Raw genomic sequence first — 54,577 nt, 5'->3', positions numbered from 1 at the left:
TGCGTCGCCGCGCCGCGCGAGGCGGTCAGCGCCAGGCCTTCGGCCAGCTCGATATTGGCCGCGTAGTCGCTGGTCGGGCAGTAGACGATGGCGTCCTCGCCGGCCTCGGCGATGACCTGGAACTCGTGCGAGCGGTCGCCGCCGATGGCGCCGGTGTCGGCCGCGACGGCGCGGTACTGCAGGCCAAGGCGGTCGAAGATCTTGCAGTAGGCCGCGTACATATTGTCGTAGCTGCGACCGGCGGCAGCGACGTCACGGTCGAAGGAATAGGCGTCCTTCATCGTGAACTCGCGCCCGCGCATGACGCCGAATCGCGGCCGGCGCTCGTCGCGGAACTTGGTCTGGATGTGATAGAAATTTTTCGGCAGCTGGCGGTAGCTGCGCAGCTCCTGGCGGGCGATGTCGGTGATGACCTCTTCGCTCGTCGGCTGCACGATGAAGTCGCGGCCATGGCGATCCTTCACGCGCAGCAGCTCGGGGCCCATCTTGTCGAAGCGGCCGGTCTCCTGCCACAGCTCGGCGGGCTGGATGACGGGCATCAGGCACTCGATGGCGCCGGCCGCGTCCATCTCCTCGCGGATGATCTTCTCGACCTTGCGGATGACCCGCAAACCCATGGGCATGTAGTTGTAAATGCCGGCGCCCAGGCGCTTGATCATGCCGGCGCGCATCATCAGCTTGTGGCTGACGACCTCGGCATCGGCGGGGGCTTCCTTGAGCGTGGAGACAAAGAACTGGGAGGCTTTCATGGGCGGACCGGAATGCGAAGGCCGGGTGAAAACCCGGCCAAGTCACGACAAAACAGGGAGAAATCTCCGGGTTAGCGAGGGCGCCACCGCAATCGCGGCCCGATGCAATAATCGAACCAACTAGAGATTTGAGGTTGATTATGCTCGACCGTGAAGGCTTCCGCCCCAACGTCGGCATCATCCTGCTCAACCAGCGCAACGAGGTGTTCTGGGGCAAACGCATCCGGACGCACTCATGGCAGTTCCCGCAGGGGGGCATCAAGCACGGTGAAACGCCTGAGCAGGCGATGTTCCGAGAGCTCCACGAGGAAGTGGGGCTGATTCCCGAGCATGTGCGCATCATCGCGCGGACTCGCGACTGGCTGCGCTACGAGGTGCCCGAGCACTTCATCCGCCGCGACGCGCGCGGCCACTACAAGGGCCAGAAGCAGATCTGGTTCCTGCTGCAGCTGACGGGCCGCGACTGCGACATGAACCTGCGCGCCACCGACCACCCGGAGTTCGACGCCTGGCGCTGGAATGAATACTGGGTGCCGCTGGAGGCCGTCATCGAGTTCAAGCGCGGCGTGTACGAGATGGCGCTGACGGAGCTTGCGCGCTTCCTGCCGCGCATCAACCACCACAACCGCTATCTGCGCGCCGGCATGCGGCCGGCCCACCGCGGCGAGCGCAACAGCGGGCCGATGCCGCTGGAGACGACGACGGCGCCGCCGGAGGGCGAGCCGCAGAGCTGACGCAGCCTCCGCCCTCAGCGGAGGACCAGATTGTCCCGGTGGATGAGTTCCGGCTCGGCGGCATAGCCCAGCAAGGCCTCGAACTCCGACGAGGGCTTGCGCGCAATCAGCCGCGACTCCGCGCCGGAGTAGTTGGCCAGGCCGCGCGCCAATTCGGTGCCGTCCGGTGCCAGCACGGCGATGACATCGCCCCGATGGAAGTCGCCCTGCACCTCGGTGACGCCGATGGGCAGCAGGCTCTTGCCTTCGCCGCGCAGCTTGATCACCGCACCCGCATCCACCTTGACCGCGCCGCGCATCTGCAGGTGATCCACCATCCACTGCTTGCGCGCCTGCAGCTTGGGCGTCGCCGCGTGCAGGGCCGTGCCGATGGCCTCGCCGCGCGCGAGGCGCAGCAGCACGCCGGGCTCGCGCCCCCAGGCGATGACGGTGCCGGCACCGCTGCCGGCCGCGCGCTTGGCGGCGAGGATCTTGGTCAGCATGCCGCCCCGGCCGATGCTGGAGCCCGCGCCGCCCGCCATGCGTTCGAGCTCGGGATCACCCGCCTGGGCGTTGTCGATGAAGCGCGCGTCGGGGTTCTTGCGCGGGTCGGCCGAGTAGAGGCCGCGCTGGTCGGTCAGGATGACGAGGGCGTCCGCCTCGACGAGGTTGGCCACGAGCGCGCCCAGCGTGTCGTTGTCGCCGAACTTGATCTCGTCGTTGACGACCGTGTCGTTCTCGTTGATGACCGGCAGCACGCGGTGGGCCATCAGCGTCAGCAGCGTGGAACGGGCGTTCAGGTAGCGCTCGCGGTCGGCCAGGTCGGCGTGGGTCAGCAGCACCTGGGCGCTGTGCATGCCATGGGCGCTGAGCTGGCTCTCGTACATCTGGGCCAGGCCCATCTGCCCGACGGCGGCGGCGGCCTGGAGCTCGTGCAGCTCCTTGGGGCGCGTCGCCCAGCCCAGGCGCTTCATGCCCTCGGCGATGGCGCCGCTGGACACCATGACCAGCTCGCGCCCCTCGCCCGCCAATGCCGCCAGTTGGCGGCTCCAGTTCGCAATCGCTTCGGCGTCGACGCCGCGCCCCTCGTTGGTGACGAGGCTGGAACCGACCTTGACAACGATGCGGCGCGCGCTGGACAGCAGACTCATTCGGCGGGATTGGGCGTATCGAAACGGATGTCGCGCTCTTCGATCACGCGCTGCTCGGCGGCGACGTGGTCGTAGATGGCATGGATCAGCGGCTGGCAGCCCTCGCGGGTCAGCGCCGAGATCTCGAAAACCGGGCCCTTCCAGCGGTAACGCTTGACGAAGTCCTTCACGCGCGCGGCGCGCTCGTCCTCGGGCACCATGTCCAGCTTGTTCAGCACCAGCCAGCGCGGCTTGGCGTGCAGCTCGGCGTCGTACTTCTTCAGCTCGGCGACGATGGCCTTGGCTTCCTTGACCGGGTCGACCTCGGGGTCGAAGGGCGCGAGGTCGACGACATGCAGCAGCAGCCGCGTGCGCTGCAGATGGCGCAGGAACTGGTGCCCCAGGCCGGCGCCTTCGGCTGCACCTTCGATCAGGCCGGGGATGTCGGCGACGACGAAGCTCTTTTCCGGCCCGACGCGCACGACGCCCAGGTTGGGATGCAGCGTCGTGAAGGGGTAGTCGGCGATCTTGGGCCTGGCGTTGGAGATCGCCGTGATCAGCGTCGACTTGCCCGCATTGGGCTGGCCCAGCAGGCCCACGTCGGCCAGCACGCGCAGTTCCAGCCGCACCTTCTTGATCTCGCCCGGCCAGCCCGGCGTCTTCTGCCGCGGCGCGCGGTTGGTCGAGGTCTTGAAATGCAGATTGCCGAAGCCGCCGTCGCCGCCCTTGCACAGCAGGATGCGCTCGCCCGGCTCCAGCAGTTCGCCGATGACGGATTCGGTTTCGAGGTCGGTGATGATGGTGCCGACCGGCATGCGCAGCACGATGTCTTCGGCCGCCGCACCGAAGCAGTCGGAGCCCCGGCCGGCCTCGCCGTTGCGCGCCTCGTGGCGGCGCGCATAGCGGTAGTCGATCAGCGTGTTGAGATTGCGGTCCGCCTCGGCCCAGACGCTGCCGCCCTTGCCGCCATCGCCGCCGTCCGGCCCGCCGAAGGGAATGAATTTTTCGCGGCGAAAGCTCGCGCAGCCGGCGCCACCGTTACCGGCGGCGACATCGATGGTGGCTTCGTCAACGAATTTCATGGCGGTCGGCCATCGTAATGGCTGGGTTGCGGCCCGGCGCGCCGTCATGTGGCGCGCCAGACTTCAGAAATGACAAAGCCCCGGCAGGCCGGGGCTTGGATGTTCGGGCGTCAGGTGCGCCCGAAACGGCTGGCGCCTCAGGCGGCCAGCGGCGTGACGACGACCGTCGCGCGGTTGCTTGCACCCTTGGTGGTGAAGCTGACATGGCCGTCGACCAGCGCGAACAGCGTGTGGTCCTTGCCGATGCCGACGTTCACACCGGGGTGGAACTTGGTGCCGCGCTGGCGGACGATGATCGAGCCGGCGGAGATCAGTTCACCGCCGTAAGCCTTGACGCCCAGCATCTTGGGCTTGGAGTCGCGGCCATTCCGTGTGGAACCGCCGCCCTTTTTCTGTGCCATGTTTAGCTCCTAGAAATTAGCGAAAGACGACTGGGATCAGCCGTTGACCGCGCTGATTTCCAGCTCGGTGTAGTTCTGGCGATGGCCTTGGCTCTTCTTGTAGTGCTTGCGACGGCGCATCTTGAAGATGCGAACCTTGTCGTGCTTGCCGTGGCTGACGACCGTGGCCTTGACCGTGGCGCCGGCGACCAGCGGAGCGCCGATCTTCAGTTCGCCACCGTTGCCGACGGCCAGCACCTGGTCGATGGTGACCTCAGCGCCGACTTCCGCGTCGAGCAGTTCAACCTTGATCTTTTCGCCGGCAGCAACCTTGTACTGCTTGCCGCCGGTTTTGATGACCGCGTACATATTCATCCTTCCGCACCCTGGGGGTGCATTCACCCGGCTCCACGGCTCGCGCCGCGTTTACCAGGCCTTTTTGTCGGTTTTAGTCAGTCCTGCCTCTCCACGACCCCGCCAAGGCGCACGAATCGCAAAGAGCCCACGAGTATACCCTGAGCCTACGCCGGCAGGCAATGCCCCATCTTCCGCCCTGCACACGCAGGCCCGAGCACAAACCACACTGCCGCACAAGGCCGGGACGCGAGTGCCCGCTTCCTATAATCCCGCGATTCCCAACCTGAGAGTCCAGAGTGCGCGTCGAGTCAACCTCGCCCCCTTCCCAAGTTGCCGAGGTTCTCGCCCTGTTGGCCGCAGAAATGGCCCAGGTCGATGCCGTCATCGGCCGGCGCCTGAGCTCCGACGTGGCGCTGATCGACCAGATCGCCCACTACATCGTGCATGCCGGCGGCAAGCGCATGCGCCCCAAGCTCGTGCTGCTGTTCGCCAACGCGCTGGGCTTCGACCGCCCCGAACGCTTCGAACTGGCCGCCGTCGTCGAATTCATCCACACGGCAACGCTGCTGCACGACGACGTCGTCGACGAGTCGTCGCTGCGTCGCGGCAAACCGACCGCCAATGCATTGTTCGGCAACGCGGCCAGCGTGCTGGTGGGCGACTTCCTCTACTCGCGCGCCTTCCAGATGATGGTGTCGGTGGACCGCATGCGCGTGCTGGAAGTGCTGGCCGAGGCCACCAATGTCATCGCCGAGGGCGAGGTCCTGCAACTGATGAACATGCACGACCCCGACATCACCGTCGAGAGTTATCTGCGCGTCATCCGCTTCAAGACCGCCAAGCTCTTCGAGGCCAGCGCCCGCCTGGGCGCCGTGCTGGCGAACGCGACGCCGGAAGTCGAGGAAGCCTGCGCCGCCTACGGCCGCGCGCTGGGCACGGCCTTCCAGCTCATCGACGACGTGCTGGATTACGAGGGCGACGCGCACGAACTCGGCAAGAACATCGGCGACGATCTGCGCGAAGGCAAGACGACGCTGCCGCTGCTGATCGCGATGGAGCGCGCCGCGCCCGAACAGCGCGCCATGCTGCGCCATGCGATTGAGCACGGCGAGCTGGAGAAGCTGGCCGAGATCGTCGCCATCGTGCGGGCCACGGGCGCACTCGAGTCCACACGCGAAGTCGCCCGCACCGAGGCCAGACATGCCAGCGACTGCCTCAAGCTGCTACCTCCCAACAAGTGGACAGAATCTCTGCTAGAATTCGCAATTCAGTCGGTTGAGCGTCACTCCTGAATGACGGCCAACCGGAAGAGCTGAAGACATCGGGGTGTAGCTTAGCCTGGTAGAGCGCTACGTTCGGGACGTAGAGGCCGGAGGTTCGAATCCTCTCACCCCGACCAGGATTCCCTTTGTAAATCAACGACTTATCCAACCACGGACTTCGTCGCTGAGGACACCAAGGGGACTATGGTGGTAAATCGGTGGTACGCCATGTACCGCCAACGCGAAGAAAGTTCGCGTCATGCCACCTGTACTTGCCTATACCGAGTTCCAGAAACTTTCTGTTTGAACTCGCTCATGGCAAGCATTGAAAACAAGTCCCGCACCCAGGTCAGCGTCAAGAAGCGCGACGACCTCACGAAGTGCTTCCCCTACGACAAGTCTGAGGCCGCAACGGCCTACGTGGCTGAGCTCAAAGAAGCTGGTCACAAGCCCCTGCTCTCTGTTCTCGACGAGAGCTATCTCGTGCGTTGGAAGGACGAGTATGGCAAGCGCGTCAGCAAGTCGGCAGGTAGCGCGGCAGAAGCCGACGCAATCAAGAAGAGGGTCGAGGCGGACCAGTACCACGGTCTCTTCGTGGACTACACCGAGGGTCACAAGCTCAAGCTTTCCGACCTGGTGATTCGCTACCTCTGGGAGGAGGCTCCTCGCCTGAAGAGCTTCTTGATTGGGGCCTACCAAATCAACTCTTGGCTGGTCGATGCCGGGCTCCCGCGGCAGGACATCGCCGAGGTCCACGCAGCGCACAAGAATCCTGAAGACCGCAACTTGCGCATCCCGAAGCCCAACGGGCACCGCATGTCAGAGCCCAACGAAGCGGCCAAGTTCATCCTCAAGCCGTTCTCCGAGATCGGGCCGACCGACCTTCAGCGCTACGTCGACGAGCGCTCCGAGGACGTGGACCCCGCAACCATCAATCGCGAGTTGGACGTCATCTCGCGCGTGTGTCGCGTCGCGATTGACAAGTGGCGCATCCATGGCTGAAGGAACTTCCCAGGACCAGCGAGTACGTCTTTCCTATCACCGTGGCGTATCTGCGCAAGGCATGGAAGCGCATCTGCAAAGCCGCCGGGATAGCGACCGAAGGGGATGACCGCCTTCGCATTCATGACCTCCGCCACGAGGCCATCTCCCGTGTCGCTGAAGCCGGCAGCCTGCTCCCTGGGGGCATCTCGCTTATCGACTTGCAGGCTTTCAGCGGCCACCAGGACACTCGCATGCTGTTGCGGTACACGCACTTGACGCCCGGCGGGTTGGCCAAACGCCTCGACGCGGCCTTCAAAGACCAGGAGCAGGTGACGTTTCATCATGGTCGCCGCCGTCTTACGAAGGACGCCAAGGTCACCATGGCCGAGCTCGTGGCGGCGCCGCTCATCAAGCCCGGCGTGACCGCGGCCCCTAGCCGCTCACCCGGGTGATGTCCCAGCGCGTGGTGTAAGTCCACAGCCCGGACATCCAGCTGGTGCAGTTGCTCCGTGAGCTCTTCAGGGTGTCATTTCAGGTCACTGTGCTAACCCAGCCGGGCGGTGAGTTGACAGAAGTGCAGTGCAAGTCCGTAGCTCGACCTGAAGCTCGGCAGCGCCTCCTCTCCATCAAAGATGGGCTTAGCAAGCCGCAGCACGGATTTCTGCAAATGGGAGAACACGACGACGGCGTCCTTATCGACCCCGAGGGCGTCAAAGCCGCCCTCAGGCTCGTCCGGTTGGATGGCGATGCTCAACTCATCGCTGTCGGCCACTGAAGATGCCTCCCTGGTCGTCAAGATCGAAAAGGCCTTGAACTTCACCGTCGAGGTGCGCAGGCTGGCGGCGAGCCTTTGGCCCAATCATCGTCATGCTGTCACGCCCTACTGCTTCCGCCACCAGTGGGCCGCCGATGCCAAGCGGGCGGGCACAGCCGACGCCGTCAGTCGAGGTCTGGGGCACTTGTCCAATAAGACCCAGCGGCGGTACGGCACAGCCTCGCAGGCGGGCCATGGGCGTGTCCTGCGGCCGGTGGAAGTTGAAGCCGAGCGCGCCATCAGGAGGGCGGCGCTACGGATTCCAGCGATCCGGCCAGACGAGGCCGAGCTCACAGGTTGAGGCAACAGATCTCGGCTCACTCATAACCTCTACAGGGGGTGGAGTCTCTCGACGAGTCGCGGGGGCGACCCATCGCGGGGAGCCAGCAGCCTAGTGGCTCAGCCGTGCGGACTCGAGCGCGAAATTTGCTCATCGATATGCGCAAGTCGTGCACTGCCCAGGACGTGCGCGGCGCGCCGTTTCGAGGCTGCATATCGACATGAAGAGAACGAGCTTCGTTGCGGGGATGGGGGTCCACAGAATGAGTCTCACCTTCACATCTACCGCACCGTCATGTGCCTCCTTCATCGCCTTTGCGACCGGGCCTGTCAGGGGTGTCGCTCATGAGCTACCGTCTTTCTCTGCTCGAAAAAAGCCTGATCCCGCAGGGCTCCACCGCCGCCGAGGCCCTGCGTCGCACCACGCAGCTGGCGCAGCGTGCGGAGGCCCTGGGCTATCACCGGTTCTGGGTCAACGAACATCACGGCAACGACGAGCTCGCCGGCTCCACCCCCGAGGTGCTGATCGCGCATCTGCTGGCTCGCACCACCAGCATCCGCATCGGGTCCGGCGGCGTCATGCTGCAGCACTACAGCCCGTTCAAGGTGGCAGAGACCTTCAAGGTGCTGGCATCGCTTGCCCCTGGGCGCGTGGACCTGGGTGTGGGCAAGGCCCCCGGAGGACTGCCGGCGACGACGCGGGCGCTGCAGTCGCGCCACGACGCCTCGCGGCCGGTCGCGTTCGACGAGCTGCTGACCGATCTGGGCGCATTTCTGGATGACACGCTGCCGGCCGGGCATCCCCTTGCGGGGGCGCTGGCCCGCCCCGTTCCGCCGGTGCCGCCTGCCCGCATCCTGCTCGGCGGCAGCCCCGGCAGCGCCGAGACCGCGGCGCGGCTGGGCTGGGGCTTCTGCTATGCCGGTCACTTCAATGGCGACCCCGACAACGTGGTGCGTTCGCTGCAGGCTTACCGCGAAGCCAGTGGCCGGGCCCCTCTGCTGGCCCTGTTCGCCTTCGTGGCCGACACCCAGGAGGAGGCGCAGCGCCTGGCCGGCCCCAAGCAGATGGTGAAGCTGCATCTGTCCACCGGCCAGAGCGTGAACCTGCCGACACAGGAGGCCGCCGCGGAATTCGCCCGGGCGGCAGGCGTTGCGCAGTACCGCACCGAGGTGCTGACGCCGCACGTGATCGCCGGCACTGCGGACCAGGTCCGTGCCGAGCTTGACGAGCTGCACCAGCGCCACGGCGTCGACGAATTCCTCGTCGAGATGCCCGTTGCCGACTACGCCGCCCGTCTCACGTCCATCGAACTGCTGGCGGGCGCCCTCGTGCCGGCCGCGTGAACTGACTTTTCAGGAGAAGCTTCCATGACCCAGTCTCCCCTTCGCCACATTCCCTTCGGCATCATGCTTCACGGCGCCGGCGGCCACATGAACTCGTGGCGCCACCCCTCCGGCCCCGCCGATGCCAGCATCAACCTGGGTTTCCTCGTCGAGACCACCCGCAAGGCCGAGGCGGCGGGCATCGCTTTTGCCTTCGTGGCTGACGGGCTCTACATCAACGAGAAGTCCATTCCCCACTTTCTGAACCGCTTCGAGCCGCTCACGCTGCTGTCGGCGCTGGCGACGAGCACCCGGAAGATCGGCCTGGCGGGCACGGTCAGCACCAGCTACAGCGACCCCTTCACGGTGGCACGGCAATTCGCCTCGCTGGACCTGCTCAGCGGCGGGCGAGCGGGCTGGAACGTCGTGACGACGCCGCTGGAAGGCTCGGCCAAGAACTACAACCGCGAGCATCCGGACCATGCGCTGCGTTACGAGATCGCCGACGAGTACCTCCAGGTGACCCAGGGGCTGTGGGACAGCTGGGACGACGATGCCATCGTCCGCAACCGCGAGACCGGCCAGTTCTTCGATGCCAACAAGCTGCACACGCTGAACCACCAGGGGCGCTTCTTCAAGGTGGCCGGGCCGCTGAACATCGGTCGTTCACCGCAGGGGCAGCCGGTGATCTTCCAGGCCGGCTCCTCCGATGCGGGCATCTCGCTGGCGGGCAAGTTCGCGGATGCCGTGTTCACCCATTCGCCCAACCTGGAAGAGACGCGCAAGTTCCGCAGCCAGGTGCGCACCAGCGCGGTCGCGCACGGCCGCGCATCGGATGACGTGAAGATCTTCCCGGGCATCGGGCCGGTGGTCGCGGCGACCGACGAGGAGGCCCAGGCCAAGTACCAGCAGATCCGGGAGTTGCTGAGCATCGACGAGGCCCTTGCCTATCTGGGCCGGTTCTTCGAACACCACGATTTCAGCCAGTACCCGCTGGATGAGCCTTTCCCAGACCTGGGCGACATCGGCAAGAACAGCTTTCAGTCCACCACGGATCGCATCAAGGCGACAGCCCGGGAACGCGGCCTCACGCTGCGCCAGGTGGCACTGGAATCCGCCACGCCGGCTTCCCAGTTCGTGGGCAGCGGCGAGCGCATCGCCGACGAGATCATCCGCTGGGTCGATGAGGGCGCCGTGGACGGCTTCATCCTGGGCTTCCCCGTGCAGGCCCAGGGTCTGCAGGACTTCATCGACTTCGTGATCCCGGTGCTCGAGGCGCGCGGGCGCTACAGCCGCGAACTCGCGGGCAGCACGCTGCGGGACCACCTGGGGCTGCCGCGAAAAGCCAGCCGCTACCTGGGCAGCGCATCCGCCGTCGCCGAGGCTGCCTGATGGGGGCGGACGACGGGCTCGCATTAAATCGCGCGCCGGCGCTGTCGCACACGCTGGCGGCGCAAGCGACCGAGCGGATCGGGGCGGCCATCGCCGCCGGCATCGACGATTTCGTGGACCTGCGGCGGGACATCCACCGCCATCCCGAGCTGGCCTTCAAGGAGCACCGCACGGCTGCGCTGGTCGCGGAGCGCCTGGCGGACTGGGGCTACGAGGTGACGACGGGCATCGCGACGACGGGCGTGGTCGGCACTCTGAGGCGCGGTGCAGGCGGCCGTCGGCTGGGCCTGCGCGCCGACATGGATGCCTTGCCCATCGCCGAGGCGACCGGTCTTCCCTATGCCAGCGTGAACGAGGGCGTGATGCACGCCTGCGGCCACGATGGGCACACCGCGGCGCTGCTGGCAGCGGCGCGATATCTTGCCGCACACGGCGAGTTCGACGGCACCCTGCAGCTCATCTTCCAGCCGGCGGAGGAGATGGGCGGTGGCGCACGGAAGATGATTGCCGACGGGCTGTTCGAGCGCTTCCCGGTGGACGCAGTCTTCGGGCTGCACAACTGGCCCTGCGTGGATGCCGGTCACCTGGGTTGCGTCGTGGGACCGGCCATGGCTTCCGTGGACCAGGCAGTCATCACCGTGCGCGGCAAGGGCGGTCATGGCGCGCAGCCCCAGGAGACCGTGGACCCGGTGGTGGCCAGCGCGCACCTGATCACCGCCTTGCAAAGCGTGGTGGCCCGCAACGTCAACCCGCTGGACATGGGCGTGGTCACGGTGGGCGCCATCCATGGCGGCCTGGCGGCGAACGTGATTCCGGACAGCGTGGAGCTCAAGCTCACGGCGCGGGCATTCCGTCCCGAGGTGCGCGAACTGCTGCGTCAGCGCGTGCCCGCCCTTGCCCGGGCGCAGGCAGAGAGCTTCGGCGCCACCGCCGACGTGGCCTACCAGTGGGGTTACCCGGCGGTTGTCAATCACGCCGCCGAGACCGAATTTGCCCGCGAGGTGGCGCTGGAGACGCTGGGCGCCGACCGGGTCGATCCGCAGTTCCGGCCGCGCACGGCCAGCGAGGACTTCGCCTACATGCTGCAGGAGCGACCCGGCAGCTATCTCTTCATGGGCAACGGTGACAGCGCCTCGCTGCACAGCCCGAAGTACGACTTCAACGACGCGATCCTGCTGCCGGCGGCGACCTATTGGTCCCGGCTGGTGGAGCGTTACCTGGCCTGAGCTCAGGCCCCGCAGAGGACCCCATGAGCCACGAGGAATTCATCCACACCCTGCCGGGCGATCCGCGCGCCCGTCCGCTGGTGGAGCAGCTGAGCCACGAGTACGAGAGCCGCTACGGCGAGCTTTTCCGGCAGGCGGGCGAGTCGGCCGGCCAGGAGATGGCCCGGTACCCGGATGTGTTGTTCACGCCCGCCGAGGGGGGACTGTTTGTGCTGCTGCTGCGGGACGGCGTGGCCGTTGCCGGAGGCGCGTTCAAGCGCCATCCCGATGCGCGGACCGCCGAGGTCAAGCGTGTCTGGACGGATCGGCTGCTGCGCCGGCAGGGCCTGGCCCGGCGCCTGCTGGTCGAGCTGGAGGTCCAGGCGCTGCGCCAGGGCTACCGGCGCCTGTTCCTCACCACCGGCTTTCGCCAGCCCGAGGCCGTGGAGCTCTACCTGCGCCAGGGCTACACGGCGCTGTTCGCCCCCGATGCCGATCTGGAGGCGCTGCGCAGCCTTCCCTTCGAGAAGGTGCTGAGCCCCGCCTTGACCTCCACCCCGTCCCCAGCCTTTGCCGAATCGAGCCTGCGATGAACACCTCTGCCATTGCCCTTCCTGTGCCGGGACCACGCCCGGCGCCGACGACCGAGCTTGCCACCGATCCTGGCGCCGAGCGTCCGACCGACTACGCCCGCCTGCGCATCGTGCCTGCGCGCTATCCCTGGCGCTCAGCGGGCACGCTGTTCGCGCTGGCGGTGATTGCGGGCGTCGCGCATTCGGTGCTCACGAACCCGCGCTGGGGGTGGGACGTGTTTGCGCAGTGGTTCTTCGACGAAGCGGTGCTCGTCGGCCTGGCGAGGACGCTGTTGTTGACCGGTGTGGCGGGATTCCTGGGCTTCTCGCTGGGAACGCTGCTGGCGCTGGCGCGCGTGTCGCGCTCGCCCTTGCTGTCGGGGTTGTCGTTCAGCTATGTCTGGCTGTTCCGCTCCATCCCGCCGCTGGTGCTGCTGCTGCTCATCAACAACCTGGGCTATCTCTACGAAACCATCACGATCGGCGTTCCGTTGACCGGCTGGACCTGGTTTTCATACCCGACCACCCAGCTGCTAAGCCCTTTCGCCGCCGCCGTAATCGGGTTGACGCTGAACCAGTCGGCCTATGCGGCGGAAATCATCCGCGGCGGCATCCTGTCCGTGGATGCGGGCCAGCTGGAGGCGGCTGCGGCGCTGGGCCTGTCGCGCCCCAGGCAGGCTCGCCGCATTGTGCTGCCTCAGGCCATGCGCGCCATCCTGCCCAGCGGCTTCAACGCAGTCATCGGCCTGGCCAAGGGCACGTCCGTGGTCTACATCCTGGCCTTGCCGGAACTGTTCTACACGATTCAGATCGTCTACCGCCGCAACCTGGAGGTAATCCCGCTGCTGATGGTCGCCACGGTCTGGTACCTGGTGGTCCTGACTGTGCTGTCCCTGCTGCAGAGGCGCATCGAGCGTCACTACTCACGCGGTGTGCTGCGCGAGCAGCCGCGGTCCTTCTTCCAGCGCCTGAAACGTGAGCGTGCGGTGGCGGCGCCCGCGCCGGCCGAAGCTCCCGTCCCGGCCGTTCGGGCGGATCGCACCAGCGCGCCGACGTGGGCGGAACGCCACGTGCGCGGCGGCGAGGTGTCCGTGCAGGGCGTGAGCAAGAGCTACGGCAGCCTGCGCGTGCTGGACGACGTTTGCCTGACGGCGCCGGCCGGTTCCGTCACCGTGATCCTCGGACCGTCCGGCTCCGGCAAATCCACCCTGCTGCGCAGCATCAACCACCTGGAGCGGGTGGACAGTGGATTCATCTCTGTCGACGGCGAACTGATCGGGTACCGCCGCCAGGGCGACCTGCTCTATGAGCTGGCGGAGCGCGAGGTCCTGCAGCGTCGCGCGGACGTGGGCATGGTGTTCCAGAACTTCAATCTTTTCCCCCATCTCACCGTGCTGGAAAACCTCATCGAGGCGCCCATGGCGGTGCGAGGCCTGCCGCGAGACGAGGCCGAGGGACTCGCTCGGGAGCTTCTCGTACGCGTGGGACTGGCAGACAAGGCAGGCGCTTTCCCACGGCAGCTTTCCGGCGGCCAGCAGCAGCGCGTGGCCATCGCCAGGGCGTTGGCGCTCAAGCCCAAGGTCCTGCTGTTCGACGAGCCCACCTCGGCGCTGGACCCTGAGCTGGTCGGCGAGGTGCTGGACGTGATCAAGGAGCTGGCCCGTTCGGGCACGACGCTGCTCATCGTCACCCACGAGATCGGCTTCGCGCGCGAGGTGGCCGACACAGTCGTCTTCATGGAGCACGGTCGCATCCTGGAATCCGGCGCCCCCGAGCAGCTGTTCACCGCGCCTCGTCATTCCCGCACCGCAGCCTTCCTGGACAAGGTGTTGTGACCGCTTTCCCGTTCCACCAACAAAAAGAGATGTGCTGCCCATGATATTCCGCAAGACCTTTCTGCTCGCCAGCCTGGCTCTGCCGCTGGCGCTCCCCGCCTTCTCGGCCTCACTGCCCGTGGACCTGAGTCCGGCACAGGCCTCGCGGCCGCGCTCGCCCGTCGTGGCCGAAGCGCAGCGGCTGCTGAGCCCGAATGCCAGGTTCGCCAAGGAAGGCGTGCTCACGGTGGCGACCACCGTGGGCGTGCTGCCCTTCAGCGACTACGCGACCGACAACCGCACGCCGGTGGGCAACGCGCCCGACATCGCACAGCTCATCGCCGACAGCCTGGGCCGCAGGCTGGAGCTGGTATCGGTGGCCTGGGCCGACTGGCCGCTGGGACTGCAGTCGGGCAAGTACGACCTGGTGGTGTCCAACGTGACCGTGACGGAGGAGCGCAAGGAGAAGTTCGACTTCTCCACCTACCGCAATGACCAGCTCGGCGTGTACGTCCGCAGCGACAGCAAGATTCGCAGCATCAAGGACCCGCGCGAGCTGGCGGGTCTGCGCGTCATCGTCGGTTCCGCGACCAACCAGGAGCAGATCCTGTTGCGCTGGAACCAGCAGAACGTGGCCGCCGGGCTGAAGCCTGTGGAGATCCTCTATTTCGATGATCCGGCGGTGCTGCGCCTGGCCCTTCAGTCGGGCAGGGCCGATGCGCATTTCGCACCCAATGGATGGGCTGCCTTCGAGGCGCGCGACGGCAAGACCCGCCTGGTGGGCACCTTCTCCGGCGGCTGGCCGTTGACCGCGGAGATCGCCGCGGCCGCACGCAAGGGCTCGGGCCTGGCCGACGCTGTGACGGCGGCCATCAACGCCCAGATCCGCAACGGCAACTACGCCAAGGCGCTGTCACGCTGGAGCCTGGAGTCCGAGGCCATCGCCGTCTCGAGGACCAATCCGCCCGGCCTGCCCAAGCCATGAAGACCTGCCGCATGAAACCCCTGGCCCGCACCTTCCTCGTCCTCGCCATGCTGTCAGGCAGCCTGGCCCAGGCGCAGTCAATCGCCCAGATCGACCTGAGTCCCGCCCAGACCGGCCGCATCCACGCACAGCCTGACCCGGCAGCCATCCAAGCCCTGCCGGCGGACTTCCGGTTCGTCACGCCCGGCACCCTGACGGTGGCCATCAGCGCTGCGGTTCCGCCGGCATCCACATACGCCACGGACGCCCGCACCGTGGTGGGCGCCGATGCCGACCATGCCCACCAGATGGCGGAGGCGCTGGGTCTCAAGCTGGACCTCGTGACGGTCGCCTGGCCGGACTGGCCCTTGGGCCTGGCCTCGGGCAAGTACGACGCCGTCATCTCCAACGTCGGCGTGACGGAGGAGCGCAAGCTGAAGTTCGACTTCTCCACCTACCGGCTCGGGCTGCATGGCTTCTTCGTCCGCAAGGACAGTCCCATCCAGTCCATCAAGGAGCCCCAGGACATCGCGGGGCTGAAGATCATCACGGCCGTCGGAACCATCCAGGAGCGCATCCTGCTCGAATGGAACCGTATCAACCTCGCTGCAGGCCTCAAGCCTGCGCAGCTGCTGTATTTCGACGACCTCGTGGCGGCGAAGCTGGCGCTGGAATCCGGCCGGGCCGACGCCCATTTCAACCCCTACGGACCGCTGGCCTACCTGGCGGCCCGTGAAGGCCGCACGCGCGCAGTGGGGACGGTCAATGCCGGCTGGCCCCTGAAGGCGGATGTGGCCGTGGCCACGCGCAAGGGCAGCGGACTGGCCGCAGCCTTCACCGTGGCCACCAACACCCTGATTCGCAACGGCAAGTATGCGCAGACGCTGGCACGCTGGGGCATCGCCGAAGAGGCTCTGCCGCGAGCCGAGACCAATCCGCCGGGCCTGCCCAAGTTCTGATCAAGACGATGTCCATTCAACACCTCGCCCTGCTGATACCGGGCAACTACGTCGACAGCAACCCCGCCTCCGGCCTCGAAGCGACGCTCAGACTCTTCGCCCGTGCCGAAGCCCTCGGGTTCGACAGCGCCTGGGTGCGCCAGCGCCACCTGGAACGTGGCGTGTCTTCGGCCGCGACCTTCCTGGCCGCGGCCACGCAGCGGACACGCCGGATAGGGCTTGGGGCCGCGGTCATCCAGATGGGCTACGAGAACCCGTTCCGCCTCGCCGAGGACCTGGCCACTGTCGATGTGCTCTCCGGCGCACGGCTGCAGGTGGGTTTCAGTGCCGGGCCTCCGCCGTATGCGGCGCTGCTGGGAGAACGTCTGCTTGATGCCGATGTCGGCAGCATCGACTTTTCGCACCGCCGTGTGGCCCGTCTGCGCGACTGTCTGCGCAGCGAGTTCCTCGGTGAGGATTGCTGGATCGAGTCGCCTGCTGGCCGGCAGCGCGCCCGGCTGCATCCGGTCGCGGCCGGGCTGGTCGACCGCCTCTGGTACGGCGCCGGCTCGCTCTACTCGGCCGAATGGGCCGGTCAGCACGGGTTCAACCTGCTCGTGGGCAATGTCAGCCGCGCCGAGACCACGGACGACTTCTTCAAGGGGCAGGCACAGCAGATTGCGCTGTTCCGTGCCAGTGCGCCGGCGGGGCAGGCTGCGCGCGTCGCGCTGGGACGGGTCATCTTGCCCACCGACGGCGCCGATGCCTCGACACGCCGACGCTACCGCGACTTCGCCGCGAGCCGTCAGGCCCGGACGCTGGGTCCGCAGGGCGAGCGACGCACCTTGTTCGCACCCGACCTGGTCGGGAGTGCCGACGAGATCCTCGCCGCATTGGCGCGGGATCCCGTGCTGCCCCTGGTGCAGGAGCTGCGGCTTGAACTGCCCTACGACTTCCACCCCGACGAGTATGTGCAGATCATCGAGGACGCGGCACGCCTGATCGCCCCGGCCCTGGGGCGAGCCGGACGTCCGGAACACTCGGCGGGCACGGCTGCCTTGCAGTCCGTCTGAAATGCAAGGCCGGCGCCCGCAGGCGCTGGCCGCCCGGCCTCAGAACGTCAGGTTCAGGCGTGTGTAGTAGAACGCGCCATAGAAGCCGAAGGGCGAGATGCTGGAGTAGGGCGGGAAGCCATTGATGTCGGCGACCGTGTTGCGGCTGGGGTAGGTGTTGAACAGGTTGTTGGCACCGATCGACAGCGTGGTGCCGGCACGCAGGCGCCAGCCCAAGTCCAGGTCAGTCAGCCAGCGTGCGGCGTAGGCCTGGTCGTACAGCGGGTTGACGTTGAGCAACTGGACCTTGTCGTACCGCGTCTCGCGCAGACTCACAGTCCAGTCCGCCACCTGCCAGTTGGCGCCCAGGATGAGCTTGGAGCGAGGATTGGAGTGTGTGATGGCGCCCTGGGCCGCACGGTCGAACAAGGTCAGCCCCAGGCCCGCCAGCTGCGCGGGGTTGTCGCGAATGTGGGTGATCTCGGTCTTGTTGTAGTTGTAGCCCAGCGTCCAGCGCAACTGGCCGGCCTCGGCGAGGTCTTGCGTGTAGTCGCCCACGATGTCGACGCCCGTGGTGCGGGTGTCGATGGCGTTGGCGAAATACTTGATCGACTGCCCGGACTGGAATCCGTTCTTCAACAGCAGGGCGTCCACGGCGGCTCCCTGAAGGAAGCCGGTCTGCGCGATCCGGTTGCTCAGGCTGATGCGGTAGGCATCGACGCTGAGGTTGGCCTGGCGGCTGGGGGAGAAGCTCAGTCCCAGACTCAGGTTGCGCGACTTCTCGGGCTTGAGCGTGCTGGCACCCAGCGCCTGACCCAGTGCCGAGCCGACCTGCACGGATTTGGATTGCACGAACTGGCTGACGCCGTTGACGATGTTGTACTGGTTGGAGGTCTGCGCAAAACCGGACTGGGTCAGGGCGGGTGCGCGGAAGCCGTTGCTGGCCGTGGCGCGCAGGGACAGGGCTGGTGTCAGCTCGTAGCGCGTGGTGAGCTTGCCGCTGGTGGTGTTGCCGGCACCGTCGTCGTAATGCTCGGCGCGGCCCGCGAGACCGACGAACCAGCTGCGGGTCGGGTTCAGCCCCAGGTCCAGGTAGGCGGCGTAGCTGTTGCGCCTGAGGTGAGCCTCGTCGCCCGGCGTCACGGTGATCGCACCCTGCGCTCCGGTGGCGGCCAGCTTGCCCGCCAGAGGGCCGCTGGGGAAGACGTAGCCGCCGAACTGGTAGGATCGCGGATCGCCCGACACCGTGTCGTAGCTTTCCTGCCGGTGTTCCAGGCCCCAGGAGGCCTGAAGGGGCCGGGCCAGCCCGACCTCGTACGCGCGCGTCGCATCGAGGTTGTTGGTCCACTGCGAGAAGGTGGAAGAGAAGGTGTCGAAACGGGTGGGGCTGCTGGGCCCTAGCGACGCATTGAGCGTGTGGTCGGAGCCGTTGGCCACGCTGTCACGGCCGTAGGTGCTGCTCAGGTCCCAGTTCCAGCCGGCCTGCGTCAGGCGCGCGCCGCCGGCGACCTGGAAGTCGCGTTCGTCCAGCGTGTAGACCGGGGCGGTGCCGTCGGGGTAGAGGCTGGGGATGATGTTGGTCGCGTTGGGGCGGCGAAAGTTCTGGCCGACGCGGCCTTGGCGTGCGCTCGCGGTGCCGAACGAGTACAGGTTCAGCGCGTCGTCCAGGGGCGCCTCGGCGTTGTAGGACGCGTTCAGCACGTGGATCTCGGGCAGCCCGCCGGCGAAGACCTTCTTGTTCACGGTGGCTTCGCGCGGGTCGGGCTGGCCGCCCACCGGCGCATAGAACGCTCCCGTGGCGTCGGTGTTGCGGACGGTGGCCTGCTGGAGCTTGCCGTCAAGGGCCAGATTCAGGAACCCCTGGCGCGGCAGCGCCACGCCCCAGTCCAGCGTCTGCTGGACGGTGCCGCCGTTGTCCTGGCCGCCGTTGTCGAAGTGGTGACGCGTGCCCAGCGTCGTCGTGCTGCTACCGCCGCTGCCCCTGGACTTGAGGACGATGTTGATCACGCCGGCGATGGCGTCCGAACCGTACTGTGCGGCGGCACCGTCCCGCAGGACCTCGATGTGGTCGATGGCGCTGACCGGGATCAGGTCGATGTCCACCGGGTTGGACCCGTTGCTCTGGTTGTTGGGAGCCAGGCTGACCACGGCGCTGTTGTGGCGCCGCTTGCCGTTCACCAGCACGAGCACGTGGGCGCCACTGAGGCCCCGCAGGCCCGCGGGCCTGGCGATGCTGTCGGCCGACAGGCTGGCCTGAGTGGTGGTCTGGAACGACGGCAGGAGCTGGGCCAGCGCGTCGCGCAGCGCCGTGTTGGCCCCGAGCTTTTCGAGCTGGTCGCCGCCGATGACATCAATGGGCGTGGGGCTGTCGGCCACGGTGCGCGGATAGCCTCGGCTGCCCGTGGTCACGACGACATCCAGCAGGTTGGCTGCCGTGGACGTTGTATCGGCTGCCGACGCGCTGGTGGCGATGGCGGCCAGGGCGAGGGCATGCAGGGGCCGATGGCCGCGATGGGGGGCGCGGTGTGTTCTGGTGTTCATGGGAGCGAGGGTTCAGTGCGAGAGCAAGCAGCTCGGCCCAGGCTCACAGGCGCCAGCTCGCGCTGGCGTAATAGAAGGCGCCGTTGATGCCATAGGGCGAGAAGGCCGGCAGCAGTTGCGCGCCGTTGGGCAGTGCAGTCGCCAGCGGCACGCGCTCTGGCCGCTTGTTGGTCAGGTTATTGGCGCCGATTGCCAGGCGCAGACCGTTGCTGAGCTCATAGCCGGCCTCAAGATCGAGGATGAAGGCAGGCTTGACCACTTCCTGGTGCCAGGGCGCGCCACCCGTGAGGCCGTCGGGCGCCCACAGCGAGGTCTGGCCGTAATGGGTGACGCGCAGCGTGCTGTTGAAACCGTCCAGCGAATAGTCCGCTGTGGCCACCAGCTTGTGCTTGGGCGTGGAGTCGGTGAGCGCGCTGCGCACGCCCTGGCTGAAGCTCGGGTCGGCCTGATCGATGCGGAGCTTCTGGAAGTTGCCCGCCAGCGACCATTTGACGAAGCCCAGCGTGCCGAGATCGCTGCGGGTCTGCGCGGCGAGGTCCAGGCCGCGGCTGGTAGTGTCGATGCCGTTGGCGAAGTAGTTGGCGTAGAACGCCGAGGTGCCTGGCTGCGCCACGATGCCTGCCGCCGCGATCGCCTGTGCCGCCGGACTGCCGCTGATGCCCGTCTTGAGCACGATGCGGTTCTTGATGCGGATTTGGTACGCATCGGCAGTGAACTGCCAGTCCTTGGACGGATTGGCCACCAAGCCGAAGCTGAGGTTGTCGGACTTCTCGGGCTTGAGCGCCTGGGCGCCCGCCAGCTTGGCAGCAGCCGAGTTGGCCTGGAGCTGCACGTAGGTGAAGGTCGGCGTCACCAGCGTGGAAGAGAAGTACTGCTCGGCGAGGTTGGGGGCGCGATAGCCGCTGCTGATCGTGCCGCGCAGTGCCCAGGCGGCGTCGGCATCCCAACGGGCGCTGAGCTTGCCGGTGGTGGCGCTGCCGAAATCGTTGTAGTGCTCGCTGCGCAGTGCGGCGCCCAGCTGCAGACCCTGCGCGGGGCGCAGGGTCGCGTCGACGTAGGCCCCGAACACCGAGCGGTCGTGCGTGCCGGCGTCGTAGTCCGTCAGGCCGACGAATGCCTGCGTGCCGCCCTTGTAGGTCGACGTGAAGTCGCCCGCCTTGATGCCGTAGCGTTCCTGCCGGAACTCGGCGCCCGCAGCCAGGTCCAGCGGGCGTGCGAGGCCCAGGTCGACAGGCTTGCTGAAGTCCACGTTTGCCGTGGTCTGGCGGTTGGAAAACTGGCCGATGCTGGCGCTGTAGGGGCTCTTGCCCGTGTCCTTGAACAGATCCACATTGACGGTGTTGTCGATGCCGAGGTCGATGCGGTCACCGCCCGTCGTGACGCTGGCGTCCCAGCGACCGTCGCTCGCAAAGCTGCCGCGCAGGCCCGCGGACGCGGCGCGGTTTTGTTCGGCGGTGATTTCCCTCGGCTCGAAGCCCTGCGTATAGATGCCGGCCGCCACCAGCGGGGCGAACGCCGGCTTGTTGGGCAGGCGCTGGTTCTGGTAGGAGTCGGCCGAGCGTGTGCTGAAGGTGCCGAACGCGTAGGCCTCCAGGCCGTCGCCCAGCGGCTTGCCGGCATTGAATGCCAGGGCGCCCAGGTTGTAGGCCGCGTCGCCGATGATTCGGCTTGCATAGGGATCGATGGTGGTGGTGCGCAGCTCGGGGCCGGTCTGGTTGGTGTGGAGCTTGTCGCGCACCTCGGCGCTCAGGTCGAGGAAGCCGCGGCTGTCCAACCTGAAACCCTTGGAGACGGCGAGGGTGCGTGTGCGGCCGTTCCCCAGCCCATGGGGGTTGATGTCGCTGCCATGGAATTGCCCCTGGCTGAGGTCCAGGGATCCCTCCGTGGGGGAGGATTTCAAGATGATGTTGATCACGCCGGCGATGGCGTCAGAGCCGTATTGGGCGGCAGCGCCGTCGCGCAGCACCTCGATGCGCTCGATGGCGGAAACGGGGATCTGGTCCAGATCCACCGCTGCGGCGCCGGAGGTGAGGCCTCCGCTGGTGGCGATGAAGGCCGTGGTGTGGCGGCGCTTGCCGTTCACCAGCACCAGTGTCTGGTTCGGGCCCTGGCCCCTGAGCGTCGCGGAGCGCACGATGTTGGCGTAGTCGCCGCCCAGGGCGCGCGCCACGAAGCTGGGCTCCAGGCGTGCCAGTGCGTCGATGACATTGCGCTGGCCGGTCTGCAGCAGGTCATCTGCGCTGACGATGGAGATGGGCGACACGCTCTCGCTTGCCTTGGTGCCCAGGCTGCGGGTACCGGTGACGATCACGCTGTCCAGCGAGACAGCAGCGGGCGCTGCGGCCAGCAGCGCCTGGGCCTGCGCTGCCGTGCCGAGAACGAGCAGCGAGGCGAGGGCAATGGGGGAGCGCGAGGCGCGGCGCGTGGGCGTCGGATTCATGTGCAGGCAGTTCCGTGAAGAGTGAGTTAGGGCTGCGAACGCTAACGACCGGACATCCGATCCGGAACGAATGAAACCGACGCTGCTTATGCCCGGCTGCAGGCATATCGGTGTGACGAATTCTTCGTAGCCACGGGCCTGCCTGTCGCCTTGGCTTCACGTGTTTTCGGGTGCCGCATGCGTGCATGCCGCCATCGCCGGGCGGGCGGCTCAGCGCAGGGAGCGCGTCATCCGCAACGGCGAGCAGGCCGTCAGCCTAAGGGAGACTGCGGCCCTGCTCGGTGCTTGGGGTCGGGTGGGTGGCGTGCTGTCAGACCGCGGCGCGTGCGGCCACCCCTTCGCTCAGAAACACGCATTCCCCGTCGGCAAACACGCGCACCTCGCCCGCGGCGAAAGGCTGCCAAGCCTCGCCGTGCGTCAAGGGCTCCGCGGAGACGAGGGCCATGCGGTCGGCGGGGTTGTTCACGGTGGCCAGGTCGACGCTCAGGTCGCCGTCGCGCAGCGCGACGTGACCGAAGGGCGGACGACGGCGTTGCAACCAGTGCAGCCGTGTCGAGGCATGGGCCAGCATCGCGCGGCCGGCGGTCAGCAACAGGTTGAAACGCGTCTGTCCGAACAATCCCGTCGCGGTCGCTCGCTTGCGTACCGCCATGTGCTGCTCCATCATGCTTATGAATGGCAGCGCCATGGGAGGCATCGATTTCGACTCGATCTCACAAACGGGATGCGGCTCGCGCCGCTCACCGCTGTCGCCGACGAATCCCGGACCATGCTCAGAAGCGGGCTCACACCGTGGCGTCTGGCAACGCCACGGGCTCGCACCAATGACGTATTGGTCATCGCGGCGCTGCCGTGCACCTTGTACCGCAGCAGCGCCATCGTTTCTTCGCGAACGCCGGGAACATTCATGGGCCTGGGATGTTCAGAAGGCGATGACCAGTGCTCCGCTGAACTGCGCTTCGACGAAGCGGCGCACCTCCGGAGACTGGAAGGCCTTCACCAGCCTGGCGACCCAGGGCTTGTCCTTGTCGGCCGTGCGCACCGCGATCAGGTTGGCGTAGGGCCCTCTGGCATCCTCGATGGCGATGGCGTCGCGCGCCGGCTGCAGGCCGGCCTGGACAGCGAAGTTGGTGTTGATGGCGCTGGCATCCACGTCGTCCAGCGTGCGCGGCGACTGGGCCGCGTCGACCTGCACGATGCGCAGCTCGCGCGGGTTGTCGGCGATGTCGGCCACGGTGGCCGTGATGCCGGCCGTCGGCTTGAGCCTCAGCACGCCTGCCTTCTGCAGCAGCTGGAGCGCCCGGCCGCTGTTGGAGGGATCGTTGGGGATGGCGACCTGCGCGCCGCGCTTCAGGCCGGCCAGGGACTTCACGCGCTTGGAGTAGAAGCCCAGCGGCGCCGTCACGGTCAGCCCGACCGGGCTGATCCGGTATCCGCGCGCCTGCACCTGGGACTGAAGGAAGGGCAGGTGCTGGAAGCTGTTGGCCTGCACGTCGCCGGCGTCCAGCGCCGCATTCGGCTGGATGTAGTCGGCAAACTCGACGATGGTCAGACGAAGCCCGTCACGCTCGGCGACCTTCTTCGCCACTTCGGCGATCTGGGCGTGCGGGCCTTGCGTGACGGCGATGCGGATGTCTTCGGCCAGCGCCGAGGCGCTGAGCGCCAGGCCGGCCATGGCCAGCAGCAACTTGAATCTCATTAGGTTGGGCAGTGATCAGAGGGCATGCGCCTCGTGCAGCGCATCGAGCACCCGGGTCCGCAGCGGTGCCAGTGCCGGGTCGCGGCGGTCGCGGGATCGCGGCAGGTCGATCGCGATCTCCTCGACGATGCCGCGCGCCTCGGTGCCAAGCACGACGACCCGGTCGCCCAGCAGCACGGCTTCGTCGATGTCGTGGGTCACCAGCAGCAGCGTGATGCCGTGCCGGCGTGCGACGCCCGCCAGCAGCTCCTGCAGCTTCATGCGGGTGAAAGCGTCCACGGCGGAAAAGGGTTCGTCCAGCAGCAGTACGCCTGGCTGCGTGAACAGCGCCCGTGCGATGGCCGCGCGCTGGGCCTGTCCGCCGGAGAGCTGCTTGGGCAGCGACTGCTCGTGCCCGGCCAGCCCGACCTCGGCCAGCAGCGCGAGTGCGCGGGCATCCGCCCTGGGGGCACCGGCCGCGAACGCCACGTTCTGCGCCACCGTGAGCCACGGGAACAGGCGCGGCTCCTGGAACACCACGCCGACCTCGCGTGCCGTGCCGCCGCCTTCGCCCCGGCGCACCCAGCCCGCAAAGTCCTTGTCCAGCCGGGCGGCGATGCGCAGCAGCGTGCTCTTGCCGCAGCCGCTGGCCCCCACGAGGCTCACCACCTCGCCAGCCTGCAGCGCCAGCCGCACGTCGCACAGCACCAGCCTGTCGCCGAAGCGCTTGGACAGCACGTGCAGGTCGAGCAGGCTCATGCGGCAGCTCCCACGCTGTCGCGCCAGGCGAGAGTGCGCCGTTCCCAACGGCGCATCAGGCCGTCGCTGAGCTTGCCCAGCGCGGCCAGCAGCAGGATGGCGGCGAAGACGAGGTCGGCGCGGCCCATCTCGCGGCCATCGGTCAGCAGGTAGCCCAGCCCCCGCGTCGCCGCGATCAGCTCCGCCGCGACCATGAACATCCACGCGAGGCTCAGGCCGTTGCGCAGGCCGGTCAGCACCGCCGGTGACGCGGCGGGCAGCAGCACCCGGCGAGCCAGCGCCGCGCCGCCGAGCCCGTAGAGCCGCGCCAGTTCCACGAGCTTGCGGTCCACGTCGCGGATGCCCGACAGCGTGCCCATGTAGACCGGAAAGAAGGCGCCGATGGCGATCAGCACCAGCTTGGGCGCCTCGTCGATGCCCAGCCAGAGCAGCAGCAGCGGCACCCAGGCCAGCGACGGGATGGCGCGCAGTGCCTGGAAGCTCGGATCCAGCAGCGCTTCGGCCGTGCGAGACAGGCCCACCAGCGCGCCGACCAGCAGGGCCAGCAGCGCGCCGATCAGGAAGCCGACTGCCACCCGCAGCGTGCTGGCCAGCACGTGGCCACCCACGTCCGCTGCGCCCAGGCCCAGGAGCGAGCCCACCACGTCGCTGGGCGCGGGCAGCAGATGGCCATTGACCCAGCCGGCTCGCACGGCCACCTCGACGCCACCGAGCAGCAGCGCCGGCGGGGCGAGCCCGAGCGCCCGCTTTGGCCGGTGCAGCAGGTGCAGCAGGCGCAGCGGCCGGCGCCGCGCGGACCTGAGGCCGGGGATGGCGTTGGGGTCGGCGGACATCGCTCAGGCCTGGATCAGCCCCGCGGCGAAGCGCGTGTCGACCAGCGCGTCGATGGCGCCGCGCACGTCGGAGCCCGGCTTGACCAGCGCCTCGTCCAGCAGGATGGGTGCCGCGGCCTGCAGCGCCTTCACGTGTTCCTGGGACGGCAGCGGCTGCGACAGGTCGGTGCGCAGCTTGAGCTGCAGCAGGGCGACCGTCAGGTCCACCTTGGCTTCGTCGGCCAGGATCGTGGCGGCCTCCGTCGGGTTGGCCAGGATCCACTTGCGCGCGCGCTCGTAGTGGCCGATGACGCGGCGCGCCTCGTCCGGGTGCTGCTGCAGGAACTCCTCGCGCACGTTCAGGAAGCCGTAGGTGTTGAAGGCGACGTTGCGGTAGAGCAGGCGCGCGCCGTTGTTCAGCTCGGCCGAGGCCATGAGCGGGTCCAGCCCTGCCCAGGCGTCGACGCGGCCCTGCTCGAGCGCGACGCGGCCGTCGGCATGCTGCAGGCTGACGTGCTCGATGTCGGCGCGCTTCAGGCCCACGGTGTGCAGGGCGCGCAGCAGGAAGAGGTAGGGATCGGTGCCCTTGGTCGCCGCGACCTTCTTGCCGCGCAGGTCGGCCAGCGTCTTGATCGGCGAATCCTTGGGCACGACCAGCGCCGTCCATTCCGGCCGCGAGAAGATGTAGGGCGAGCGGATGGGGTTGCCGTTGGTCCGGGCCAGCAGCGCGGCCAGGCCGGCGCTGGAGCCGATGTCGATGCTGCCCGCGTTCAGGTATTCCAGCGCGCGGTTGCTGCCAGCGCTGAACACCCACTTGACCGGGATGCCGCGCGACTTGAAGTCCTCGTCCAGCCAGCCGAAGCGCTTGAGCACCAGGCTGGAGGGCGAATAGGTGGCGTAGTCCAGCCGCAGTTCGCGCAGCTTGTCGTCGGCGGCGCGCGCGAGCGCCGGTGCAGCCAGGGTGCCGGCGGCGAGTTGGATCAGGTGGCGTCGTTGCATTCATTCCTCCTCAGGCGGGAATGGGTTCCTCTGCCGGCGCCAGGCGGAGCTGGCGCGCGGTGTGCGTGTCGGGCAGGCGCGGTCCCTGGCCGAAAAGCTTGTCGCGCAAGGTGCCGGCCGTGTACTGCTGGCGGTAGCGGCCGCGGCGCTGCAGCTCGGGCACGACGTGATGGACGACGTCGTGCATGGTTTCGTGAGCCACGGCGTAGGCGAGGTTGAAGCCGTCCACGCCGGTGGCCTCCACCCATGCCTCCAGCTCGTCGGCCACCTGGACGGGGCTGCCGGTGAAGACCGGCGCGCGGCCGCCAAGGCCGATGAACTCGGCGGCTTCGCCCACCGTCCACTTGCGGTCGGGGTCAGCCTGGCTGAACGAGGCCAGTGCACTGCGGCCCGCGTCGGTGTCCAGGTACTCGATGGTGGCGTCGCGCGGGTAGCGGCCGAAGTCCACGCCCGTCCAGCCCGACAGCAGCGACAGGGCCGCCTCGACGTCGACGTGGCGGCGGTACTCGGCATGCTTGCGCCAGGCGTCGGCCTCGGTCTCGCCGGTGATCACCAGCGCCTGCGCGTAGATCAGCACGTCCTCGGGTGCCCGGCCTGCGACCTGCACGGCCGCGCGCAGGTCGCGCACCGCGCGTGCGACCACCGTCATGCTGGGGCCGCTGACGAACACGCACTCCGCATGCCGCGCCGCGAAGGCCCTGCCGCGGCTGGATGCGCCGGCCTGGTAGAGCACCGGCGTGCGCTGGGGGCTGGGTTCGCACAGGTGGATGCCCGGCACCTGGTAGTGCGGGCCCGCGTGGCGTATGGGATGGACCTTACGGGGGTCGGTGAAGGTGCCGCTGCGCTTGTCGCGCCGGACCGCATCGTCCTCCCAGCTCAGCTCCCACAGCTTGTAGACCACGTCGAGATAGTCGTCGGCCACGTCGTAGCGCTCGTCGTGTGCAAGCTGGCGCGGCAGGCCCAGGTTGCGCGCAGCGCTGTCGAGGTAGCCCGTGACGATGTTCCAGCCGATGCGACCGCGCGTCAGGTGGTCCAGCGTGGACATGCGGCGTGCGAACGGATAGGGATGCTCGTAGGTCAATGCACAGGTGACGCCGAAGCCCAGGTGCTGCGTGGCCCGGGCCATCAGCGGCACCAGGGCCAGCGGGTCGTTGACGGGCACCTGCACGGCGTGGCGCAGCGCGGCGTCGGCCGTGCCGTTGTAGACGTCGTAGACGCCCAGCACGTCGGCCAGGAAGATGCCGTCGAACCGTCCTTGCTCCAGCAACTGGGCCAGCTCCACCCAGTGTTCGGGCTCGTTGTAGTGCGAGGCCCGGTCGCGGGGGTGCGTCCACAGGCCGGGCGACTGGTGCCCGACCGTGTTCATCTGGAAGGCGTTGAAGCGGATGGGGCGCGTCACGGTGGGCTTCAGCGGCTGGCGGTGGCGGTGCCCGAGAGCGCCTGCTGGTAGTCGGTCTTCACGAAGCCGGGGAAGCTCTTCTCCGTCACGGCCAGGAACTCGCGCGAGCGGTAGGCCTCGGCGATGTCGCGCACCCAGGGCTTGTCCTTGTCCTCGGTGCGCACGGCGACGACGTTCTGGTAGGTCGGGCCGGTCTTCTCCAGCGCCAGCGCCTCGGTGATCTTCAGGCCCGAAGCCAGCGCGAAGTTGCCGTTGATGAAGGAGTAGTCGGTGTCGGCCAGCGAGCGCGGCAGTTGGGCCGCTTCCAGCGGGATGAGCTTGATCTTCTTCAAGTTGACGGCGACGTCCTTCTCGGAGGCGCGGATGGGGTCCACGCCGTCGCGCAGCTTCAGCCAGCCGAGCTGCTCCAGCACGACCAGGGCGCGCGCGGCGTTGGTCGGGTCGTTGGGCAGCGCGACCGTCGAGCCCTCCTTCACCTCGTCCAGCGACTTGTGCCTGTGGCTGTAGATCGCGATGGGGGCGGTCGGCACCTTCAGCAGCTCGCTGATCGCCAGCTTGTTCTCGGTGGCGAACTTGGTCAGGTAGACGATGTGCTGGAAGGCGTTGGCGTCCAGCGACCCTTGCGCGAGCGCGAAATTGGGCTGGATGTAGTCGTTGAACTCGACGACCTTGACGCGGTAGCCCTTCTTTTCCAGCAGCGGCTTGATGCCCAGCTTGATCTGGTCGGCATACGGGCCGGCGGTGGCGCCGAAGACGATGTCCTTCTTGTCCTGGGCCTGCGCGGTGAGCGCCAATGAGGCCAGCGCGAGGGTGAGCAGGGAGCGGCGGAGCATGGCGGGTTCTTTCAGCGTTTGTCGAGCCGGCGTGCAATGGTGTTGCCGGCGAACTGGATGAGCTGCACCAGCACGACGAGCAGGGCCACGGTGAGCACCATCACGTCGGTCTGGAAGCGGTAGTAGCCGTAGCGGATGGCCAGGTCGCCGATGCCGCCGCCCCCGACCACGCCCGCCACGGCGGAGTAGGACAGGAAGCTGATGGCGAGCACGGTCAGCGCGAGCACGAGGCCCGACCGGGCCTCCACCAGCAGCACGTGCCAGACGATCTGGGCCTCGCTGGCGCCCATGGCGTGGGCCGCTTCGATGACGCCGCGCGGCACGTCGCGCAGCGACTGCTCCACGAGGCGGGCGAAGTAAGGGATGGCCGCGAAGGACAGCGGCACGGCCGCGGCCACCGGGCCGATGGACGTGCCGGCGACGACGCGCGTCAGCGGCACGAGCGCGACCAGCAGGATGATGAAGGGGAAAGAGCGGACGGTGTTCACCAGCCAGCTCAGCACGGCGAAGCTGGGGCGGTGCGCCAGCGACTGGCCCGGCGACAGCAGGAATAGCGCAATGCCCAGCGGACCGCCGATCAGCAGCGCGGCGGCCAGTCCGATGGCCAGCATCAGCGCCGTCTGGCCGGTGGCCGTCCACAGCTCGGGGAGGATGGCGACGATGTTCTCAGGCATGGAGCCGCTCCTCTTCGACGAGGGGCTGCCGGCCCAGCCGCGCCAGCTCCTGACCGATGCGCGTGCGCGGCTGCCCCAGGTTCTGCACGTCCAGCAGCTCGCTGACCCGGCCGTCTTCGATCACGGCCGCGTGCCGGCACAGCGACGTGATGACCGGCAGCTCGTGCGTGACGATGACGATGGTGACGCCCAGGCGCACATTGATGTCGCGCAGCGTGGCGAGCAGCTCGTCGGTGGTTTCGGCATCCAGCGCGGAGGTGGGCTCGTCGCAGAGCAGCACCTGCGGGTGGCTGGCGAGTGCCCGCGCGATGGCCACGCGCTGCTTCTGCCCGCCCGAGAGCTGGGCGGGGTAGGACCGAGCCTTGTCGGCCAGGCCCACGAGCGCCAGGCACTCCTGCACGCGCTGCTCGATCCTGGCCTTGTCGCGCTGGCCTTGGACGCCGTGCAGGCGAAGGGGGAAGGCGACGTTGTCGGCGGCGGTGGCGTTCTGCAGCAGGTTGAATTGCTGGAAGATCATGCCGATGGACTGGCGGGCCTTGCGCAGGCTGGCCTTGCTCAGCGCGGTGAGTTCCTGGCCGGCCACGGTGACGCGGCCTTCGTCCGGCTGCTCCAGCAGGTTGATGAGCCTCAGCAGCGTGGACTTGCCGGCGCCGCTGCGCCCGACCAGGCCGAAGATGTCGCCGGCCCGTACCTTCAGGGACACGTCGCGCACGGCGTCCAGCCGGCCGCCGTCCGGCAGCGCGAAGGACTTGCGGACGCCGGCCAGCTCGATCATCGGGGCGGGAGATTGCGCGGTGGCGGCCATGTCAGGAATACGCCGTCGGCTCGGGGTGGGCGCCGGTCAGCGCATAGCGGCCGAGGTCGCGCAGCTTGTAGTCGACCGGGTCGTGCAGCGTGTGCACGCGGGCATTGCGCCAGAAACGGTCCAGCCCGTAGCGGGCCGAGGTGGATCGGGCGCCCGTCAGCTCGAACAGCTGCGACCCGATCTCGATGGCCGCGCGATGCGACAGCACCTTGGCTTCGGCGACTGCGATGGCCACTTCTCCACGATCAGCCGCGGTCAGCGCGGTGCCGCGGTCCCAGGCCTGCTGCAGCACGTTGGCGGCGGCGTCGGCCAGCACCTCAGCCGGGCGCACCTTCAGCCACAGCTCGCCGTAGCGGTGCTGGATGAACGGGTCGTCCGCGGAGGCTGCGACGCCGGACTGGAACCAGGGGCGCGCCTGGTCGCGGTTGAAATGCAGGGCCTCCTGCAGCGCGCCCTGGGCGATGCCGAGGTAGAGGTTGGTCATGATGAGCTGCGCGATCTGCGAGCGCAGCGTCGCGCGCGGCGTCGGCGTGACGCCGGGAGGTTGCAGCACGTCCTGGGCGGACAGGTGCACGGCATCGAAGCTGACCGTCCCGCTGTCGGTCTGCTTCTGGCCGAAGGCGTCCCAGTCGGCATTCACCGTCACGCCTGGTGCGTCGGTGGGCACGACGGCAATAAGGGCGGTCGCGGTCGGCGGGTGCCAGGCGGAGATCGTGAGTAGGTTCGAGCCGATCGAACCTGAGGCGAAGCTCTTGATGCCTTCGAGGCTGTAGCCGGAGCGGGCATCGGACGCGAGCAGCCGCTTGTCCAGGGGATTCAGTGCGTTGCCCCAGAACCAGCGGTGGGCCAGAGTCTGCGCCAGCAGGCGATGCTGCTGGGAGTCGTTGCCGTACAGCAGCACGCCCGCCAGTTGCAGGTGATGGAAGCCGAACACGTGCGCCAGGGCGCTGTCGGCCTGTGCGAGGCGGCGCAGCACCTGGTAGAACGTGGGCCAGGACGCGCCGAGGCCACCGTGTTCGGTGGGGATGGTCAGCGTGAGCAGGCCGCTCGCGCGGATCAGTTCACGCTCCTCTCGGGCATGCCCGCCGGACTGGTCACGGGCGACGGCACTGGCCGCAAGGCGTTCGGCTAGCGGCTCGGCGAGCGTCAGCGCGTCGACCGCGGAGATGGGCGCGGGCGCCGGGCGTGCGTCTGGGGCAGGGAACTGCAGGACTGAGCTCATGCGGTTTCGTCATTGAAACCGTCAGGCTAGAGGTTCGAGCGAGGTTGGCGAACGAAGGATTCCTTCGATGCTTATTTGCTGGAGGGGCTGGGCATCAGCCGAGGACGGTTGAACCCAGCTCCGGGAAGACCTTGCCGACCTTGCGCACCAGGTAGTCCCCGTAGCTACCGCTGAACTCGTGCACGCTGGCACCGCACGGCGCAAGCTCAAGAGCGGGCAGAAGCGCAAATCGATCATCACCGCATGCTGGAAGCAAGCTGAGCTGTGGTGATGTCGTGCTTTAGGTAAAGCTCAATAGTTTTGGCGACGCCATCTCGCTGAGCAGAGCCTCGTCGGATTGGGATCACCTCGGCCGCCACCTTGACGCCGGCCGTCTCGAGCATCGCCGCCGTCGCACCCTGCAGCGACATGCGCACCGGGTCCAGGTCGAGCCGGGCGTAGATCTACGTCGCCTCGGGCGTGCGGTGGTTGAGCATCTTGCCGATCGGCAGCAGCGAGGCGCCGGACCTGGCCAGCCTGCCTGCGATTTCACCCCTCCCTCCTGGCGCGCCCGCCCCGGGGTCAAGGCTCAATCAGCAGAGGAGAGCCGATTCGGATCGGTGCCGCATTCGGTGCCTTGTCCTGCCCGCCACTGCGCCGGCGTGCAGCCCGTCCAGCGCTTGAACGCCCGCCAGAACACCGCCGGCTCCGCAAACCCGAGCGACTGACCGATGCCGGCCAGCGCCAGCTCGGGCCGGGCCACGGCCTGCAGCGCGGCCGCGCGCCGCGCCGCATCGAGCAGGCCGGAGAAGCTCAGGCCCTGGGCCTGCATGCGCCGCGCCAGCGTGCGTTCGCTCATCAGGCCCAGCGCACGAGCGGCCGCGCCGCGCGTGGGCACGCGGGCCGGCAGCTCGGCCGCCATCCAGGCACGCAGTTCCCGCGCCAGGCCATCGTCCTGGCCGAGGGCCGCCAGCCGCGCCGCCGCCACCTCATGGTGCAGGCGTTCGAGCCACCGCGACGATCCACATGCGGGCGCGCTGCCAGTCGCCCATCGAGTAGACGTCGGAGATCGCGCCCATCGTGCAAAAACGCGTGCGCTGGCACAGCGCGCCGAACAGCACGGCCAGGCCGAAGGCGGCGCCAAGCAGCTGGCGCATGAGGGCGGGCAGGCTCGATTCGTCCATGGCGGTCGGCGATCAGCGGGAGTTTTGTCCGCTGCATTCTGCATTCCCCGCGGCGCACATCCGCGCTTGCCGATACAGTGATTTTCCTGATCCAACCGAACGCCGCCGCGATGACCGACGCCCCCCGAGGAAGACCGCGTCTTCGAGTCCGCCGCCGAGCTCTTCGGCGTGCTCGCCATGCCGATCCGGCTCAAGATCATCAGCGCCGTCTGCAATGGCGAGCGCAACGTCTCCGAGCTGCTGGCGCAGATCCAGACCACGCAACCGAACATGTCGCAGCACCTGTCCACGCTCTACCGCGCCGGCGTGCTGGGCAAGCGCCGCGAGGGCACGCAGATCTACTACCGGCTGCAGAGCGAGAAGGTCGCCATGCTGTGCCGCGCGGTCTGCACCCAGCTCGCCGTCGAGCTGGACGGCGACGAGCCGGTGCCGACCGAAGAGAGGCTGCTCGTCGGCGGCCTGCGCTGATGGACCGGCGCCGGTGTTGCCTCGGTACGGCGCTGGCGCTGGGCCTGGCCGCTTCCCGCGCCGGGGCGACCGGGCCGCTAAAGCACCTGCCGGCGCCCGGCAGCGCGCTGCAACTGCCCGACGTGCCGCTGCTGGAGGGCGGCGAGTTCAAGGCGGCCTCGGCACAGGGCCGGGTCGTCGTCCTGTACTGGTGGGCGAGCTGGTGCCCGTTCTGCGCCCTGGTCACGCCGTCCATCCAGAAGCTGTGGCGCACGCAGCGCGAGCGCGGCCTGTTGGTGCTGGGCCTGTCCGTCGACCAGGACCTCGCCGCCGCCAGGGCCTATCGCGCCAAACGGGGCCATGACTTCCCCAGCGGCTGGCTGACGCCCGCCGTCGAGGCGGTGCTGCCCAAGCCGCAAGGCCTGCCGGTCACCGTGGTGCGCGGTCGCGATGGCCGCGTTGCCGCGGCCGAGACGGGCCAGCTCTTCCCGGAAGACGTCGAGCTGCTGGCCCGGTTTCTCTAGCGCCGCAACGCGCCATCCACCCAGGCGCCGAGCTGCGCGGCCGTCATCGCCCCGCTCTGGCGCGCGACCTCCCGGCCGCCGACGAAGAGCAGCGTCGTCGGGATGCTGCGGATCTGCATCGCCGCACTCGTGCGCGGCGCGGCATCACTGTCCACCTTCACGAAGCGCAGCTCGGGGCGCGCGCCGGCCAGCCGTTCGAAATGCGGCGCGTAGGACCGGCACGGCCCGCACCAGGCGGCCCAGAAGTCGACGACGACGGGCGCCTCGGTGCCTTGCAGATAGGCGCCCAGGTCGGCGTCACCCAGGGCCACCGGCTTGCGCGGCGCCACGGGCTGGCCGCAGCGCCCGCAGCCCGGGTCTTCGGTGAGGCGTTCATCGGGGACGCGGTTGCGTGTGCCGCAGTGGGGGCAGCCGAGCAGCATGGGGAGCTCCAGGGTGATCTGCACCCGCATGTCGGGCGGCGCCCGGAAACTTAAAGGGCGGTCAGGGCCGCCCCGCGGCCGGCTTGAAGCGGGCGGCTCAGCCTGCCCGGCGCGCGGCCCTGGTGCCCTTCAGAAAGGTGCTGCGCTGGGCCGCGGCCCGCTCCATCTGCCGGCCTATGCTGCCGCAGACGAGATCGCAGAGCGCGTAGACCGAGTCGTCCGCAATGCTGTAGTAGACCGCCGAGCCCCGCGACTCGCGCGCCACCAGCCCCTGCTGCATGAGCACCGACAGATGCCGCGAGATGTTGGCCGACGTGAAGCCGCAGGCCTGGGCGATCTCGCCGACGTTGCGCTCGCCCTGGCGCAGCAGGTTGAGGATCTGCAGGCGCGTCGGCTCGGACAGCGCCTGGAAATAGGCGGCCACCTGATGGAGGGCTTCGTCGGGCAGATCCTGCATGGCAACACAAGAGCGGGGAGCGGAGCGCTCATCATGCCCTATTTGCACGGGATTCACCGGATTGCTCATATTGACACTTGACTATTTAACCAATTGGCTAAATACTAGTGCGACGCTTTCGAGAAGTCACGCCCTGGAGTTCACATGACCGACCGGTTTTTCACGCTGACAGGGGCCGCGCTTGCACTGGCGGCGGCACTGACACCGGCGCAGGCCCGCGCTGCCGACGCGCTGGCGACCTGGACGGTGTCGTCTTCAGCCCCGCAGGGCCTGGCCAGCCACGACGGCACGGTCGAGGCCGTCCGGCAGACCGTCGTGGCAGCGCAGGTGGCCGGCGCCGTCGTCGCGCTGCCGGTGAAGGCCGGCGACCGCGTGAAGGCCGGCCAGCTGCTGGCAAGGCTGGATGCCCGCGCCGCCGAGCAGCAGGCCGGCGCCGCGGCAGCCCAGGTCGAAGCCGCCCGCGCGGCGCAGCAGGTGGCCACGCTGGAGGTTCAGCGCCAGCGCCAGCTGTTCGCCAGCCGCTTCATCAGCCAGGCCGCGCTGGACCAGGCGGAAGCCCAGTTCAAGACGGCCACCGCCCAGGCCAACGCACAGATGGCGGCGGCCCAGGCGGCCCGCACGGAAAGCGGCTACTTCGCCGTCAAGGCTCCCTATGACGCCGTCGTCACCGAGGTGGGCGTGATGCCGGGAGACATGGCGCTGCCCGGCCGCGCCCTCGTGACGCTGTTCGACCCCTCGGCCCTGCGCGTGGCGGTGGCGGTGCCCGAGTCGGCGGCCGCAGGCCTGCGCAGCCGGCTCGCCACGGCGGTCGGCGTGGAGATCGCCGGGCAACGCCTGACCGTGCCGCACTGGGAGGTGCTGCCCGCCGCCGATCCCGTCACGCACACGGTCACCGTGCGCATCGAGCTGCCGACCGGCGGCGTCGCGTCGCCGGGCAGCTTCGCCCGCGCCTGGCTGCCGACCGTGGCCGGCGGCACGGGCCTGCAGCGCGTCTTCATCCCCGGCCGCGCCCTGGTGCAGCGCGCCGAGCTCAAGGCCGTCTATGCCGTCGGCGCCGACGGACGCGCGCTGCTGCGCCAGGTGCGCACCGGCGCCGTGAGCGGCGACCAGGTCGAAGTGCTGGCCGGCCTCAGGCCGGGCGAGCGCATCGCCCTCGACCCCCAGGCCGCCGCGCGGAGGCCGTGATGGAACTCGGCATGTCCGGGCGCATCGCCCGCTTCTTCCAGTCGGCGCAGATCACGCCGCTGCTGGCCCTGGTGGCCCTGCTGCTCGGCATCTTCTCGGTGGCGGTCACGCCGCGCGAGGAGGAGCCGCAGATCAACGTGACGATGGCCAACGTGCTGATCCCCTTCCCCGGGGCGGCCGTGCAGGACGTGGAGCAGATGGTGGCCACGCCGGCCGAACAGGTGCTGTCGCAGATGGCCGGCGTCGAGCACGTGATGAGCGTCTCCCGCCCGGGCCTGGCGGTGATGACGGTGCAGTTCAAGGTCGGCGTGCCGCGCACGGAGGCCCTCGTGCGCCTCTACGACACGGTGCAGTCCCACGCCGACTGGCTGCCCGCCAACCTCGGCACCGCGCCCCCCCTCGTCAAGCCCAAGGGCATCGACGACGTGCCCATCGTCACGCTGACGCTGCACGCGCGGGACGGCGAGACGGGGGCCTTCGACCTGGAGCGCATCGCCCACAGCCTGGAGGCCGACCTCAAGCGCGTGCCCGGCACTCGCGAGGTGACGACGATCGGCGGCCCGGGGCGGGCCATCCGCGTGGAACTCGACCCGGCACGGCTGGCCGCCGCGGGCGTCGCCGTGGCCGAACTTCGCCAGGCCCTGCAGTCGGCCAATAGCGGCGCCGCCGCGGGCCAGTTGCTGGCCGGCGACCGCGCGGTGGACGTCGAGGCCGGCCCCTTCCTGCGCGACGCGCGCGAACTCGGGCAGTTGGTGGTCGGCGCCCGCAACGGTCGGCCGGTCTACCTCGCCGACGTGGCCCAGGTGGTCGACGGACCGCTGCCCGCGCAGCGCTACGTGTGGCACGGCAGCCGGGCGGGCGAGTTCCCGGCGGTGACCCTGGCCATCACCAAGAAGCCCGGCGAGAACGCCATCCAGGTGGCCGACGCGCTGATGCAGCGCGTGGCCGAGCTGCGCAACGCCGTCATTCCGAACGGCGTGGACGTGGCCGAGACGCGCAACTACGGCGCCACGGCCAACGACAAGGCGATGAAGCTGATCCAGAAGCTCATGTTCGCGACGGCCTCCGTCGTGGCCCTCGTCTTCATCGCGCTGGGCCGCCGCGAGGCGGCCATCGTCGGCAGCGCCGTCATCCTCACGCTCGCCGTCACGCTGTTCGCGTCCTGGGCCTGGGGCTTCACGCTCAACCGCGTGTCGCTGTTCGCGCTGATCTTCTCCATCGGCATCCTGGTGGACGACGCCATCGTCGTGGTGGAGAACATCCACCGCCACATGGCCCTGCATCCGGACAAGACCCTCGCCGAGCTCATCCCCGGCGCGGTGGACGAGGTGGGCGGCCCCACCATCCTGGCCACGCTCACCGTCATCGCCGCGCTGCTGCCGATGGCCTTCGTGTCGGGCCTGATGGGGCCGTACATGAGCCCCATCCCCATCAACGCCAGCATGGGCATGCTGCTGTCGCTGGCCATCGCCTTCATCGTGACGCCCTGGCTGGCGCGGCTGTGGCTCAGGCACGGCGGCCATGCGGGCGACGCCGCGCACGGCCTGGCCGCGAAGCTGGGCCCCCTCTTCGAGCGCGTGTTCCGCCCGCTGCTGGACGAGGCCCGCGGCGCGCGCAACCGCCGCTGGCTGGGCACCGGCGTGGCCGGGCTCATCGTGCTGTCGCTGGCCCTGCCGGCGGTCGGCCTCGTCGTGCTGAAGATGCTGCCCTTCGACAACAAGTCGGAGTTCCAGGTCATCGTCGACATGCCGGCCGGCACGCCGCTGGAGCGCACGGCCGCCGTGCTGCACGATCTGGGCGCCTATATGGCCCAGCAGCCCGAGGTGACCGACTACCAAGCCTATGCCGGCGCCGCCGCGCCGATCAACTTCAACGGCCTGGTGCGCCAGTATTACCTGCGCGCCGGCGGCGAGGTGGGCGACCTGCAGGTCAACCTCGTCGACAAGCACCACCGCAGCGCCCAGAGCCACGCCATCGCCACCCGCATGCGCCCGGCGCTGCAGGACATCGGCCGCCGCCACGGCGCCAACGTCAAGGTCGTCGAAGTGCCGCCCGGCCCGCCGGTGCTCTCGCCCATCGTGGCCGAGATCTACGGCCCCGACGCGCCCGGGCGGCGGCAGGTGGCGCTCGAGGTGCGGCGCGTCTTCGAGCGCACGCCGGGCCTGGTCGACGTGGACGACTCCGGCATCGCCGCGGCGCCGAAGAAGCTGCTGCTGGTGGACCGCCGCAAGGCCGCCCTGCTCGGCGTGCCGCAGGCGGCCATCGTGTCGACGCTCGCGACGGGGCTGGCCGGCGAAGCCGCCGCCTGGCTGCACGACGGCAGCAAATACCCCGCCAGCGCCTGGCTGCAGCTGCCGGCCGAGCGCCAGGGCGATCTCGACCCCCTGCTGCAGCTGAACGTGCGCAGCGCGGGCGGCGCCCTGGTGCCGCTGCGGGAACTCGTCACCGTCAGCGACAGCCAGCGCGAGCAACCCCTCTTCCACAAGGATGGGCTGCCGGTGCACTTCGTCGTCGGCGACATGGCCGGCGCCCTGGACAGCCCGCTCTACGGCATGTTCAAGATGCGCGGTGCGCTGGCGCAGATCGGCACGCCCGACGGCGGCACGCTGGCCGAGGCCTTCATCCACGCCCCCAGCGATGCCTGGCGCGGCTACACGCTCAAGTGGGACGGCGAGTGGCAGGTCACCTACGAGACCTTCCGCGACATGGGCGCGGCCTATGCGGTCGGCCTGGTGCTGATCTACCTGCTCGTCGTCGCGCAGTTCGGCTCCTACCTCACGCCCCTCATCATCATGGCGCCCATCCCGCTGACCCTCGTGGGCGTGATGCCGGGCCATGCGCTGCTGGGCGCGCAGTTCACCGCGACGAGCATGATCGGCATGATCGCGCTGGCCGGCATCATCGTGCGCAACTCCATCCTGCTGGTGGACTTCATCCGGCTGGAGGTCGCGCGGGGCCGCCCGCTCAAGGAGGCCGTGGTGCATTCGGCGGCCACGCGGGCCCAGCCCATCGTGCTCACCGGCCTGGCAGCGATGCTCGGCGCATTCTTCATCCTCGACGACCCCATCTTCAACGGGCTGGCGATCTCGCTGATCTTCGGCATCCTCGTCAGCACGCTGCTGACCCTGGTCGTCATCCCCCTGCTCTATTTCGTGGCCTATCGCCACGCCCCCCTCACCGACACAAGGAGTGCATCATGAGTTCCTGGCAGATCGTCCGGCTGTTCGCCGGCAGCTTCATCCTCGTCTCGCTGCTGCTGGGCGCGCCCGGCAGCCCGGCGTTCGTCAGCGGCTGGTGGCTGGCCCTGGCCGCGTTCGTCGGCGCCAACCTGCTGCAGAGCGCCATCACGCGCTGGTGCCCGCTGGAGATCATTTTGCGCAAGCTCGGCGTGAAGGGCGGCTGCTGAAGGGGGTCGCCGCGCTCGGCCGCAGCGCGCCCCGCCCCAGGCCGGGGCCGAGTCGTTGAAATCCTGCCGTTATCCCTTGTGCGGCTTCGCTTCGGCGGCCGCGCGCGACTGGCACAATCGGCGGACCTCCCTTTGCGTCGCCGACGCCCCCGCTCGTGGAAACCACGCTCGCCGAGCCTCTCCAGTCCTCCCTGTCCGGGGTCGCGCGGATGCTCGTCCATGCCGGCAAGCTGCAGGCCAAGACCGCCGAGGATCTCGTCAGGCAGGCGCGCGAGAAGAAGACCAGCTTCGTCAACGCGGTGATCGCCAGCGGCCAGGTGTCGCCCGCCGATCTGGCGCACACGCTGTCCAGCGCGCTGGCCCTGCCGCTGCTGGACCTGTCCGCGATGGACGCCCAGCGCATGCCCAGGGACGTCATCGACGGCAAGCTGGCCCAGCAATACCATGTCGTGGCGCTGTCGCGGCGCGGCAACCGCCTCTTCGTCGGCGGCGCCGACCCGACCGATCTCGAGGTTATCGAACGCATCAAGTTCGCGACCCAGTTGCAGCCCGAGTGGGTCATCGTCGAGCACGACAAGCTGGCCAAGCTGCTGTCCACCGCGGGCGCGACGGCGACCGAGACGCTCGAGAGCATCGCCGGCGGCGACTTCGACTTCGACATCGCCGAGGAAGACGCGACGCCCCAGCAGGAGTCCGCCGAGCTGGCCGACGTGGAGGATGCGCCGGTCGTGCGTTTCCTGCAGAAGATGCTGGTGGACGCGATCAACCTGCGCGCCTCCGACCTGCACTTCGAGCCCTACGAGTTCCACTACCGCGTGCGCTTCCGCGTCGACGGCGAACTGCGCGAGATCACCCAGCCGCCCATCGCGATCAAGGACAAGCTGTCCTCGCGCATCAAGGTCATCTCGCGCCTGGACATCGCCGAGCGCCGCGTGCCCCAGGACGGGCGCATGAAGCTGAAGTTCGGCAGCAAGTCCATCGACTTCCGCGTCAGCACGCTGCCCACCTTGTTCGGCGAGAAGATCGTCATCCGCATCCTGGACTCGTCCTCCGCCAAGCTGGGCATTGAAGCACTGGGCTACGAGAAGATCGAGAAGGAGCGCCTGCTCGCCGCCATCTACCGGCCCTACGGCATGGTGCTGGTGACCGGCCCCACCGGCTCCGGCAAGACGGTGTCGCTCTACACCTGCCTGAACATCCTGAACCAGCCGGGCGTCAACATCTCCACCGTCGAGGACCCGGCCGAAATCAACCTGCCGGGCATCAACCAGGTCAACGTCAACGACAAGGCCGGCCTGAACTTCTCGGCCGCGCTGAAGTCCTTCCTGCGCCAGGACCCGGACATCATCATGGTCGGCGAGATCCGCGACCTGGAGACGGCCGACATCGCGATCAAGGCCGCGCAGACCGGCCACATGGTCATGTCGACGCTGCACACCAATGACGCGCCCAAGACGCTGACCCGCCTGCTGAACATGGGCGTGGCGCCGTTCAATATCGCGTCCAGCGTGCTGCTGATCACGGCCCAGCGCCTCGTGCGACGGCTGTGCGAGAACTGCAAGGCACCCGCCGACTACCCGCGCGACGCGCTGATCAAGGCCGGCTTCGTCGAGGAAGACTTCGACGGCAGCTGGAGGCCCTACCGGGCCGTCGGCTGCAGCAGTTGCACAAATGGTTACCGTGGCCGTGTCGGGCTTTACCAAGTGATGCCCATCACCGAGGACATCCAGCGCATCATCCTGGCCGCGGGAACGGCGATGGACATCGCCGACCAAGCCAGGAAGGAAGGCGTGCGTGATCTGCGTCAGTCCGGCCTCGTGAAGGTACGGATCGGCGTCACGACGCTCGAGGAAGTCCTGTCGGCCACCAACGAATAATTCAGTCGCGAGGAGAGCGCATGGCCACTGCCACCGCTGCAGCAAAAAGCGTCAAGGACTTCGTCTTCGAATGGGAGGGCAAGGACCGCAACGGCAAGATCGTCAAGGGCGAGCTGCGTGCCGGCGGCGAGGCCATGGTCAGCGCCACGCTGCGCCGCCAGGGCATCCTCGTCAACAAGGTCAAGAAGCGCCGCGCCAGCGGCGGCTCGTCCATCAAGCAGAAGGACATCGCCATCTTCACGCGCCAGCTCGCGACGATGATGCGCGCCGGCGTGCCGCTGCTGCAGTCCTTCGACATCGTCGCCCGCGGCGCGACCAACCCGCGGCTCACGCGGCTGCTGAACGACATCCGCCAGGACGTCGAGACGGGCACCAGCCTGTCCTCGGCCTTCCGCAAGCATCCGATGTATTTCGACGCGCTCTACTGCAACCTCGTCGAGGCCGGCGAGGCGGGCGGCATCCTGGAGGCCCTGCTGGACCGGCTCGCGGTCTACCAGGAAAAGACGGTCGCGATCAAGAACAAGATCAAGTCCGCGCTGACCTATCCGATCGCGGTCATGGTCGTCGCCTTCATCGTCGTCGCGGTCATCATGATCTTCGTCGTGCCGGCCTTCAAGGACGTGTTCCAGTCCTTCGGCGCCGACCTGCCGGCGCCGACGCTGATGGTCATCTGGCTGTCCGAGTTTTTCGTCAAGTGGTGGTGGGCCATCTTCGGCGCGATCGGCGGTGGCGGCTATTTCTTCATCCAGAGCTGGAAGCGCTCCGAGAGCATGCAAAAGCGCATGGACCGGCTGCTGCTGAAGATCCCGGTGTTCGGCGACCTGATGTACAAATCCGCCGTCGCGCGCTGGACGCGCACGCTGGCGACCATGTTCGCGGCCGGCGTCCCGCTCGTCGAGGCACTCGACTCCGTGGGTGGCGCATCCGGCAACGCGGTCTTCCAGGAAGCCACCGAGCAGATCCAGCGCGACGTGTCCACCGGCTCCGCGCTGACCACGTCCATGCAGACCACCGGCATCTTCCCGACAATGGTCTTGCAGATGGCCTCCATCGGCGAGGAATCCGGCTCGCTGGACCACATGCTCGCCAAGGCCGCCGAGTTCTACGAGGACGAGGTGGACGAGGCCGTCAAGGGCCTGTCGGCGCTGATGGAGCCCTTCATCATCGTCATCCTGGGCGTCCTGATCGGCGGCATCGTCGTGTCGATGTACCTGCCCATCTTCAAGCTCGGCCAGGTGGTCTGAGCCCGTGGGCGGCGCATGCCGCCCGCTTCTAGCCCGCTCAAATGCGGTTAGATTCCGCGCCAACTCAGCCCTGCACCACGTCACCATGCCCTCCGCTTCCCTCGACTGGTCCGTCTGGCTCTCGCCCTGGGTGCTGGGCGTCCTCGGCCTGTGCATCGGCAGCTTCCTGAACGTCGTCATCCACCGCATGCCGCGCATGATGGAACGCCAATGGCTCTGCGACACGGCGGAGTTCCTGCAGGACAAGGACGTGCTCAGGCGCCAACTGGGCGCCGCGGACAGGCGCATCGCCGAGATCGGCGGCTTCGGCGAAAAGCTGGCCACCGACTGCGACAGGCTGCCGCGGCTCAGCCTGTCGCGCCCGCGCTCGCGCTGCCCGCACTGCGGCCATGTGCTGAAGTGGCACGAGAACCTGCCGGTGCTCGGCTGGCTGCGGCTGGGCGGGCGCTGCTCGGCCTGCAAGGCGCCCATCGGCGCCCGCTACCCCATCGTCGAAGCCGCCACGGCGGCCCTGTTCGCCGCCGTAGCCTGGCAGTTCGGGCCGACGCCGGCGACCCTGGTCTACATCGCCGCGATCTCACTGCTGATCGCGGCGGCGCTGATCGACCTGGACACGACGCTGCTGCCCGACGGCCTCAACTTCGCGCTGCTGGGCCTTGGCCTTGCGGCGGCCTGGCAGCACTGGACGCCGGTGAGCCTGCCCGACGCCGCGCTCGGCCTGCTGTTCGGCTACGGCGCGCTGTGGGCCCTGGCCACGCTCTACGAACTGCTGCGCCACCGGCGCGGCATGGCCGAGGGCGACTTCAAGCTGTTCGCCGCGCTGGGCGCCCTGCTGGGCTGGCAACAGCTGCTGCCCATCATCCTGCTGTCGTCCGCCGTCGGCGCGACGGTCGGCATCTTCATGGTGCTGGCGCGCGGCCACAGGCGCGAGGTGCCCATCCCCTTCGGCCCCTACCTGGCCGGCGGCGGCCTGGCCGCCCTCTTCTTCGGCCAGGAGCTGCTGCAGCTGCTCTACCCGATGCTGGCGGGATGAGGATAGGCCTGACCGGCGGCATCGGCAGCGGCAAGAGCACCGTGGCCGGCTTCCTGCGCGAGGCCGGCGCGGCCCTCATCGACACCGACGCGATTTCGCGGGCGCTGACGCTGGCCGGCGGTGTCGCCATGCCGGCCATCCAGCAGCAGTTCGGCGCGGACTTCGTCACCGCCGACGGCGCACTGGAGCGCGACCGCATGCGCGCCCTCGTCTTCTCGGACGCGGGCGCCAAACGCCGGCTCGAAGCCATCCTGCATCCGCTGATCACGGCCCAGGCCCTGACCGAAGCCGACGCGGCGCCGCAGGCCCTCGTCGTCTTCGACGTGCCCCTGCTCGTCGAATCCGGCCGCTGGCGCTCGCGCGTCGCGCGCGTCCTCGTCGTCGACTGCCGGGCCGAGACGCAGATCGCGCGCGTGCTGCAACGGCCCGGCTGGACGCGCGAGCGTGTCGACGGGGCCCTCGCCGCCCAGACATCGCGCCAGGCCCGCCGCGCCGCGGCCGACGCGGTGCTGCTGAACGACGGCATCGCGCTGGCCGCGCTGCGAAGCGAGGTGCTGAGCCTGGCCGCGCGCTGGGGCTGTGAAACAATCGGACCGCCCTGACTGAAGTCCCCGCCGTGGTCCTGTACGAGTACCCGTTCAACGAGAGCATCCGCACGATGCTCCGCCTCGAACACCTGTTCGACCGCCTCGGTGCGCTGATGGAGCGCGAGGCCGCGCTGGACCATCATTTCGCGCTGGTCACGCTGTTCGAGATCCTCGACGTCGCCTCGCGCGCCGACCTGAAGAGCGACCTGCTGAAGGAGCTCGAAAAACACAAGGCCCAGTTCAACGCCTACCGCGGCAGCCCGGGCGTCGACGCGGCGCGACTGGACGAGGTCATCGCCCGCATCGACGGCGCCTTCCAGCGCCTGAATGCGCTGAACGGCAAGACCGGCGCCGCGCTGGCCGGCAACGAGTGGCTGATGAGCATCCGCAGCCGCATCAGCATCCCCGGCGGCACCTGCGAGTTCGACCTGCCGGCCTACTACAACTGGCAGCAACTGCTGCCGGTGCGCCGCCGCAAGGACCTGATGGGCTGGGCCCAGACGCTGATGCCGATGGCCGAGGCCCTGCAGGTGCTGCTGGGCCTGCTGCGCGACTCGGGCAGCCCGCACAAGGTCGCGGCCCACGCGGGCCAGTTCCAGCAGAGCCTGCCCGCCGGCCGCGTCTACCAACTGCTGCGCATGCGCATCGACCCCAGCCTGGGGCTGATCCCCGAAATCTCCGGCCACCGCCTGATGGTCTCCATCCGCCTGATGCGCCAGGACGAGGAAGGCCGGCTCAAGCTGGCGCCCGAGGACACGGGCTTCGAGCTGACGTTGTGCGCATGAGCGAGCAGGTCGTCAAGCCACGCCTCGTCCGCTGCCCGCAATGCGGCGGCGACAGCGTCTTCGCGCCCGGCAACAAATGGCGGCCCTTCTGCAGCGAACGCTGCCGCCAGATCGACCTGGGCGCCTGGGCCAGCGAGAGCTTCCGCGTGCCCGCCGCGCCGCCTCAGGATCCGGACGAACTGGGGTCAGACGGCCAGACGCTCATGCATTGAGCAGGCGGCGGGAGACCAGTTCGCGCCGCGCGCTCGCGGCATCGGTGAACAGGAAGGCCTGCCAGTCGCGTGCCAGCGCGGCATCGACGTTGGCGGGGTGGTCGTCCAGGAAGATCAGCTCCTGCGGCCGCGCCTCGAAGCGCCGCTCGGCCATCGCGAAGATCTCCGCCCCCGGCTTGATCTGCTTCACGCGGCCCGAGAACAGCCCCGACTCGAACCACTCGGCCAGCGGATAGGCCTGGCTCAGGTGGTCGGCAAACGGCTCGGGCATATTGGACAGGAAGTGCAGCGTATGCCCGGCCGCGCGCAGGTCGCGGATCAGCACGACGGTGGCCGGGATGGGCATCAGCTCGTCCGGCACCGCACGCACGACGGCGGCCACGTCGCCGAGCGGCCAGCCCGTGCGCGCCGCGATGCGGCGCACGACCTCGTCGGCGCCGATCAGCCCCTGGTCGAACAGGCCCCAGTCGCCGCCGTAGTTCTGGAAGAACCGGGCCGCCAGCTGCGCGCCCTGCTCCAGCGTCTCGACGCGATGCGGCCAGAGCCGCGCGAGGAAGCTGGCGGGGTGCCAGCGGAACAGCACGCCGCCGAAGTCGAAGACGATCTTCATGCGGCCACCAGGCGCTTGAGCAGGCCGGCCGTGGAGCCGTCCAGGCCCGCCGTGTCGCCCGAGGCCAGGCGCGGCAGCAGCTGATTGCACAGGGCCTTGCCGAGCTCCACGCCCCATTGGTCGAAACTGTTGATGCCCCACAGCGCGCCGGTCACGAAGACGCGGTGCTCGTAGAGGGCGATCAGCGCGCCCAGCGAGCGCGGCGTCAGCGCGTCCAGCACCAGGGTCGTGCTCGGCCGGTTGCCGGGGAAGCTGCGGTGGCGGGCCAGCACCTCGCGGTCCAGCGTGGCGGACGCGGTCGGCGCCTTCTCGGTCAGCGCCTCGGCGGCGGTCTTGCCCTGCATCAGCGCCTGGCTCTGCGCGAGGCAGTTGGCCAGCAGCTTGCGGTGCTGGTCGGCGAGCTTGTCGGCCAGCTCGCCGCTGGCGCCATGGTTGGGCCGCTTCACGGCGATGAACTCGACCGGGATCACATCCGTGCCCTGGTGCAGCATCTGGAAATAGGCATGCTGGCCGTTCGTGCCGGCCTCGCCCCAGACGACGGGCGAGGTGCCGATGGACAACGCGTTGCCGTCCAGGTCCACGCCCTTGCCGTTGCTCTCCATCTCCAGCTGCTGCAGATAGGCCGGCAGCCGGCGCAGGCCCTGGTGATAGGGCGCCACGCTGCGGCTCGTGAAGCCGTGGAAGTTGCGGTACCAGATGTCGATGAGGCCCAGCAGCACCGGCAGGTTGTGCGCCAGCGGCGCGGCCGCGAAGTGCTGGTCCATCGCATGCGCGCCGGCCAGCAGCGCGCGGAAGTTGTCGGCGCCGACGGCGATCGCGATCGGCAGGCCGATGACGGACCACAGCGAATAGCGGCCGCCGACCCAGTCCCAGAAGCCGAAGGTGGTGGCTATGCCGAAGGCCGCCGCGGCGGCCGTGTTGCTGCTGGTGGCGACGAAGTGCCGGGCGATGTCCGTGCCACCGGCCGCGAGGAACCAGGCCTTGGCGGCCTGCGCGTTGGCCAGCGTCTCCTGCGTCGTGAAGGTCTTGGACGCGATGACGAACAGCGTGTGCCGCGCGTCCAGGCCCGTCAGCACCGGGACCAGGTCGTGGCCGTCGACGTTGGAGACGAAGTGCAGCCTCAGGTCGCGGCGGCCATAGGCCTGCAGCGCCTGCACGACCATGGCCGGGCCGAGGTCGCTGCCGCCGATGCCAATGTGGACCACGTCGGTGATGGCGCCCCGCTCGCCGCGACGCACGCTCTCGGCAAAGGCCAGCATGGCGTCCAGCGACGCCTGCACTTCGGCGTTGAAGGGTGCAGCGCTGCCTGCCGGCGCGCGCAGCGCCGTGTGCAGCACGGCACGGCCCTCGGTCGTGTTGACCGGGTCGCCGCGCAGCAGCGCGTCGCGGCGTGCCTCGAGGCCGCAGTCGCGCGCGAGCTTCATCAGCAGGGCCAGCGTGGCGGCGTCGATGCGGTTCTTGGAGAGGTCGGCAAAGACCTCGGGCGCCTCGAAGGACAGCGCGTCGAAGCGGCCCGCGTCTTCCTTGAAGGCCGCGCGGATGTCGAAGCCGCGACCGCTCGCGGCGTAGTGGGCCTGCAGTTCGGCCCACACGGGCGACTGGTCGCAGCGCAGAGTCATGGTCAGGCTTCCTGGATCAGCTTGTCGAGCTTGCCGGCATCGACGGCGAACAGGCGGATGCCCTCGGCCAGCTTCTCGGTGGCCATCGCATCCTCGTTCAGCGCGAAGCGGAAGGCCGCCTCGTCGAGATGGATGGCGGGCATGGCCGGCGCCTTGGCGGGATCGAGCGCGCGCTCCAGCCTGGCGCCCGTGGCCTGCAGTTGGGCCAGCAGGTCGGGGCTGATGGTCAGCAGGTCGCAGCCGGCCAGCGCCTGGATCTGGCCGATGTTGCGGAAGCTCGCGCCCATGACCTCGGTCTGGATGCCGTGCTGCTTGAAGTAGGCATGGATCTGCGTCACGGACTTCACGCCCGGGTCGTTGACGCCGGCCTGTGCCGCCTCGTCCCAGTTGGCGCCGGCCGACTTCTTGTACCAGTCGTAGATGCGGCCAACGAAGGGCGAGATCAACTGCACCTTGGCCTCGCCGCAGGCCACGGCCTGGGCGAAGGCGAACAGCAGCGTCAGATTGCAGTGGATGCCCTCGCGCTCCAGCTCGGCGGCAGCCTGGATGCCCTCCCAGGTGGACGCGAGCTTGATCAGCACGCGGTCGCGGCCGATGCCGGCGGCCTCGTACAGGCCGACGATGCGGCGCGCCCGTGCCAGGCTGGCGGCCCTGTCGAAGCTCAGGCGGGCATCGACCTCGGTCGACACGCGGCCCGGCACGACCTTCAGGATCTCGAGGCCGAAACGCACGAGGACGTGGTCGACGATCTCGTCCAGCGGTTTGCCGCGATGGGCCGCGACGGCCTCCTTCAGCAGCGGCGCGTAGTCGGGCGACTGCACCGCCTTCAGGATCAGCGAAGGATTGGTCGTCGCATCGCGCGGCGCGAACTGCGCCAGTTGCAGGAAGTTGCCGGTGTCGGCCACCACCGTCGTGAAGGCCTTGAGCTGGTCGAGCTGGTTCATGGAATGCGCTCCGGATTGACCCGGTGAAGAAACTGCTGCATAGTATTTCACGAAACTTAGTTACACAACGGTTAGCGGCCCCATGTGAGGCGCTGGCCTGGAGACCCCGCAGATGTCTTTCGATCTCGTGTTCTTTGGCGGTACCGGCGACCTGACGTGGCGCAAGCTGATGCCCGCGCTCTTCCAGGCCTTCCGGCACGGCAAGCTGCCCGAAGGCGGCCGCATTCTCGCCGTCGCCCGTGACGACCAGACCGACGAGCGTTACCGCGAATGGCTGAAGGAGCGCTTTCGCGAGGTGGACGCCGGCAAGCGCCCCAGCGACGAGGAGTTCGAGCGCTTCGCGGCCCTGGTGCACTACCGCCGCATGGACCTGTCCCAACCCGAGCACTACCAGGGCCTGAAGGACTGGCTGGATGCGCGCAATGCCGACACCGTCGTGCTCTATCTGGCCACCAGCCCCCACCTCTTCACCGGCATCTGCGAGCAGCTCGGCGCCGTCGGCCTGAACCACGGCAAGGTGCGCGTCGTGCTCGAGAAGCCGCTCGGCCACGACCTGGACAGCGCGCAGGAGATCAACCGCGCGGTGCGCAGCGTCTTCGCCGAGGCCCAGGCCTTCCGCATCGACCACTACCTCGGCAAGCCCTCGGTGCAGAACCTGATGGCCCTGCGCTTCGGCAACGCGCTGTTCGAGCCGCTGTGGCGCCGCGAGAGCATCGCCAACATCCAGATCACGCTGGCCGAGCAGCTCGGCGTGGGCACGCGCGGCGCCTTCTACGACGGCACCGGCGCACTGCGCGACATGATCCAGAACCATGCGCTGCAGCTGCTGACGATGATCGCGATGGAGCCGCCGGCCAGCAACGACGCCGACGCCATCCGCGACGAGAAGCTCAAGGTGCTGCGCGCGCTCAAGCCCTTCACGCGGGAGAGCGTCGCCCGCGACGTCGTGCGCGGCCAGTACCGCGCCGGCATGTGCGGCGGGCATCCGGTGCCGGGCTATCTGGAAGAGGTCAAGGTGCCGCCCGACAGCGCCTGCGAGACCTTCGTGGCGCTGCGCACCGAGGTGCAGAACTGGCGCTGGGCCGGCGTGCCCTTCTACCTGCGCACCGGCAAGCGCCTGGCCGCGCGCGACGCGCAGATCGTCGTCAACTTCCGGCCCGTGCCGCACCAGATCTTCCCCGGCGCCAGCCTGCCCAACCGCCTCGTCATCAAGCTGCAGCCCGAGGACGGCCTGGAGCTGCAGCTGCTGGCCCACAAGGGCACCGGCCCCGGCGAGCAGCTGACGCCGGTGTCGCTGGACCTGGACTTCGACAAGGCCTTCGCGACGCAGCGCGTCGGCGCCTACGAGCGCCTGCTGCTGGACGCCATCGCCGGCCGCCTCAACCTCTTCGTGCGCAGCGACGAGCAGGAGCAGGCCTGGCGCTGGGTCGAGCCCATCCTCGACGCCTGGGCCGAGGACGGCAACGGCCCGCGGGCCTATGCCGCCGGCTCCTGGGGCCCTGCCGCGGCGAGCGCGCTGGTCGCACGCGACGGCTTTGCGTGGGCCGAAGAGCAATGATGGCCGCCGCGCCGGGCCGCCCCAAGCAAGGCCACGCCCTCTCGGAGGGCCGGCCAACGTACTCGTTGGACGGGGAGCTGACATGAGCATCCTCGAACGCGTCAAGGCCGCGCTGCCGGCACTGCCGCCGGCCGAGCAGCGCGTCGCCAAGCTGCTGCTGGCCGACGCGCGCAGCTTCGCCAGCCTGCCGGTCAGCGAACTGGCCGACCGCTCCCACGTCAGCAAGCCGACCGTCGTGCGCTTCTGCCGCAGCGTCGGCTACGACGGCCTGGCCGACTTCAAGCTCAAGCTGGCCGGCAGCGTGAACGAGGGCGTGCCCTTCGTGCACCGCGCGGTGGACGAGGACGACAAGCCGCAGGACATCATCGTCAAGGTGGTCGACAACGCGGTCGCCGCGCTGCTGCACTACCGCAACGATGCGGCGGGCCACGCCTTCGAGCGCGCCATCGATGCGCTGGCCGACTCGGCCCGCCACGGCAAGCGCATCGAGTTCTACGGCGTCGGCAATTCAGGCATCGTGGCCCAGGACGCCCAGCACAAGTTCTTCCGCCTCGGCGTGAACACCGTCGCCACCAGCGACGGCCATGTGCAGCTGATGAGCGCGACGATGCTGCAGCCGGGCGACTGCGCCGTCATCATCAGCAACTCGGGCCGCAGCCGCGACCTGCTGGACGCGGCCGACATCGCCCGCAAGAAGGGCGCGACCATCATCATCATCACGGCCAGCGCGTCGCCGCTGGCGCAGCTGGCCCTGGGCCCCAGCCAGATCCTGCTGGCGGTGGACCACCCCGAGGACTTCGACCGCTACAGCCCCATGGTGTCGCGGCTGCTGCACCTGATGGCGGTGGACATCCTGACGACGGGCGTCGCGCTGAAGCTGGGCCAGCAGTTGCGGCCCATGCTGCAGGAGATCAAGAAGAACCTGCGGGCGAAGCGCTACGCCGGCTGAGGCTCAGGCGGCGGCGGACCAGAACAGCTCGGCCACGCCGTAGACGCGGGCCAGCTCGCGCAGCTTGTCCGGCACGTCGTCAAGCTTGAGCTTCACGCCCTGCTCGCTGCATTGGCGCGCGGCCGACAGCAGCAGGCTCAGGGCCGACGAGTCGAAGTCGGTCAATGCGGCAGCCGACAGGCGCACCTCACGGCCCGCCGCCGCCAGCACCTGGGCGGCCTCGGCGCGCAGGGCCGGCGACATCTGCGCCCACTCGGCGCGGGCGCCGTCCATGCGCAGCCGCGTGGGCAGCTTCAGCGTGCTCAAGATCAGCCCTTGGCGGCCGGCGCAGCGGCGGCCTTGGCATTCTTGTCGGCCAGGCTCTTGATCAGGCCGTCGATGCCGTTGGCGCCGATCTCCTGAGCAAAGCTGTTGCGGTACTGGTCGGCCAGCCAGATGCCGAGCACGTTCACGTCGTAGATCCTCCAGACGTCGCCGGCCTTCTCGAGGCGGTAGTCGAGCTGGATGGCATCGCCCTTGCCGCGGATCTCGGTGCGCACGACGACCTCGGCGTCGGTCGGCTGGGCACGCAGCGGCTTCAGGCCGATGGTCTGGTCCTTCACCTGGGTCAGCGCGCCGGCATAGGTGCGCATCAGCAGGGTCTTGAACTCCGCCTGCAGCCTGGTTTGCTGCTCGGGCGTGGCCTGGCGCCAGAAGCGGCCGACGGCCGATGCCGTCATGCGCTGGAAGTTGACGTGGGGCATCACCTTGGTGTCGACCAGGGCGATGATCTTGGCGATGTTGCCGGCCTGGATGTCCTTGTCGGCCTTGACGGCCTCGATGGTCTCCAGCGAGAGCTGGCGGATCAGCAGGTCGGGCGCGCTGGCGTCGGCCGCGTGAGCCGCGTGCACGAGGCCCAGGCCCAGGGTGGTCAGGGCCAGCAGGCGGCGCAGGGAGGTCGGCAGGGTCATGATGTCGCTTTCTCAGAACAGGGGCCGTCGCTCAACGCGCCAGCCCGGGTTTCGGTTCACCGCGCCGCCGCGGAGGCAGGATCGGCGGGCAGGGCGGCCGGTTCGGAGGCCGCCGGCTCCGGCGCGTGCGTCCCGCTGCCCGGCACCAGCACTTCGACCGCGTCGTCGTCGTCGAAGCTGCCGCGGCGCTGCAGATAGGCGTCGCGGTAGAAGGTGTACTTGTCCAGCGCAATGCCTTCCAGCATCTCGCTGGCGCGCAGGAAGTTGGCGCGCGTGTTGATCGCACTCAGCACCAGGACACCCGCCTTTTTCTTGCCATCGTCGAAGACGACGGCCGGCGACGCCTTCCAGTCGAAGGGCAGACCGATGGAGTCGCGCACCGAGGACGGGCCGAACACCGGCCAGACGATGTAGGCGCCGGTGCCCATGCCCCATTTACCCAGCGTCTTGCCGAAGTCCTGGCTGTTCTTCTCCAAGCCGGCCTCGGTTGCGACGTCGAGCAGGCCGGCCAGGCCGAAGGTCGAGTTCACGGCCACGCGCATGCCCTGGTCCAGGCCCGCCTTGAAGCGCCCCTGCAGCATCAGGTTCACGGCCGACCAAGCGTCGCCGATATTGCCGAAGAAGTTGCCGATGCCTGTGCGGATGGGCGAAGGCAGGATCTCGGAGTAGGCCGTCGCGACGGGCTTGAGGACATGCTCGTCCAGGCTCTCGTTGAAGGCGAAGACCTTGCGGTTCCACGACTCCCAGGGGTCCAGCTTCTGGCCCTTGGAGCCCATGACCCTGTCGACCGCGCCTTGCAGTTTGTCGCCGACATGCTGCATCGTCTGGCAGCCGGCCAGACCCAGCACGAGCGCCAGCAGCGCGAGCCAGCGCGTCAGCCGGCTCACGGCTTGCTCCCCGAGGCGGGGGCGGCGCTGCCCATGTCGGCGGCCTTGCTGTTGATGAACTGGCCGATCAGGTTCTCCAGCACGACGGCGCTCTGCGTCTGCTTGATGACGTCGCCGCCGCCCAGGTTCTTCTCGTCCGCGCCCGGCTCCAGGCCGATGTACTGCTCGCCGAGCAGGCCCGAGGTCAGGATCTTGGCCGAGCTGTCCTTGGGGAACTGCGTGGCCTTCTGCAGGTTGATGACGACCTTGGCCTGGAAGGTCTTGTCGTCGAAGCTGATCGACTCCACGCGGCCGACGACGACGCCGGCGCTCTTGACCGCCGCGTTCGGCTTCAAGCCGCCGATGTTGTCGAAGCGCGCCGACACCTGGTAGGTGGCGTCGAAATTGAGGCTGAGCAGATTCCCGGCCTTCAGCGCGAGGAAGAGCAGCGCCGCGCCGCCCAGCAGCACGAAGAAACCCACCCAGGCGTCATGTCGAGAGGCTTGCATGTGTACTCCCTGACTCCATTCAAATCGAAAACATCGTTGCGGTCAGCATGAAGTCCAGCGCCAGCACGGCGAGGGACGACAGCACGACGGTGCGCGTGGTGGCCGCCGACACGCCCTCGGGCGTGGGCTTGCAGGCATAGCCCTGCAGCAGCGCGACGAAGGTGACCGTCACGCCGAACACCAGGCTCTTGATGACGCCGTTGCCGACGTCCGCGAACACATCCACGCCGCCCTGCATCTGCGACCAGAAGGCGCCGGCGTCGATGCCGATCAGGGCCACCGCCACCAGCCAGCCGCCGATGATGCCGACGGCCGAGAAGACCGCGGCAAGCAAGGGCATCGCGATGACGCCGCCCCAGAAACGCGGCGCCAGCACCCGCTGCACGGGGTCCACCGCCATCATCTCCATGGCCGTCAGTTGCTCGCCGGCCTTCATCAGACCGATCTCGGCCGTCAGCGAGGTGCCGGCCCGGCCCGCGAACAGCAGCGCCGTGACGACCGGCCCCAGTTCGCGCACCAGGCTGAGCGCGACCAGCATGCCGACCGCCTCGGCCGAGCCATAGCGCTGCAGCGTGTAATAGCCCTGCAACGCCAGCACGAAGCCGACGAAGAGCCCGGACACGCCGATGATGGACAGCGAGCGATTGCCCAGATAGAAAACCTGCTCGCGCACGAGGACGAAGCGCGTCAGCGCCTTGGGCGAGCGGGCCAGCAGCGTGAAGAAGAGCCGTGCCGACGCGCCGACGTCGACCAGCGTCAGCCGCAGTCCGGCACCGATGCGGGCAGCGAACGCGATCATGCCGACACTCCAAAATCCTCGGCCACGGACCGGGCCGGCTGGTGGAAGCGCACCGGCCCGTCGGGCTCGGCGCCGACGAACTGGTGCACCAGCGGGTCGTCGCTGTGACGCAGTTCGTCCGGCGTGCCCTGGGCGACGACGCGGCCGTTGGCGATCATGGCCACCTGGTCGGCGATGCCGAAGGTCTCGTGCAGGTCGTGCGACACGATGACGCTGGTCAGCCCGAGCGCGTCGTTCAGATCGCGGATCAGCCGCGCGGCTACGCCGAGCGAGATCGGGTCCAGGCCGGCGAAGGGCTCGTCATAGAGGACCAAGTCCGGATCCAGCGCGATCGCGCGCGCCAGCGCCACGCGTCGCGCCATGCCGCCGGAGACTTCGCTGGGCAACAGGTCGCGCGCGCCGCGCAGGCCGACCGCATTGAGCTTCATCAGCACGAGGTCGCGGATCATCGCTTCGGGTAGGTCGGTGTGCTCGCGCAGCGGGAAGGCGACGTTCTCGAACACGCTGAGGTCGGTGAACAGCGCGCCGAACTGGAACAGCATGCCCATGCGCCGGCGCACGGCATAGAGGCCGTTCAGATCCAGCGGCGCCAGGTCCTGGCCGTCGAACAGTACCTGGCCCGACAGCGGGCGCAACTGGCGGCCCAGCAGGCGCAGGATGGTGGTCTTGCCGCCGCCCGAGGTGCCGATCAGCGCCAGCACCTTGCCCCGTTCGAGCTTCAGGTTGACGCCATCCAGGATCACGCGATCGCCGTAGCCGCAGCTGACGTTGCGCAGTTCGATCAGTGTTTGAGAGGCAGGGTCCACCAGGCGAGGGCGAGGATAAAGGGCGCCATGATAGGGGAAACACCGATCACCCCGCGGACCCTCGCGGCAAGGCCTTGTAAAGCCAGCCGGCGAGTTCCCCCGCCCCGCCGCCTGCGGTGCACCGAACGCCGCCGTGAGGAATCAGTGTTGCTTCCAGCTGATCGGCGATATCGGCCGGACAGGCGACACCATGGGGCTCTGCGGGGTCAGGTTGCCTGCGGAGCCGGGGTTCAGCGCAACACCTTGCTGGGTGACCGTCACGCTGGGCGTGAATGCCGGACCTGGCCCCACGACGATGTTGGCGGTCACGACACTGCTGTTGTAGACCATGCGCGTCGTCGGGAACTGGCCGTTGAGCAGGTTGAGGAAGTCGTAGTAGCCGGTGCCGGTGCCGCAACCGGTGGGGGGCACGAACAGCGGCAGGATCATCGTGGTGCCATCCACGCGCGGCGC

General features: G+C 68.6%; 58 protein-coding genes, 1 tRNA gene and 1 pseudogene (2 of these 60 only partly in view). 27 read left to right on the top strand and 33 right to left on the bottom strand.

The window, feature by feature from the left end:
• Positions 1-749 carry the 5' end (the start) of a proline--tRNA ligase gene (locus tag NYP07_RS07095; RefSeq protein ID WP_268148844.1) on the bottom strand. It extends 994 nt beyond the left edge of the window, so the window shows 749 of its 1,743 coding nt (coding positions 1-749); it begins with the start codon at positions 747-749; its stop codon lies beyond the left edge, outside the window.
• 140 nt (positions 750-889) lie between these two features.
• Between NYP07_RS07095 and NYP07_RS07090 the strand changes: the two genes are divergently transcribed.
• On the top strand, positions 890-1,483 hold the full coding sequence (locus tag NYP07_RS07090) for an RNA pyrophosphohydrolase (protein ID WP_268148843.1): 594 nt from the start codon (positions 890-892) through the stop codon (positions 1,481-1,483).
• Between the two features lie 14 nt (positions 1,484-1,497).
• On the opposite strand, the gene proB is transcribed toward NYP07_RS07090, so the two are convergent.
• From proB to rplU, 4 genes are all read right to left on the bottom strand, one after another.
• A complete protein-coding gene (gene proB, locus NYP07_RS07085; RefSeq protein ID WP_268148841.1) occupies positions 1,498-2,613 on the bottom strand; it encodes a glutamate 5-kinase in 1,116 nt (371 codons plus the stop codon).
• Positions 2,610-3,674 carry a GTPase ObgE gene (obgE, locus tag NYP07_RS07080; protein ID WP_268148839.1) on the bottom strand — a complete coding sequence of 355 codons (1,065 nt, stop codon included), beginning with the start codon at positions 3,672-3,674 and terminating at the stop codon, positions 2,610-2,612. The genes proB and obgE overlap by 4 nt, the downstream gene beginning before the upstream one ends.
• Before the next feature lie 137 nt (positions 3,675-3,811).
• Positions 3,812-4,075, bottom strand: a complete 264-nt coding sequence (gene rpmA, locus NYP07_RS07075) for a 50S ribosomal protein L27 (RefSeq protein ID WP_268148837.1) — start codon at positions 4,073-4,075, stop codon at positions 3,812-3,814.
• Positions 4,076-4,111: 36 nt separating this feature from the next.
• Complete coding sequence (gene rplU / locus NYP07_RS07070; RefSeq protein WP_268149029.1) at positions 4,112-4,423, bottom strand: 50S ribosomal protein L21; 312 nt, start codon at positions 4,421-4,423, stop codon at positions 4,112-4,114.
• A 350-nt stretch (positions 4,424-4,773) separates the two neighbouring features.
• Here rplU and NYP07_RS07065 point away from each other — a divergent pair, with 350 nt between their 5' ends.
• The 4 genes from NYP07_RS07065 (at position 4,774) to NYP07_RS07050 (ending at position 7,109) form a co-directional block, all read left to right on the top strand.
• Positions 4,774-5,703, top strand: coding sequence for a polyprenyl synthetase family protein (locus NYP07_RS07065; protein ID WP_378990346.1), 930 nt, complete (start codon positions 4,774-4,776; stop codon positions 5,701-5,703).
• Positions 5,704-5,733: 30 nt separating this feature from the next.
• Positions 5,734-5,810: transfer RNA gene (locus tag NYP07_RS07060), tRNA-Pro, on the top strand.
• 178 nt (positions 5,811-5,988) lie between these two features.
• On the top strand, positions 5,989-6,675 hold the full coding sequence (locus tag NYP07_RS07055; RefSeq protein ID WP_268148835.1) for an integrase: 687 nt from the start codon (positions 5,989-5,991) through the stop codon (positions 6,673-6,675).
• The gene (locus NYP07_RS07050; protein ID WP_277583805.1) at positions 6,657-7,109 is read left to right on the top strand and encodes a tyrosine-type recombinase/integrase; all 453 of its coding nucleotides are present in this window, start codon (positions 6,657-6,659) and stop codon (positions 7,107-7,109) included. The genes NYP07_RS07055 and NYP07_RS07050 overlap by 19 nt, the downstream gene beginning before the upstream one ends.
• A gap of 92 nt (positions 7,110-7,201) precedes the next feature.
• On the opposite strand, the gene NYP07_RS07045 is transcribed toward NYP07_RS07050, so the two are convergent.
• Positions 7,202-7,411 carry a hypothetical protein gene (locus NYP07_RS07045; RefSeq protein ID WP_268148831.1) on the bottom strand — a complete coding sequence of 70 codons (210 nt, stop codon included), beginning with the start codon at positions 7,409-7,411 and terminating at the stop codon, positions 7,202-7,204.
• Between NYP07_RS07045 and NYP07_RS07040 the strand changes: the two genes are divergently transcribed.
• From NYP07_RS07040 to NYP07_RS06995, 9 genes are all read left to right on the top strand, one after another.
• On the top strand, positions 7,398-7,772 hold the full coding sequence (locus tag NYP07_RS07040; protein WP_268148829.1) for a hypothetical protein: 375 nt from the start codon (positions 7,398-7,400) through the stop codon (positions 7,770-7,772). The genes NYP07_RS07045 and NYP07_RS07040 overlap by 14 nt on opposite strands.
• 323 nt (positions 7,773-8,095) lie before the next feature.
• Positions 8,096-9,094, top strand: coding sequence for an LLM class flavin-dependent oxidoreductase (locus tag NYP07_RS07035; RefSeq protein ID WP_268148827.1), 999 nt, complete (start codon positions 8,096-8,098; stop codon positions 9,092-9,094).
• Positions 9,095-9,118: 24 nt separating this feature from the next.
• Positions 9,119-10,465, top strand: coding sequence for an LLM class flavin-dependent oxidoreductase (locus NYP07_RS07030; RefSeq protein ID WP_268148825.1), 1,347 nt, complete (start codon positions 9,119-9,121; stop codon positions 10,463-10,465).
• Complete coding sequence (locus NYP07_RS07025; protein ID WP_268148823.1) at positions 10,465-11,691, top strand: M20 aminoacylase family protein; 1,227 nt, start codon at positions 10,465-10,467, stop codon at positions 11,689-11,691. Before NYP07_RS07030 ends, NYP07_RS07025 begins: the two co-directional genes overlap by 1 nt.
• Before the next feature lie 23 nt (positions 11,692-11,714).
• On the top strand, positions 11,715-12,263 hold the full coding sequence (locus tag NYP07_RS07020; protein WP_268148821.1) for a GNAT family N-acetyltransferase: 549 nt from the start codon (positions 11,715-11,717) through the stop codon (positions 12,261-12,263).
• Complete coding sequence (locus tag NYP07_RS23930) at positions 12,260-14,077, top strand: amino acid ABC transporter permease/ATP-binding protein (protein ID WP_276597011.1); 1,818 nt, start codon at positions 12,260-12,262, stop codon at positions 14,075-14,077. Before NYP07_RS07020 ends, NYP07_RS23930 begins: the two co-directional genes overlap by 4 nt.
• Positions 14,078-14,117: 40 nt before the next feature.
• A complete protein-coding gene (locus tag NYP07_RS07005) occupies positions 14,118-15,041 on the top strand; it encodes an ABC transporter substrate-binding protein (protein ID WP_268148819.1) in 924 nt (307 codons plus the stop codon).
• A 47-nt stretch (positions 15,042-15,088) separates the two neighbouring features.
• The gene (locus NYP07_RS07000) at positions 15,089-15,979 is read left to right on the top strand and encodes an ABC transporter substrate-binding protein (RefSeq protein WP_268149023.1); all 891 of its coding nucleotides are present in this window, start codon (positions 15,089-15,091) and stop codon (positions 15,977-15,979) included.
• An 8-nt stretch (positions 15,980-15,987) separates the two neighbouring features.
• A complete protein-coding gene (locus tag NYP07_RS06995; protein WP_268148817.1) occupies positions 15,988-17,031 on the top strand; it encodes an LLM class flavin-dependent oxidoreductase in 1,044 nt (347 codons plus the stop codon).
• A 39-nt stretch (positions 17,032-17,070) separates the two neighbouring features.
• Here the strand turns inward: NYP07_RS06995 and NYP07_RS06990 are convergent, their stop codons facing one another.
• The 15 genes from NYP07_RS06990 to NYP07_RS06920 form a co-directional block, all read right to left on the bottom strand.
• Positions 17,071-19,551 carry a TonB-dependent receptor plug domain-containing protein gene (locus NYP07_RS06990; RefSeq protein WP_268148815.1) on the bottom strand — a complete coding sequence of 827 codons (2,481 nt, stop codon included), beginning with the start codon at positions 19,549-19,551 and terminating at the stop codon, positions 17,071-17,073.
• 43 nt (positions 19,552-19,594) lie between these two features.
• A complete protein-coding gene (locus NYP07_RS06985) occupies positions 19,595-21,991 on the bottom strand; it encodes a TonB-dependent receptor plug domain-containing protein (protein ID WP_268148813.1) in 2,397 nt (798 codons plus the stop codon).
• A gap of 310 nt (positions 21,992-22,301) precedes the next feature.
• Complete coding sequence (locus NYP07_RS06980; RefSeq protein ID WP_268148812.1) at positions 22,302-22,679, bottom strand: class II glutamine amidotransferase; 378 nt, start codon at positions 22,677-22,679, stop codon at positions 22,302-22,304.
• A 234-nt stretch (positions 22,680-22,913) separates the two neighbouring features.
• On the bottom strand, positions 22,914-23,690 hold the full coding sequence (locus NYP07_RS06975; RefSeq protein WP_268148810.1) for a MetQ/NlpA family ABC transporter substrate-binding protein: 777 nt from the start codon (positions 23,688-23,690) through the stop codon (positions 22,914-22,916).
• A gap of 15 nt (positions 23,691-23,705) precedes the next feature.
• Positions 23,706-24,428: an ABC transporter ATP-binding protein gene (locus NYP07_RS06970; protein WP_268148808.1), complete on the bottom strand. Its 723-nt coding sequence runs from the start codon at positions 24,426-24,428 to the stop codon at positions 23,706-23,708.
• Positions 24,425-25,261: an ABC transporter permease gene (locus tag NYP07_RS06965; RefSeq protein WP_268148806.1), complete on the bottom strand. Its 837-nt coding sequence runs from the start codon at positions 25,259-25,261 to the stop codon at positions 24,425-24,427. The genes NYP07_RS06970 and NYP07_RS06965 overlap by 4 nt, the downstream gene beginning before the upstream one ends.
• Before the next feature lie 3 nt (positions 25,262-25,264).
• A complete protein-coding gene (locus tag NYP07_RS06960; protein WP_268148804.1) occupies positions 25,265-26,239 on the bottom strand; it encodes an aliphatic sulfonate ABC transporter substrate-binding protein in 975 nt (324 codons plus the stop codon).
• Between the two features lie 10 nt (positions 26,240-26,249).
• The gene (locus NYP07_RS06955) at positions 26,250-27,638 is read right to left on the bottom strand and encodes an LLM class flavin-dependent oxidoreductase (protein WP_268148802.1); all 1,389 of its coding nucleotides are present in this window, start codon (positions 27,636-27,638) and stop codon (positions 26,250-26,252) included.
• Positions 27,639-27,646: 8 nt separating this feature from the next.
• Entirely contained in the window at positions 27,647-28,471 is an 825-nt protein-coding gene (locus tag NYP07_RS06950) for a MetQ/NlpA family ABC transporter substrate-binding protein (RefSeq protein WP_268148800.1), read from the bottom strand.
• 11 nt (positions 28,472-28,482) lie between these two features.
• Positions 28,483-29,145: a methionine ABC transporter permease gene (locus tag NYP07_RS06945; RefSeq protein WP_268148798.1), complete on the bottom strand. Its 663-nt coding sequence runs from the start codon at positions 29,143-29,145 to the stop codon at positions 28,483-28,485.
• Complete coding sequence (locus tag NYP07_RS06940; protein WP_268148796.1) at positions 29,138-29,950, bottom strand: methionine ABC transporter ATP-binding protein; 813 nt, start codon at positions 29,948-29,950, stop codon at positions 29,138-29,140. The genes NYP07_RS06945 and NYP07_RS06940 overlap by 8 nt, the downstream gene beginning before the upstream one ends.
• A 1-nt stretch (position 29,951) precedes the next feature.
• Entirely contained in the window at positions 29,952-31,172 is a 1,221-nt protein-coding gene (locus NYP07_RS06935) for an acyl-CoA dehydrogenase family protein (protein WP_268148794.1), read from the bottom strand.
• Between the two features lie 236 nt (positions 31,173-31,408).
• Positions 31,409-31,588, bottom strand: coding sequence for a hypothetical protein (locus NYP07_RS06930; protein ID WP_268148792.1), 180 nt, complete (start codon positions 31,586-31,588; stop codon positions 31,409-31,411).
• Between the two features lie 152 nt (positions 31,589-31,740).
• On the bottom strand, positions 31,741-32,139 hold the full coding sequence (locus NYP07_RS06925; protein ID WP_268148790.1) for a helix-turn-helix domain-containing protein: 399 nt from the start codon (positions 32,137-32,139) through the stop codon (positions 31,741-31,743).
• Between the two features lies 1 nt (position 32,140).
• The gene (locus NYP07_RS06920; RefSeq protein WP_268148788.1) at positions 32,141-32,335 is read right to left on the bottom strand and encodes a hypothetical protein; all 195 of its coding nucleotides are present in this window, start codon (positions 32,333-32,335) and stop codon (positions 32,141-32,143) included.
• A 126-nt stretch (positions 32,336-32,461) separates the two neighbouring features.
• Between NYP07_RS06920 and NYP07_RS06915 the strand changes: the two are divergent.
• Positions 32,462-32,803: pseudogene (locus tag NYP07_RS06915) on the top strand (ArsR/SmtB family transcription factor); the annotation flags it as partial.
• The gene (locus NYP07_RS06910; RefSeq protein ID WP_268148786.1) at positions 32,803-33,306 is read left to right on the top strand and encodes a TlpA family protein disulfide reductase; all 504 of its coding nucleotides are present in this window, start codon (positions 32,803-32,805) and stop codon (positions 33,304-33,306) included. The pseudogene NYP07_RS06915 and the gene NYP07_RS06910, both read left to right, overlap by 1 nt.
• Here NYP07_RS06910 and trxC read toward each other — a convergent pair.
• Both trxC and NYP07_RS06900 read right to left on the bottom strand, forming a co-directional pair.
• The gene (gene trxC / locus NYP07_RS06905; RefSeq protein ID WP_268148784.1) at positions 33,303-33,728 is read right to left on the bottom strand and encodes a thioredoxin TrxC; all 426 of its coding nucleotides are present in this window, start codon (positions 33,726-33,728) and stop codon (positions 33,303-33,305) included. The two genes, NYP07_RS06910 and trxC, sit on opposite strands and share 4 nt — an antisense overlap.
• A gap of 97 nt (positions 33,729-33,825) precedes the next feature.
• Positions 33,826-34,185 (bottom strand): ArsR/SmtB family transcription factor, encoded by a 360-nt coding sequence (locus NYP07_RS06900; protein ID WP_268148782.1) that lies wholly within the window; start codon positions 34,183-34,185, stop codon positions 33,826-33,828.
• Positions 34,186-34,329: 144 nt separating this feature from the next.
• On the opposite strand from NYP07_RS06900, the gene NYP07_RS06895 reads away from it, so the two are divergent.
• The 9 genes from NYP07_RS06895 to NYP07_RS06855 all read left to right on the top strand — a co-directional run bounded on the left by NYP07_RS06895 (position 34,330) and on the right by NYP07_RS06855 (position 44,514).
• On the top strand, positions 34,330-35,370 hold the full coding sequence (locus NYP07_RS06895; protein ID WP_268148780.1) for an efflux RND transporter periplasmic adaptor subunit: 1,041 nt from the start codon (positions 34,330-34,332) through the stop codon (positions 35,368-35,370).
• Positions 35,370-38,570: an efflux RND transporter permease subunit gene (locus NYP07_RS06890; protein ID WP_268148778.1), complete on the top strand. Its 3,201-nt coding sequence runs from the start codon at positions 35,370-35,372 to the stop codon at positions 38,568-38,570. The genes NYP07_RS06895 and NYP07_RS06890 overlap by 1 nt, the downstream gene beginning before the upstream one ends.
• On the top strand, positions 38,567-38,776 hold the full coding sequence (locus NYP07_RS06885) for a YgaP family membrane protein (RefSeq protein WP_268148776.1): 210 nt from the start codon (positions 38,567-38,569) through the stop codon (positions 38,774-38,776). Before NYP07_RS06890 ends, NYP07_RS06885 begins: the two co-directional genes overlap by 4 nt.
• A 209-nt stretch (positions 38,777-38,985) precedes the next feature.
• Positions 38,986-40,653, top strand: coding sequence for a type IV-A pilus assembly ATPase PilB (gene pilB / locus NYP07_RS06880; protein ID WP_268149021.1), 1,668 nt, complete (start codon positions 38,986-38,988; stop codon positions 40,651-40,653).
• A 20-nt stretch (positions 40,654-40,673) separates the two neighbouring features.
• Positions 40,674-41,897: a type II secretion system F family protein gene (locus tag NYP07_RS06875; protein WP_268148774.1), complete on the top strand. Its 1,224-nt coding sequence runs from the start codon at positions 40,674-40,676 to the stop codon at positions 41,895-41,897.
• A gap of 85 nt (positions 41,898-41,982) precedes the next feature.
• On the top strand, positions 41,983-42,930 hold the full coding sequence (locus NYP07_RS06870; RefSeq protein ID WP_268148772.1) for a prepilin peptidase: 948 nt from the start codon (positions 41,983-41,985) through the stop codon (positions 42,928-42,930).
• Positions 42,927-43,532, top strand: coding sequence for a dephospho-CoA kinase (gene coaE, locus NYP07_RS06865; RefSeq protein ID WP_268148770.1), 606 nt, complete (start codon positions 42,927-42,929; stop codon positions 43,530-43,532). Before NYP07_RS06870 ends, coaE begins: the two co-directional genes overlap by 4 nt.
• A 14-nt stretch (positions 43,533-43,546) precedes the next feature.
• Positions 43,547-44,302 (top strand): cell division protein ZapD, encoded by a 756-nt coding sequence (gene zapD, locus NYP07_RS06860; RefSeq protein ID WP_268148768.1) that lies wholly within the window; start codon positions 43,547-43,549, stop codon positions 44,300-44,302.
• Positions 44,299-44,514 (top strand): DNA gyrase inhibitor YacG, encoded by a 216-nt coding sequence (locus tag NYP07_RS06855; RefSeq protein WP_268148766.1) that lies wholly within the window; start codon positions 44,299-44,301, stop codon positions 44,512-44,514. Before zapD ends, NYP07_RS06855 begins: the two co-directional genes overlap by 4 nt.
• Here NYP07_RS06855 and NYP07_RS06850 read toward each other — a convergent pair.
• The 3 genes from NYP07_RS06850 to tal are packed head-to-tail and all read right to left on the bottom strand — an operon-like array spanning position 44,504 to position 47,687.
• Positions 44,504-45,124, bottom strand: coding sequence for an HAD family hydrolase (locus tag NYP07_RS06850; RefSeq protein ID WP_268148764.1), 621 nt, complete (start codon positions 45,122-45,124; stop codon positions 44,504-44,506). The genes NYP07_RS06855 and NYP07_RS06850 overlap by 11 nt on opposite strands.
• Complete coding sequence (gene pgi / locus NYP07_RS06845; RefSeq protein ID WP_268148762.1) at positions 45,121-46,743, bottom strand: glucose-6-phosphate isomerase; 1,623 nt, start codon at positions 46,741-46,743, stop codon at positions 45,121-45,123. Before pgi ends, NYP07_RS06850 begins: the two co-directional genes overlap by 4 nt.
• Before the next feature lie 2 nt (positions 46,744-46,745).
• Positions 46,746-47,687: a transaldolase gene (tal, locus tag NYP07_RS06840; RefSeq protein ID WP_268148760.1), complete on the bottom strand. Its 942-nt coding sequence runs from the start codon at positions 47,685-47,687 to the stop codon at positions 46,746-46,748.
• A 112-nt stretch (positions 47,688-47,799) separates the two neighbouring features.
• Between tal and zwf the strand changes: the two genes are divergently transcribed.
• A complete protein-coding gene (gene zwf, locus NYP07_RS06835) occupies positions 47,800-49,245 on the top strand; it encodes a glucose-6-phosphate dehydrogenase (protein ID WP_268148758.1) in 1,446 nt (481 codons plus the stop codon).
• A gap of 88 nt (positions 49,246-49,333) precedes the next feature.
• On the top strand, positions 49,334-50,194 hold the full coding sequence (locus NYP07_RS06830; RefSeq protein ID WP_268149019.1) for a MurR/RpiR family transcriptional regulator: 861 nt from the start codon (positions 49,334-49,336) through the stop codon (positions 50,192-50,194).
• A 3-nt stretch (positions 50,195-50,197) separates the two neighbouring features.
• Here NYP07_RS06830 and NYP07_RS06825 read toward each other — a convergent pair whose 3' ends face one another.
• From NYP07_RS06825 to NYP07_RS06795, 7 genes are all read right to left on the bottom strand, one after another.
• Complete coding sequence (locus NYP07_RS06825; protein WP_268148756.1) at positions 50,198-50,500, bottom strand: STAS domain-containing protein; 303 nt, start codon at positions 50,498-50,500, stop codon at positions 50,198-50,200.
• Between the two features lie 2 nt (positions 50,501-50,502).
• Positions 50,503-51,144, bottom strand: coding sequence for an MlaC/ttg2D family ABC transporter substrate-binding protein (locus NYP07_RS06820; RefSeq protein ID WP_268148754.1), 642 nt, complete (start codon positions 51,142-51,144; stop codon positions 50,503-50,505).
• A gap of 56 nt (positions 51,145-51,200) precedes the next feature.
• Positions 51,201-52,031, bottom strand: coding sequence for an MlaA family lipoprotein (locus NYP07_RS06815; protein ID WP_268148752.1), 831 nt, complete (start codon positions 52,029-52,031; stop codon positions 51,201-51,203).
• Positions 52,028-52,519, bottom strand: coding sequence for an outer membrane lipid asymmetry maintenance protein MlaD (gene mlaD, locus NYP07_RS06810; RefSeq protein WP_268148750.1), 492 nt, complete (start codon positions 52,517-52,519; stop codon positions 52,028-52,030). Before mlaD ends, NYP07_RS06815 begins: the two co-directional genes overlap by 4 nt.
• A 19-nt stretch (positions 52,520-52,538) precedes the next feature.
• Positions 52,539-53,318, bottom strand: a complete 780-nt coding sequence (gene mlaE, locus NYP07_RS06805) for a lipid asymmetry maintenance ABC transporter permease subunit MlaE (RefSeq protein ID WP_268148748.1) — start codon at positions 53,316-53,318, stop codon at positions 52,539-52,541.
• On the bottom strand, positions 53,315-54,124 hold the full coding sequence (locus NYP07_RS06800; protein WP_378990364.1) for an ABC transporter ATP-binding protein: 810 nt from the start codon (positions 54,122-54,124) through the stop codon (positions 53,315-53,317). The genes mlaE and NYP07_RS06800 overlap by 4 nt, the downstream gene beginning before the upstream one ends.
• A 141-nt stretch (positions 54,125-54,265) precedes the next feature.
• Positions 54,266-54,577: the end of a pilus assembly protein gene (locus NYP07_RS06795; RefSeq protein ID WP_268148746.1), read on the bottom strand. Its footprint extends 2,841 nt past the window's final position; the window shows 312 of its 3,153 coding nt (coding positions 2,842-3,153); its start codon lies beyond the right edge, outside the window; its stop codon occupies positions 54,266-54,268.

Origin of the sequence: Pelomonas aquatica, assembly GCF_026712205.1 — a bacterium.
GTDB lineage: Bacteria > Pseudomonadota > Gammaproteobacteria > Burkholderiales > Burkholderiaceae_C > Pelomonas > Pelomonas aquatica.
This window is presented reverse-complemented; position numbering and strand designations above follow the sequence as displayed.

Bases quoted from the DNA above. Each gene is read 5' to 3' on its own strand.
- NYP07_RS23930 (WP_276597011.1), top strand. From the start codon at position 12,260: ATGAACACCTCTGCCATTGCCCTTCCTGTGCCGGGACCACGCCCGGCG.
- NYP07_RS06850 (WP_268148764.1), bottom strand. From the start codon at position 45,124: ATGAAGATCGTCTTCGACTTCGGCGGCGTGCTGTTCCGCTGGCACCCC.
- NYP07_RS06945 (WP_268148798.1), bottom strand. From the start codon at position 29,145: ATGCCTGAGAACATCGTCGCCATCCTCCCCGAGCTGTGGACGGCCACC.
- NYP07_RS06980 (WP_268148812.1), bottom strand. From the start codon at position 22,679: ATGGCGCTGCCATTCATAAGCATGATGGAGCAGCACATGGCGGTACGC.
- NYP07_RS07020 (WP_268148821.1), top strand. From the start codon at position 11,715: ATGAGCCACGAGGAATTCATCCACACCCTGCCGGGCGATCCGCGCGCC.
- pgi (WP_268148762.1), bottom strand. From the start codon at position 46,743: ATGACTCTGCGCTGCGACCAGTCGCCCGTGTGGGCCGAACTGCAGGCC.
- proB (WP_268148841.1), bottom strand. From the start codon at position 2,613: ATGAGTCTGCTGTCCAGCGCGCGCCGCATCGTTGTCAAGGTCGGTTCC.
- NYP07_RS06900 (WP_268148782.1), bottom strand. From the start codon at position 34,185: ATGCAGGATCTGCCCGACGAAGCCCTCCATCAGGTGGCCGCCTATTTC.
- NYP07_RS06875 (WP_268148774.1), top strand. From the start codon at position 40,674: ATGGCCACTGCCACCGCTGCAGCAAAAAGCGTCAAGGACTTCGTCTTC.
- NYP07_RS06855 (WP_268148766.1), top strand. From the start codon at position 44,299: ATGAGCGAGCAGGTCGTCAAGCCACGCCTCGTCCGCTGCCCGCAATGC.
- NYP07_RS06950 (WP_268148800.1), bottom strand. From the start codon at position 28,471: ATGCTCCGCCGCTCCCTGCTCACCCTCGCGCTGGCCTCATTGGCGCTC.
- NYP07_RS07090 (WP_268148843.1), top strand. From the start codon at position 890: ATGCTCGACCGTGAAGGCTTCCGCCCCAACGTCGGCATCATCCTGCTC.
- NYP07_RS06935 (WP_268148794.1), bottom strand. From the start codon at position 31,172: ATGAGCTCAGTCCTGCAGTTCCCTGCCCCAGACGCACGCCCGGCGCCC.
- obgE (WP_268148839.1), bottom strand. From the start codon at position 3,674: ATGAAATTCGTTGACGAAGCCACCATCGATGTCGCCGCCGGTAACGGT.
- NYP07_RS06965 (WP_268148806.1), bottom strand. From the start codon at position 25,261: ATGTCCGCCGACCCCAACGCCATCCCCGGCCTCAGGTCCGCGCGGCGC.
- pilB (WP_268149021.1), top strand. From the start codon at position 38,986: ATGCTCGTCCATGCCGGCAAGCTGCAGGCCAAGACCGCCGAGGATCTC.
- NYP07_RS06990 (WP_268148815.1), bottom strand. From the start codon at position 19,551: ATGAACACCAGAACACACCGCGCCCCCCATCGCGGCCATCGGCCCCTG.
- NYP07_RS07030 (WP_268148825.1), top strand. From the start codon at position 9,119: ATGACCCAGTCTCCCCTTCGCCACATTCCCTTCGGCATCATGCTTCAC.
- mlaE (WP_268148748.1), bottom strand. From the start codon at position 53,318: ATGATCGCGTTCGCTGCCCGCATCGGTGCCGGACTGCGGCTGACGCTG.
- zwf (WP_268148758.1), top strand. From the start codon at position 47,800: ATGTCTTTCGATCTCGTGTTCTTTGGCGGTACCGGCGACCTGACGTGG.
- NYP07_RS06820 (WP_268148754.1), bottom strand. From the start codon at position 51,144: ATGACCCTGCCGACCTCCCTGCGCCGCCTGCTGGCCCTGACCACCCTG.
- NYP07_RS06960 (WP_268148804.1), bottom strand. From the start codon at position 26,239: ATGCAACGACGCCACCTGATCCAACTCGCCGCCGGCACCCTGGCTGCA.
- coaE (WP_268148770.1), top strand. From the start codon at position 42,927: ATGAGGATAGGCCTGACCGGCGGCATCGGCAGCGGCAAGAGCACCGTG.
- NYP07_RS06970 (WP_268148808.1), bottom strand. From the start codon at position 24,428: ATGAGCCTGCTCGACCTGCACGTGCTGTCCAAGCGCTTCGGCGACAGG.
- tal (WP_268148760.1), bottom strand. From the start codon at position 47,687: ATGAACCAGCTCGACCAGCTCAAGGCCTTCACGACGGTGGTGGCCGAC.
- NYP07_RS06940 (WP_268148796.1), bottom strand. From the start codon at position 29,950: ATGGCCGCCACCGCGCAATCTCCCGCCCCGATGATCGAGCTGGCCGGC.
- NYP07_RS06890 (WP_268148778.1), top strand. From the start codon at position 35,370: ATGGAACTCGGCATGTCCGGGCGCATCGCCCGCTTCTTCCAGTCGGCG.
- NYP07_RS07040 (WP_268148829.1), top strand. From the start codon at position 7,398: ATGGCGATGCTCAACTCATCGCTGTCGGCCACTGAAGATGCCTCCCTG.
- NYP07_RS07025 (WP_268148823.1), top strand. From the start codon at position 10,465: ATGGGGGCGGACGACGGGCTCGCATTAAATCGCGCGCCGGCGCTGTCG.
- NYP07_RS07000 (WP_268149023.1), top strand. From the start codon at position 15,089: ATGCTGTCAGGCAGCCTGGCCCAGGCGCAGTCAATCGCCCAGATCGAC.
- trxC (WP_268148784.1), bottom strand. From the start codon at position 33,728: ATGCTGCTCGGCTGCCCCCACTGCGGCACACGCAACCGCGTCCCCGAT.
- NYP07_RS06870 (WP_268148772.1), top strand. From the start codon at position 41,983: ATGCCCTCCGCTTCCCTCGACTGGTCCGTCTGGCTCTCGCCCTGGGTG.
- NYP07_RS07005 (WP_268148819.1), top strand. From the start codon at position 14,118: ATGATATTCCGCAAGACCTTTCTGCTCGCCAGCCTGGCTCTGCCGCTG.
- rpmA (WP_268148837.1), bottom strand. From the start codon at position 4,075: ATGGCACAGAAAAAGGGCGGCGGTTCCACACGGAATGGCCGCGACTCC.
- NYP07_RS06975 (WP_268148810.1), bottom strand. From the start codon at position 23,690: ATGAGATTCAAGTTGCTGCTGGCCATGGCCGGCCTGGCGCTCAGCGCC.
- NYP07_RS06885 (WP_268148776.1), top strand. From the start codon at position 38,567: ATGAGTTCCTGGCAGATCGTCCGGCTGTTCGCCGGCAGCTTCATCCTC.
- NYP07_RS06920 (WP_268148788.1), bottom strand. From the start codon at position 32,335: ATGGACGAATCGAGCCTGCCCGCCCTCATGCGCCAGCTGCTTGGCGCC.
- mlaD (WP_268148750.1), bottom strand. From the start codon at position 52,519: ATGCAAGCCTCTCGACATGACGCCTGGGTGGGTTTCTTCGTGCTGCTG.
- NYP07_RS07065 (WP_378990346.1), top strand. From the start codon at position 4,774: ATGGCCCAGGTCGATGCCGTCATCGGCCGGCGCCTGAGCTCCGACGTG.
- NYP07_RS06910 (WP_268148786.1), top strand. From the start codon at position 32,803: ATGGACCGGCGCCGGTGTTGCCTCGGTACGGCGCTGGCGCTGGGCCTG.
- rplU (WP_268149029.1), bottom strand. From the start codon at position 4,423: ATGTACGCGGTCATCAAAACCGGCGGCAAGCAGTACAAGGTTGCTGCC.
- NYP07_RS06995 (WP_268148817.1), top strand. From the start codon at position 15,988: ATGTCCATTCAACACCTCGCCCTGCTGATACCGGGCAACTACGTCGAC.
- NYP07_RS07055 (WP_268148835.1), top strand. From the start codon at position 5,989: ATGGCAAGCATTGAAAACAAGTCCCGCACCCAGGTCAGCGTCAAGAAG.
- NYP07_RS06895 (WP_268148780.1), top strand. From the start codon at position 34,330: ATGACCGACCGGTTTTTCACGCTGACAGGGGCCGCGCTTGCACTGGCG.
- NYP07_RS06985 (WP_268148813.1), bottom strand. From the start codon at position 21,991: ATGAATCCGACGCCCACGCGCCGCGCCTCGCGCTCCCCCATTGCCCTC.
- NYP07_RS07035 (WP_268148827.1), top strand. From the start codon at position 8,096: ATGAGCTACCGTCTTTCTCTGCTCGAAAAAAGCCTGATCCCGCAGGGC.